Raw genomic sequence first — 57,671 nt, 5'->3', positions numbered from 1 at the left:
GCGGGTCACGACGGCACCAAGGCCTGCGACCAGACGGTCGAGGACAAATCCGGTGATGCCGATATAGGCCAACGCCACGATGATGTCGGGCAGGCGCGAGGAGTTCCACGCGTCCCAGATGAAGAAGCCGATGCCGACACCGCCGGTCAGCATCTCGGCGGCAACGATCGCAAGCCAGGAGAGGCCCGCGCCGATGCGAAGTCCGGTAAAAATGTACGGAGCGGCAGCCGGCACCATGATGCGGAAGAAGAATTCGATCTGGTTCAGCCGGAGAACCTTGGCGACATTGCGATAATCCTGCGGGATGTTGCGCACGCCGACCGCCGTATTGATGATGACGGGCCAGATCGAGGTGATGAAGATCACGAAGATTGCCGAAGGGCTGGAATTCTGGAAGGCGGCGAGCGACAGTGGCAGCCATGCGAGCGGCGGCACGGTGCGCAGCACCTGGAAGATCGGATCGAGGCCGCGCATTGCCCAGACCGATTGCCCGATGACCGCGCCGATCAGCACGCCGGCGACGGCGGCGAGGCCGAAGCCATAGGCGACGCGCTGCAGCGACACGAGCACGCGCCAGGCGAGCCCGATATCCTGTGGACCGTTGTAGAAGAAGGGATAGACGATGAGGTCGTAGCTTTCTTGCCAGACCTGCGAAGGCGGTGGCAGGCTGGCGCCCGGCTGCTCACAGAGGAGCTGCCAGACGCCGAGCATAAGCGCCAGAACCACGAGCGGCGGCAGGACGCTACGCAGGACCGCAAGCCCGATTTGACGGACATCGATGCGACGGGCAGGGCGAGTTGAGAGGGTCACGACGTGGCTCTTGGATGCCGTTGTTGCTGTCGGATTGACTGTTTGTTTGCGAGCGAGTGCGGACATGACGTTAGATCCTTGAAACTTGCGCGACGCGGATGGTGCAGCGGCCGCTCACCCCAGCCCTCTCCCCGTTGAAACGGGGAGAGGGGGATGGAGAGCAAGACGCCCATCTCACTGGTGCGACGAGTGCGGAATATGAGAGGCGGGCTGCGCGTGCCTCTTGCCCCTTCTCCCCGTAGGCGAGGGGAAGGTGGCCGCCCTTCGACAAAAGCTCAGGAGGCCGGATGAGGGGCTTTTCTGCTATCATGACGCCACCTTGATCGAGAGGCTTTCGAGATAGGCAGAGGGGTTTTCCGGGTCGAAGACCTTGCCGTCGAAGAAGGTTTCCTTGCCGCGCGAGGTCGATGCAGGAATGTCCGAAGCGGCAACGCCGAGATCCTTGGCAGCATCGCGCCAGATATCCTGACGGTTCACCTGGCCGACCAGCGTCTTGATATCAGTATTGGGTGCGAACTTGCCCCAGCGAATGTTCTCGGTGATGAACCAGGCGTCATGGCTCTGATAGGGATAGGACACGCCGCCCTTCCAGAATTTCATGTAGAGATCGGTGCCCTTGGCGACGCGGCCGTTGCCGTAATTGATCTCGCCCTTCAAACGGCCGAGCACGTCCTTCGGCGGCACGTTGAACCATTGCCGTTTGCCGAGGATGGTGGCCATTTCCTCCTTATTGTCCATGCTGTCGCACCATTGCTGGGCTTCCATAACCGCCATCAGCAGAGCCTTCGCAGCCTTCGGGTTCTTGTCGATCCAGTCGGCGCGCATGCCGAAGGCCTTTTCCGGATGGCCCTTCCAGATTTCGCCAGTCGTACAGGCGGTAAAACCGATGCCCTGATTGACGAGCTGTTCGTTCCAGGGTTCGCCAACACAGAAGACGTCCATGTTGCCGACCTTCATGTTCGCCACCATCTGCGGCGGCGGCACGACGATGGTCGATACGTCCTTGTCGGGATCGATACCGCCGGCGGCAAGCCAATAGCGGATCCACAGATCATGCGTGCCGCCGGGGAAGGTCATGGCCGCCTTCACCTCCTTGCCCGCGGCTCTTTTCGCGTCAAAGGCGGCCTTCAGCTTGGAGGCATCGAGCTGGACGCCGGTGTCGGCGTATTCCTTTGCAACCGAGATGCCCTGGCTGTCGTAGTTGAGGCGGGCGAGGATCGCCATCGGCACGGGCTGATTGTTCTGGGTCACCTTGCCGGTATGCATAAGATACGGGAGCGGCGAGAGAACATGGGCACCATCGATGCCGTTCGCCGCCCCGCCGAGCACGAGATTATCGCGTGTCGCGCCCCAGGATGCCTGTTTGGCCACATCGACATCGCGCAGGCCATGCTTCTCGAACAGACCTTTTTCCTTCGCGATGATCAATGGCGCGGCATCCGTCAGCGCTATGTAGCCAAGTTTGACACCCGCTACTTCCGGCCCGGCCGCGGCCGCAAAGGCGCCGGAGGGGAAAGCCGTCCTGACGGCGCCGATCAGAGCCGCTGCGGCGGACGTCTTCAAAAGGTTGCGGCGTGTCACGCCACCGGACAGGATTTTCTTCACTTGCAAGCTCCCCTTTTTTCGGGCGGATGGAATTTCGGACATAAAAAAACGCCGCTCGGTCGATGCGGCCCAGGACAGGAAGAGAGTCCCCGGGGCAAGAACCTTGCGACGTCGATGTCTTTGCAAGCGCGTTTTCCGCGCATTGCGTGCCTTGATCGCCGTTGATCGAAGCAAAATTAATAAAGCAATCCCTGTGCCAGTTTTTCGGATTGCTGCTAATTCAATGAAAGAACTGAATTATTTTAAAGAGAGCTGCATTTGCCCGTTTTATATGCGGATGCTGCAGCTGCTAACATTTTGGGCGAATGCCGCTCAGTGGGCCGTTAATCCTGCGCTTATTCTGTGCAGTGCAGCGTAGCCGGCGCTAGATATCCTCGGCCGAAAGCTGCGCCGCGTTCGCCGTCTTCACCGCGAATCCATCGATGTAGTCGGCCATATTGGCGGGGTCGAAAACGTGACCGTCCATAAAGCGATCACCGTCCGTATCGCCCTCCCAGCGGATATCGGCATCGTCAGGCGAGACATCGTTGCCGAGCGCCAGCCGGTAGAGGTCCGGACGATAGGCATCGGCTGCCAATTTCATGTTCCGCTCGGACAGGGCGACTTGCCCCCAGCGAACCATCTGACTGAAGATCCACAGGGCCTGGCTCGGTCGCGGATAGTTGGCAAAGCCGCCATGAAAGGAGAAATATCGGTCGATCACACGCCGATTGCCCTTGGCGTCGAGGTTGAATTCCCCCGCAAGGACATGGCGGATGATGTGGGCCGGGGCTGCGATATAGCGCTGATCGGCGAGCGCTTCGGCCAGCGCGTCATGATTTTCCGCTCGGTCGCACCAGCGCGCTGCCGCGTCCAGCGCGACGATGAGCCGCGAAACAGTTTCGGGATGGCTTTCGGCCCATTCGGGGCGTATGCCGATCACCTTTTCCGGCGCCGAGGGCCATATGTCCTGCTTGGCGGCGACGATGCGGCCGACGCCGCGTTCGGATGCGACCATGTTCCAGGGCGCTCCGACGCAGAAGCCATCGATGGCACCGGCTGCGAGCGCATCGGACGTCAGGGGCGGCGGCACGACAACGAGCTTCACGTCGCGGTCGGGATCGATCCCGCCTGCCGCAAGCCAATAGCGAAACTCGTAATTGTGCGAGGAAAACGGATAGGTCATGCCAAAAGTCGGCGGCGTTTCGCCACGCTCTCTCATATGTGCAAGCGCCTTCGCCAGGGCTTTGGAGTTTTCGAGCGCACCGGCCTTTTCCGCAACGCCTGCATAGTCGCGCATGCGGTCGAACAGCCGCACCGAAAGGGTGATCGCACTACCGCCGCGACCAAGCGAAAAGGGCGTTATCGTCGACGAAGGATTGGAGCCGAGGCCAAGCATGGAAGCCACCGGCATCGGCGACAGCATGTGGGCGATGTCGAATTGGCGAAAAGCCAGCCTGTCGCGCACATTGGCCCAGGAAACGTCCTTGACCAGCTCGAGCGTCAGCCCCTCCTTTGCGGCGAAGCCAAACTCGGCCGCGGCAATAAGGACCGACGCATCGACGAGCGGAATGAAACCCGCGCGCAGGACCTTTTGCTCTTTGCCGCTGACGCCTGCGGGGGCGACAAGCTTGCCGCCGGATCGTTCGAGTACTGTCATCTTTCGTTTCCGCCTTTCCACCGATGTTGCGGTCACATCAGCAGCCCGGCTGCGGTCACCACACTCTGGGCGATTTCGGATATCTTCTTCTTTTCGTTCATGGCGGTTTGGCGCAGCAGGGCAAAAGCATCCTCCTCCGACAGACCGCGCATCTTCATCAGAATGCCCTTTGCCCGCTCGACGACCTTGCGCTCCTCCAGAGCGGATTTGGCCTCAGCAAGTTCTCTTTGAAGGCGGGAGAAGGCATTGAAACGGCTCACCGCCATGTCCAGGATGGATTTGACGCGCTCCTTCTTCAAGCCGTCCACCACATACGCCGAAACTCCCGCATCCATGGCAGCCTCGATCTGTGCCGTGTCCGACCGGTCGACAAACATGGCGATCGGCCTGCCGACGGTGCGCGTCAGCTGGAAGAGGTGTTCCATCATGTCACGGTTCGGATTTTCGATGTCGATGACGATCACATCCGGCTTCAGAGCCTCGATGATGCGAGCAACGCCGTTGACTTCGTGAATGACGGTGACGTTACCATGCCCGGCATCGCGTAACCCCTCCTCGATGATCGAGGCCCGAATGACGTTTTCATCGATGACCAGAATTGTCAGTTCGGAATGAACCATCGCCACCTTCAATCGATGACGCCATGGAGATAAACCGCAAAACCGCCGGCGGATATCAGCAGCGACAAGGGGGAAGACAGGTTTCTCCCCAGCGCCAGGGCAATCGCCATGCCACAAGCCACCAATACCGAACCGGCGGCGAGACTGTGGTTCGCGAACGAGAGGCCGATCGCGCAAAGGAAGATGCTTGTCGATGCGGTCATCAGCGCAAAACGGGTTCGCGACGCCCCTGGATTTGCGGTGAAGACGGACGCGCAATCTGCCCAGCTGAAGCCGATGGCTATGCACAAAAACGGCAGAAATGGTGCCACCCAATATCCCTTTCTTGAACTGTTTAGACCAAGCAATTGGCGTGCCATTATTTAATGCATTGAAAATACTTGTTGTTTTAATTCGATGACTCGTAGAGCTTGGAGCGAATGCCTGCTTGTTAGGCATTCGGCGCCGCGATCGCCCCGTCAGGCTTGATGGCGCTGGATGTCGAAAACGACCCATACCCACCACATGTCAAAAATGGACGGAGACAAAGGGTCGAGCCCATCCTAGCTTTGACCGCAAGCGGATGCTTGGCGATCGGTTCGGCTTTGGGCGCGCCGATCGGCTGCGAATGAACAGGCAGAATCAGAATGACCCGACGCGCCCCGCGGATGGCACTTTCCCTCAGAACGGGGCTTGCGGTGCATCTGGTTCCGACGACCGCGCCGGCACAATCGCCGCCAACAGGCGGTCGGGTGACAGTCGGCAGTGCGACAAACACGGGGTTAGATCAAGGCCAATGGCCAAGTCTATCTGATCAACCCGAGGAGTTGGCAATCAATCCTGGAGCAAGATGCTTGATCGAAGCGGGCGCCGGCGACCTCTATGGCATCCACCGTGATTCCGACAGGACCTGGGCGGTCTACAACACGCAGACCGGGGAGCAGGCGTCGATCAGAGATCTTCGGTTGGTCCGACTGACCAAAGCAGATGCTGAGGATTTCACGTCGCTCCTGAATTGGCTGCAGGCGCGACGTCGGGAGTGCGGAAATCTGTGAGGAAAACATGCGGGCTCGGTTGATCCGCAACTTCCGATTTTGCCGATGCCAGCTTGACAGCATGCCGCCAGCATCGATCCGACGTGGCGGTGCAGCCGGCTCCTCATGCGACGAGTGACTTCGATAACAGCAGCAGGCTTGGATCATCCGGGTAGGGTTTGATTTCGAAGCCCATATTCTGCTCGAGTTCGACGGCGTCATAATTGCTTCTGTCTTCTATGGATTCGATCTTTTCCATGCCATGACGCTTGGCTTCCTGCACCATCAGGCCAAGGAGTCCCCAACCGAGGCCGTGGCCCTTGAAGTCGCTGCGCACGGAGATAGCGGTTTCGGCTCGTCTCTTTTCGCCATCGCAGGCAAGAACGGCGGTCGCGACAGGCGTCGCTGCGTCCCGCGCAAAGGCGATATAGCTTTGCACGGCGCCATGGCCGACACCGATCAGCTCGGCAATCTGCTGGCGCGAAGCGTGTTTAATCGCCGAGAGGAAGCGAAAACGGAGATCTTGCGGACTGACGTGATCGAAAAGCTCAAGCAAAAGCGTTTCGTCGTCGATGCCGGCGGGTCGTACCGAGACCTGCAATCCTTCTCGCGTGACCAGGTTCCATTTCTGTTCGGACATGACTGTCTCCTTGGTTTGTATGGCATTTCGTTTGCATAGCCTGCCTGGCGACCGCCGAGGCCCCATGATCACCGCTCAAGCAATCTGCGGCGCGAGATGCAGTTCATCGACATAGCCGCGCGTGCCGCCGATGCGTTCGACGAGCACCCTGATCGCCTGACGCTGCAATTCGGAATCGATGTTCCCAGTCGTGCAAACCTGGGCGTTGTGCACGGCGACCTGAACCTGGTCGTTCGTCAGCCCCAGTTCGGTTTTCAACCGCGTGGTGACAGCCAGCTTGAGAGCCTCGTCGCCGGGCGCGATCGTGTCCGGCGGCACGTAGGCTATGGCGCGCAGGAGATCGCGGCGGCTGATCAGGCCGACCAGCTCGCCGTTGTCGAGCACGAGGACGCGCTTGATGCGATGGGATGCCATCAGCTTGGCAACGATGGCAATCGGCGTATCCGGCGTCACGGCGATGATGTTCGGCGTCATGACGTCGGCAACGCGCCAGGCCTTGCTCTTGATATAGTTCAGGAGCGCACCGTCGACTTTTGCGACCTCCGCGCAGGATTGACTCAGGCAGCCGATTTCGCAGCGCGCCAGAAGGTCGCCCTCCGTCAACATGCCGCAGACATCTCCCAGCTGATCGAGCACCGGGAGGCCGCTGATCTCATTCTCGAGCATCAGTCGGATGGCATGGCGAATATTGGCGTATCCGTCGATCGATATGATCTTCCTTGTCATGATGTCTTTCGCCTGCATGGCATTCGCTCCGATCGATGGCGGTTGCTGAGAATGCCCGATCTTTCGATGGATTTGCCAATCCGGCATTGATCGGTGTCAAATTCTTCGAGGAAGGCGGGACGTATCCGCCGACGCATGTTCGCGGATCGCGGAATGATGTTGTTGACGCTGATCAATGTTGCGGTGAGGTGACGGCGTAGATTCAGGCCACAATCATCGGCGACAAGGAGATCATATCAATGTCCTACGAAACGGTTCTAAGCGTCATGTCTTCGAGGCATGGCCGTGAAGACTTGCGGACCGCGATTTCATTTTGCGAAACGGCGAACGCTCACCTCGTGCTGCTCGTCCTCGGCTTTGGCGCGATGCCCCCTTACACCGGCTATGGGGATTCCACGGCCAGCATATGGATCGACGAGCGGGAGCGCGAATTGACGCAACTCGGCCAAAGGGTTGCTTCCATCAAGGCCGAACTCGCCGCCAGCGGCATATCGCATGAGGTCCAGGAGTTCTTCTGCGATTTTCCCTGGGCGCCGGATCTGCTTGGGCAACGCGCACTATATGCCGACATCACCTTGATCGGCAGCGAGATGACGTCGGACGAGGACCTCAGAGGGTTTGCCGTCGACGGCGCGTTGTTTCACTCTCCGACGCCAGCTCTGATGGTTCCCAAAGGCGTCTCCCTGGTCTGGCCGCCGAAGACGGCGCTGATTGCCTGGGATTCCAGCCATGAAGCCGGGCGCGCGGTTCATCAGGCGATCGATGTCCTGAAGAAGGCAGAGCGTGTGCACGTCACCATGGTTGATCCCGTTGCCCTATCGGGGCTCCAGGGCGAGGAGCCGGGTGCCGATATCGCAGCTTACCTGGCCCGTCATGGGATCAACGTATCTGTCGACGTCGTGGCAAGCGGCTCGCGTCCCATCAATGATGTCCTGCTGCAACATGCCGGCGATGTGGATGCCGATCTGATTGTTATGGGGTGCTACGGTCACTCTCGGGTGCGGGAGAGAATTTTCGGTGGCGTCACTCGCGCCATGCTGCAGCAAACCACTCTGCCGATTCTGATGGCGCGCTAGTCATTCTGGCTGCAACGAGGTGGGTCAGCCAATCCTGGCCCGCCGTTTCCGCAGATTTGGCAAGTTCGATGGAACGTCGTCAACCACCGACATCGATCGCTTAGCGTCGCGGGATCCAAGTTTTTACCGTGAAGACCGGATCGCAAAGACCGGATCTGCGCGACGATCGAGACCGCGTCCTGCAGCATGCAGTGGTTTTCAGAGCCGTCTCGCGCGAATTCCTGCCTCGCCCGACGCAAGGCCACAATGCCGAGGAGAACACACGACATCGTGGCAAAGCCGCAGACCCTGCATAGGACGAGGCCTGGACGGGCGGCACCGTGGGGTTGGGTGTCGCCGTCTCGTACCGAGCGAAACCGCTCAGACTACGCCAATGTAAGGATCGATATAGACGAGATTGTCGAAGACTGCCCGCACGCCGGGAACATTTTCCGCCGCGACCTTTGCCGCCTGGCGCTCTCTTTCATCCATGATGCCCCCCGAGAGCTCGGCAACGCCGTCAACCACTTTGACGCGGATAGAACCGGCTCGGCTCCAGCCTTGTGTCGCAAGCTCATTGATGATCGCCGATTCGATCTCATGATCCCTGCTTTCGGTCGCCGGCGCCGGAAGAGCTTTGACAAGCGCCTTCAGAAGATCCGATCGAGAGATGATGCCGACGAGCTTGCCGTACGAGACGACGGGAAGGCGTTTGACATGGTGCTTTTCCATCAGCTCGACCACGTCTTGCAAGCCCGTTGTCGTGGTCACCGTGACCACATCGGAAGTCATGACGTCTTCGACCGTACGGCCGTGGGTCGATACATATTCCGCCGCCAGCGTCCCAGAACTGGTGAGAAGCTCAAGCAGCCATGAACGCTTGCGTTCGGTGTGCAACTCGTTGCGTCGGATGAAGTCGCCTTCGCTGACGATGCCCACCAGCTTGCCTGCGGCATCAACCACAGGCAGGCCGCTGACGTGATTGTCGAGCATCGTCTTGGCGGCATCCGCGATCGACGTTTCGGGGCGAACGGTTATGGCAGGGGATGTCATGATCGCATGGACGAGCATGTCGAGCTTACTCCTTCAAGGTGGCGTTGCCGATGAGATCCGGCGACTGGCTTTGAGGATAGAGCTCCCGTTGGATTTCACTTTGATCACGATCAAAGCAGGCGTCGCTGACGGATATAGCTTTTGGCATTCCGGCCGATGCAGTCAGACCACAGGCGCTGTTCAATCCAGCTTCGCGGTGAAGACATAGCCGACCCCGCGCACCGCCTTGATGAATTGCGGTTTCTTGGGATCCGTTTCGACCTTGCGGCGCAGCCGCACGATCTGGGCGTCGATCGTGCGGTCAAAGGCTTCGAGGTTGCGCCCCCTGGTAAGGTCCATGAGCACTTCACGCGTGAGCACGCGCCCCGCGTTTCGAACGAATGCCGTCAGCATTTCGTATTCGCCCGTCGTCAGTTCGACCTCTTGACCCTCCGGGTCCAGTACCTGGCGCCGGCTGATGTTCAGCCTCCATCCCTCGAAGCCGATGATTTCCTCGGCGCTCGGCTCTGAAAGCCGGGCGGGGGCCTGGCGTCGGCGCAAGATCGACTTCAAACGGGCGTGGACCTCGCGAAGGTGAAAAGGCTTTGCGATATAGTCGTCAGCGCCGACTTCCAATCCGACGATTCGGTCGACGACATCGTCACGGCCCGTGAGCATCATGATCGGCACGTCCGATTGGGCGCGAATTTCGCGGGCAAGATCAAGTCCGTCCGTGCCGCCCGGAAGGACGAGATCGAGCAGAATGGCGTCGAAGTTTTGCGCGCGCATCCGCACCCGCATCTCGTTTCCGTCCGCGGCGGTAGAAACGATGTAGCCTTCATCTTCGAAATAGCGCGTCAGCATCTGGCGAATGCGGGGGTCGTCGTCGACGACGAGGATATGCGCGTGATGGTGGAGCGCCGCCATCGTCGATTCGATCAATGTACTAAACCGCCGTTGTTACAGACTGTTACCAAACAGCACCGTCTTTAACACGCGCAGCATCCTGGTGTCACCAGCGACGGGTCATCTGTTCCCATCGACAGCTCAGAGGAACGGTCATGCTGCAGACGAATAATGTTCATCACCTCAAGGAAGTCACGAACCCGGCGTTGTTCGGCGCGGAGCCGGACAGCCTGCAGGCCCTTTTCAGAAAGCAGCCCGTCGAGCATCTGGCCGCAGGACAATCCGTCTTCCTCGAGGGCGACATCGCAAAACACCTTTTCGAGGTGGTCGAGGGCAGCCTGCGCATCTTCAAGATCATTTCCGACGGACGCCGCGTCATCACCGGCTTCTTGCATGCCGGCGATATCGTCGGCGTTTCCTTGAAAAGCCATTATCTCTACAGCGCCGAGGCGATCGTCGACACCCGTATCCGCCGTTTCTCGCGCAAGGCGTTCGAGGCCGAGGTTGCCAGGTGCCCCGACCTGCGGCCCGAGGTATTCTCACGTCTTTGCGACGAAATGGCTGCCGCCCAGGATCAGATGGTGCTGCTGTCGCGAAAGAATGCAGAGGAGCGACTGTGCACATTCCTGTTGAAGCAGATGCAGCCTGGGCCTGGTCTCCGGGGGAACACCACCATCGTCGAATTGCCGATGACCAGGCTCGACATTGCTGATTATCTCGGCCTGACGATCGAGACCGTTTCCAGGACGATGACCAAGCTGACGCAGCGAGGGATCATCTGTTCGATCGGCCGCCACGCCGTGCGGGTCATGAAGTATGGTGTGCTCGCCCAACTTTCCGGCGACGATGAATATTATGGCGACGAGCGTCGTCAAATCTCCTACGCTGCGAGTAATCACCACTAGAGCAATTCTAGGAAAAGTGCGGAGCAGTTTTCCGTCCGGAAGGCGTGAAAACAGGAAGACAGTGTGCTTTCGCGATTCCAGGAAAAGTAAAAATGCTCTAACCGCAGATGAAGAGAGCCAATGAGCAGCAAGACCGTCAGTAGCGTTTTGAACGGAAACAAGGTGGACGAGATCGCCCGCCTGCTCGACGGGGTCAATTTGATCGTACATGGCCTGGACGGGATCATCAGCCATTGGACGGGCGGCTGCCAAGCTCTCTATGGGTGGTCGCGGGAGGAAGCGATAGGACAAGTTGTTCATGAACTCCTGTCGATCCGTTTCCCCAGGCCGCTGGAGGAAATTCGCGACATTGTCCGGCGGGATGGAGCCTGGGAAGGTGAGGTCGTTCATCGCAGGAAGGATGGCTACCCGCTCTTTGTCGCGACACGCTGGGCGCTTGTTGCACCGGACGCTGACGGAAAGACTCTGATCATTCAGACCAACAATGATGTGAGCGATATGAAGAGAGCTCAGGACGATCTTGCGGAGCGGGAGGCGCATCTGCGCTCGATTCTCGATACGGTTCCGGAATCCATGGTCGTCATCGACGACGCCGGGACGATTTCGTCCTTCAGTGCCGCTGCGGAGAAACTGTTCGGTTATGCGGCTGCGGAAGTGTGCGGCAAGAACGTGAGGGTGCTGATGCCGCAACCAGATCGCGATGCACATGATGGCTATATCTCGCGCTACCTGACGACAGGCGAGCGACGCATCATCGGCTACGGACGTGTGGTGACGGGACTGCGCAAGGATGGATCGCTGTTTCCAATGGAGCTCGCCGTCGGCGAGGCGATCACCAAGGGCGGACGCATCTTCACCGGTTTCATCCGCGACCTGACGAGCCGGCACAAGATCGAGGAAGAGCTGCGGCAGGCTCAGAAGATGGAGGCGATTGGGCAGTTGACCGGCGGGCTGGCGCATGACTTCAACAATCTGCTCACGGTCATCAGCGGCAACCTCGAAATGATCGAGAACAAGCTTCAGGACGAAAAGCTCCGTCCACTATTGCGCGAGGCGCAGGACGCCGCCGAAGACGGCGCCAAGCTGACGGGCCAGTTGCTTGCCTTCGGGCGCCGTCAACCCCTTAATCCGAAACTCGTCGATGTCGGCCAGCTGGTTTCAGGTTTTTCCGATCTTCTGCGGCGGACGCTCGGCGAGGCGATCGAGTTTCGTACGATCGTTTCCGGATCGGCAAACAGGGCGCTGGTCGATGCATCGCAATTGCAGAATGCGCTGCTGAATCTCGTTCTCAACGCGCGCGATGCCATGGATCGTGGTGGCAAGCTCTCGATCGAGATTTCGCATGTCCATCTCGACGTCGACTATGCGCAGATGTATCCCCAGGTTCGCACGGGCGAATTCGTCCTGATTGCGGTGACGGATACCGGTCACGGCATGTCTGCGGACACGAAGCAGCGCGCTTTCGAACCGTTCTTTACCACCAAAGGCCTTGGTGCCGGCACCGGCCTTGGCCTCTCCATGGTCTATGGCTTTGCCAAGCAGTCCGGCGGCCATGTCCAGCTCTATAGCGAGGTAGGACAGGGGACGAGCGTGCGTGTTTTCCTTCCCGCAGCTCAAAGGGAAAATGCCGGGGCGAGCGATCAGCATCAAGGTGACCCGATCCAGCAGACTATTCCCCGCGGTTCGGAGAAAATTCTCGTCGTCGAGGATGATCCGCGCGTGCGCCGCGTTGCGGTATCCAGGCTTAGCGATGCCGGTTATCAGGTCGTCGAGGCGGCCAATGGCAAAGACGCGCTCGAGCGGCTGGACGAGAACCCGGATGTCGCATTGCTGTTTACCGATATCGTGATGCCCGGAGGCATGACCGGCGACGAACTTGCCAATACCGTCCGCGCAACGAGGCCGGAAATCAAGATCCTCCTCACATCAGGCTACGCGGAACCGACGATCGCCGGCCGAGAACTGGCGCACTCCGGAACCTGGCTGAAGAAGCCCTATACGGCCCGCGAATTGGCACAGCGGCTTCGGGATCTTCTCGACTAGACGCCGACCATCCTCCGCCAACGGGCTGACTAACCCAAACAACAGCAGAGATCTTCGGTTGGCACCGAATGGTCGGCGAACGGCTGTGGCGATCGAAAGATGCTAGATGGCCGCAGAATGCCGCGCCTTGTCCAGATTCAGATAACTGTCGAATTGTGCCGCGATCGACCTTGCGAACAGACGGCTTTCCGGCTTGATGGAGAAGCCGCCATCGTCTGCGACGAAGTCAGGCGAAACCTGCGCAAGCATGGCCGCCTCGAGCAGAACGGGCTCGGCGCGCTCGCCGAACATGCTGCGCATGGCGGTCGTCGAAAAGCCAAAGTCGCACATCAGGCGCTCGATGACCCAGCCGCGCAGGCGATCCTCTTCCGAGAGCGAAAGACCCCGTACAATGGCCAAGTCGCCCGCTTCGATCGAACGGCCATACTCACCGGTGGAGGGGATATTCTGCGCGTAGCCCTCGCGAAACCGGCTGATCGACGACGGGCCTAAACCAATGAGCGTTTCGCAGGGGTCGTCCGTATAGCCTTGAAAATTCCTCGTCAGGCGGCCCGCGCGCGCCGCCACCGCAAGGCTGTCCGTCGGCAGGGCGAAGTGATCGATGCCGATTGGTTGATAGCCGGCCTCCCGGATCAGGGTCGCCGCCCTCTGCGCCTGTTCGAGCCTCAAATCGGGGCCGGGCAGGGCGGCCTCATCGATCATTGTCTGATGCTTCTTGAACCAGGGCACGTGAGCATAGCCGAAAATCGCGACACGATCCGGTCGCAACGACAGCGATAGGTCGATGGTCTTGCCAAGCGTTGCAACCGACTGAAACGGCAAGCCGTAGAGCAGGTCGAGATTGACGGAGCCGACCCCCCGGGCTCGCAATCCGTCGACGACATCGTGTGTCGCCTCAAAGCTCTGCTCACGATTGATGGCCTTCTGAACGCGGGGGTCGAAATCCTGGATGCCAAGGCTTGCCCGCGTCGTTCCAACGCGCGCCAAAGCATCCAGTCGCGCTTCGTCCATGTCGTTCGGGTCGATCTCGATGCTGACGCTTGCATCCGCCGCGATGGTGAGATTGCTATGCAGCCGCTCAAACAGGCTTTGCAGATCATCGGGCCTGATCATCGTTGGCGACCCGCCGCCGAGATGGATCGCACGCACGATACCTCGGCCGGAAAGGTGGCGGCCAAGCAGGGCAATCTCCCTGTGGAGCGTCGCAAGATAATCGCTGACGGGGCCGTAGCGCAAAGTCTGCTTCGTATGGCACGCACAGAACCAGCATAGCCGATCGCAGAAGGGGATATGCAGGTAAAGCGAGATCGCTTCATCGACGGCGAGTGCATCGATCCAGCCTGCGACCGTCCTTGAGGTTACCCCGTCATGGAAATGCGGAGCCGTCGGATAGCTGGTATAGCGAGGAACTTTTGCGTCGATCAGACGGTGGGTGGGGACTGCTGTCATGTTCACAATTCCAGAACGGTGCTGTTGTGCAGCCGGATCGAGTGGTGGGTCGAGATCACAACGATGCGGTCGCTTAAGTGATCGGCAAGGCGGGCGAGAATCCGCTGACCTTGTGCAGTGTCGAGATGCTCGGTCGGTTCGTCGAGCAAAACGACCGGAGTATGAGCCAGGAAGGCACGAGCTAGATTGAGCCGCTGCGCCTCGCCGAGCGACAGCATGTCTTGCCTTATCCATGCATCGAGGCCGCCGGCATTTCGGATGCGCTCGTCGAGCTCGACGGCGGCGAGCGCCTGCCACATCAGCATGTCGCTGGCCTGATGATCGAAGAGGTTGCTTCTGACGGTATCGTCGAGAATTACCGCGTCGTGAAGGACGAGGGTCGTCAGGGCTCGCCGCTGCGGGGCCGCCAAGCTTGATCCGGTTGCTTCGAACGGGTCTTCGCCGATCCAGCCTGCGATCTGCTTCAGAAGGCTCGACTTGCCGCTGCCGCTGGTGCCGACCAGGACCGTCGGAAATCCGGGTCTCAAACGGAGTGCAATCGGCTGAGTGCCGATCGGAGCCCCCAATGGAGAGATGCGTTGGAGGTGCGTGTGTCCAAGCTCAAGCAGCGTCTCGTTTTCTGAGCAAGCTGCCTGGGCTTGTGCGTCTCTTTTCCATTGACAGATTTCCGCCCAGGCGGCGTCGCGCCGTAGATTGGCGACCAAAATTCTGGATGCTCCGTTCATGGCTTCGCCCAGTGCCAGCCACGCAAAGCCAAGCGCGATCGGAAGCAGCATCATCTCGCCACGAGCGCCCGCGAGCCAGGCGGCGGCCACGACGCTGATGCCCGCAATCGGGCCCGCGATGGACGCGAGCGCGTCAAAGCCCGACTGGAGCCGACGCAAGGCGAGCATCAAGCGATCCGCTTCGGAGAAAGCATTCAGGGCCGATCGGCACTCTTCATCCCAAAGGCGTTCGGCCATCAAAGACACGGTGGAAGCCATGGCGGCTCCCAGCCGCTCGGCGCCGTCCCGTCGCTGCAATCGCGTCTGCGTCCAGATGACGGCGCCGGCTTCAGTCAGTCTGCGGCCAACCACGCCACCGACCAACAGCACCGCCGCAATGGGCAACAGCGACAATGGCGCGATGATGGTGGAGCAGGCGAGGAGCGCGGCAAGGCCCGCCATCACTGTCATCAGCGGAAGGCGAGCCCGTAGACGCGCATAGTCGACGTCGTCGACATCATCCAGATAATCGGCAAGGCGAGCCTCGTCGCCCAGCTGCCAGCCGGCGCTGCGGACGGCTGGTGCGGCGGCCATGGATGCAAACAGATCCACCCGGCGATGTACCTGATCGCCAAGAGCAGCCTTGTGGCCGACGAGGCGCTCGCCATAGCGCGCTGCTGTGCGCCCGATGGCGAATAGGCGGATGAAGGCCGAAGGAACATGGAAATTGAAGGTGGCCGCTGCCGCCGTTAGGCCGGCCGTCGCGACGGCGCCCAAGAACCAGGCGGAGACGCCTCCCAGCAGGATGCCGCAGCAAAGGGCACAGCAACTTAAGAGCGTGGCCCGACGCCAGTGTTTCCTGTTCGCGGAGAGGGGTTCGCTCATCATGCCGCCACCTCGATATTTTCGTTGTTTGAAAGGTCGATCGTCTGTTTCGCGGCGCCGGCCAGCTCCCTGTCATGCGTAGCAACGACGACGAGTCGCGAGTGCGCCAGACCCAGGAGCGCTTGCCGAACGAGGGCGGCGGTTGCTGCGTCGAGCTTGGCCGTCGGTTCGTCTGCGACCACGGTCCGCCCCGATAGAATGGCGCGGGCGACGGAGACGCGGAGCCTCTGGCCGCCCGAAAGGTTACCGCCGCCGCGGGTAAGCGGCGCATCAAGGCCGCCAGGCAGAAGTGCATCGTCCAGCAGGCCGACCGCGTTTGCCGCATCGGACAATTTGGTCGGCGATACGAGAGGCAGCTTCCAGCAGATCGCCTCGCGAAGCGTGCGCCCGGCGACGAAGCTGTCGGTGGATACCCATGCGACATCCCCGGAAATCGCCGGGACAGGGCTTTCCGCCGGTTCCAATCGGGCGAGCCGGCGCAGCAGGGTCGATTTGCCGCTGCCGCTGGGACCGGTGATTGCGACGAGACCGTGTTGGGGAAGCACTGAGAAGGGGCGGTCCAGAGCAGCAGTGGCCACCGCTTCAGGACTATCGGCATTGAGCAGCCGATCAAGCGCATTCGCCGCCGCCAAGCCTTCCGCCTTGGCATGATATTGCTCCGAGAACCGCCTGAAAGGCGCGAAATACTCCGGCGCGATCATCAGGATGAACAGGCTTTGCCAGAGCGCGAGATCGGAAAAGCCAGGGATCATCATCAGTTTGAGATGCCCAAGGCCAAGAAAGACAGCAAGCAAGGCGATCGATAGCGACGCGAAAAAGTCGATGATGCCGGCGTTGATGAATGCAATGCCGAGAACGCCCATCGTCTCGCGCGCATAGGTCTCCAGGCGGGCGGAGAGCTTTTTCTCCTCCTCGGCAAGGGCGTGATTGGCCAGAATCGTCGGCAGCGCGCGGATGCGATCGGCGAATTGCCCGGCAAGACGGCCGAAGGCCCGTTCCTGAACTGCCGCACGGCTGCGGATCGCATCGCCTATCAATGCAAAGAACAGAATCATGACCGGCGTCAGGCAGATGACGAGGATCGCCGCCTGCCAGGAGACGAGCAAGAGCATGGCCGCGGCCGCAATCGGGCCGATCCCCATCATCATGGAGGCCATGCGATGGCCAATGACGAGGGCAGCCACGGATTCTGGATGGCGCTGCATGGCCACGACCAGCGTCCCGACGGGCAACTGGTTCAATTGCCGCGGCGACATGGCGTTCAGCGTCGCTCCTGCGACATCGCGCAACCCGGTCGCGATGGTGGTTTCAGCATTCGCCTGCATCTTGTCGCCGAACAATCCCACAACGGAGGAGCAGGCGAGGAGGCCGATTGCAAGAATCGGCAGCCATGGCTGGACCGGTTGATCCATCACCAGCCGGCCCGCGATCATGGCTGCCGTTGCCGAAAAGCCGAGCCGCAGAACCAGGCGCGCGATCTGTACCGTAAATACCGCCCGCAAGCTGGTTTTCGCACTGTCTCGTGCAAGCGCGAGCACGTCGATCTTGTCGGCGCCGCTGTGGACGCATTCTGAGTTCGTATTCGATGCCTTGTCTTTGTTCATGCAGCTCTTTTGGCATCGATCGATTGCTTTGCGATTGATCTAGATCAACTCGCCGAAGGATCGCTCGCGCTAACAGATATCGACACAGAAAGGATCCTCCCATGTTCGACCCACTTCTCGTCGACCTATCCCGACTACAGTTTGCCTTGACAGCGCTGTACCACTTCCTCTTCGTACCCCTGACGCTCGGCCTTTCCATCATGATCGCCATGATGGAGACGGTCTATGTCATGACGCGGCGAACCATCTGGCGCGATATGACGAAATTCTGGGGCGTGCTCTTCGGCATCAACTTCGCGCTCGGCGTCGCGACGGGGATTACCATGGAGTTCCAGTTCGGCATGAACTGGGCCTACTATTCCCACTACGTCGGCGACGTTTTCGGTGCGCCGCTTGCGATCGAGGGCTTGATGGCCTTCTTTCTGGAGGCGACCTTTGTGGGGCTGTTCTTCTTCGGCTGGGATCGCCTTTCGCCACGTGCCCATATGATCGTGACCTGGCTGATGGCGCTGGGCACGAATTTCTCCGCGCTCTGGATCCTGATTGCCAACGGATGGATGCAGAACCCGGTGGGTTCGGCCTTCAATCCAGACACGATGCGCATGGAAGTGACCGACTTCATGGCGGTCTTGTTCAACCCGGTCGCGCAGGCGAAGTTCGTCCACACCGTTTCGGCCGGCTATGTCTGCGGTGCGGTTTTCGTACTTGGTATTTCGGCCTGGTACATGCTGCGCAATCGGCATGTGGCGCTTGCCAAGCGCTCCTTCGTGATTGCTGCAGCCTTCGGTGTCGCCTCGTCCCTTTCGGTCATCGTGCTGGGTGACGAAAGCGGTTACGCTTTGACCGATAACCAGAAGATGAAGCTCGCGGCCATCGAAGCGATGTGGGAGACAGAGCCTGCACCGGCATCCTTCACCGCCTTCGGTATTCCAAGCCTTTCGGACCGCAAGACCCATTATGCCATCCATGTCCCATGGGTCATGGGCCTGATCGGCACTCGATCGATCGACAAGGAAATTCCCGGCATCGACCAGCTGGTGGCGAGGGCTGAGGAACGTGTGCGCAATGGCTTAGGCGCCTACGATGCGCTGGAGAAGCTGAAGGTCAATCTCGGCGACACCGCGGCGCGGGCGGCTTTTGAGGCAAAGTCCCAGGACCTCGGCTATGCGCTCCTTTTGAAGCAGTATGTCGAAGATCCGCGCACTGCGAGCGATCAGCAGATCAAGGATGCTGCCTGGTCTTCGGTGCCGCAGGTTCCCTGGCTCTTCTTCTCCTTCCGCATCATGGTGGCATGCGGCTTCGCCCTGCTTGTCCTCTTCGTGACCTCCCTCTGGTATACGATGCGGGAAAAAGGGGCTCCGCGCTGGCTGTTCAGCTTGGCTGTGCTTGCCATGCCGTTGCCCTGGATCGCGATCGAGCTTGGATGGTTCGTTGCCGAATTCGGTCGCCAGCCCTGGATCATCGATGGCGTGTTGCCGACCTTCCTCGCCACATCGGAACTCGGCATCTACAACCTCATTCTCAGTATTGCGGGCTTTACGCTGGTCTATGGCGTGCTCGCCGTCATCGAAGTTCGGTTGATGCTGGCGGCCATCCGCAAGGGGCCTGATATCGCCGACATGATCACAGGTAGGCCTTCGACTTCTCTGGCGGAGCCGAAGCCGGCGATGCAGCCGGGCGAATAGCCCATTCCCGAAAAGGACCAAGTCAATGATCGAATTTCTTCTCAGCTATGAAACGCTGCGCGTCACCTGGTGGATCCTGCTCGGCGTGCTGCTCATCGGATTTGCCGTCATGGACGGCTTCGATATGGGCGTGGGGGCGCTGTTGCCCTTCGTCGCCAAAACCGACCTTGAGCGCCGGGTCGCCATCAACACGGTTGGCCCTGTCTGGGAGGGCAACCAGGTGTGGTTCATTCTCGGCGGCGGTGCGATTTTCGCAGCATGGCCAGCGCTCTATGCGCTGAGCTTTTCAGGCTTCTACCTTGCGATGTTCCTGGTGCTGCTCGCCCTCATTCTGCGACCGGTCGCCTTCAAATACCGCTCGAAGAGACCGGAACAGGCATGGCGCGCCCGGTGGGATTGGGCACTTTTCGTGGGTGGGGCCGTTCCCTCGCTGATCTTCGGCGTTGCCGTCGGCAATGCGCTTCAGGGCGTGCCGTTCCATTTGACCTCGGATCTGCGCCCCATCTACCAAGGCACTCTCATCGGACTTCTCAATCCGCTTGCGCTTTATTGCGGTCTGGTTTCCCTGTCGATGCTCGTCATGCACGGCGCGGCCTGGCTTGCCTTCAAGGCCGAAGGCATCGTTGCCGAGCGTGCGAAGGCAATCGGATCCAAGGCAGCATTTGCCGCCGGTCTTCTCTTTGCCGGAGGCGGCGTGCTGGTCTGGCTCGGGCTGCTCGGCGGCTACCGTGTCACCTCGGCCATCAAATGGGACGGTCCGTCAAACCCGCTTCTGAAAAGCGTCGCGCCTGATGGCGGCGCCTGGCTTGCCAATTTCCAGGCTCACCCCATCCTCTGGTTGGCGCCGGCAATCGGCATCATCGGCCCCTTCTTCGTGGCATTGGGCTTCCGCACCCGCGGCGAAGGCCTGACTTTCATCGCATCGAAGCTCTCGGTCGCGATGATCATCGCGACGGTCGGCCTGGCAATGTTCCCCGTCATACTTCCGTCGAGCACCAATCCCAGCCACTCGTTGACCGTCTTCGACGCATCATCCAGCCGCGCGACGCTGCGCAACATGCTTCTGGCGACGGCCGTCTTCATGCCGCTCATCCTCCTCTACACTGCCTGGGTCTACCGCGTTCTATGGGGCAAGGTGAGTGAGAAGAGTGTCGAAAAGGCCGGACATTCGGCTTACTGAACAGGAATAGGAGAAATAATATGTGGTACTTCGCATGGGTTCTTGGCCTGGGTCTGGCAGCTTCCGTGGGTATTCTGAACGCGCTTTGGTACGAACTGCGCGTTCTGCGCGAAGAGCCCGCCGACGAAAGTCTGCAGTTGCCCACGCCGTGAGGATGCGGGCGTCTCTTTGGGCGCTAGAGCAGTTTCGGCAAAAGTGCGAAGCGGTTTAGCGCTATAAATTGCATGAAAACAAAGAGATAGAGCGTTTCCATGATTCCGTTTAAAAAGGGAAATGCTCTAAGTTAAGACAGGCCGTCGACCGTTGTCGTGAGAACAACGATCGACGGCCGCAGTTCGTATGGCGCTTGCGTTACGCAATTGAAGTAGGTGAGGGGATCGAGGATGGAATTCATCCGAGGCGGCGGCTGTCAGGGTGCCGGTCTCTCTCGACGTCCGGCGCATGGTCTTCAGGCTTGCGCATCGCGGCCCTCTGTCGAAGCTTCGCAAGTATCTCTTCGCCATCGACGGATGCTCGCGTCCGTTCCATGATTTCTCGCTCTTTGGCCGCCTGTTCCCAGTGATGCTGGCTATGTCCCCAGGGGCGCCCGGCCGCCTCCCAAATGGCATAGGCCCGCTTGCTGATCCACTCGAACCGTTCATCCGTCATTTTTTCCTCCTTCGCGGACGCATCGAACTGCGGGTAAGCGCGAACGCGCCCCGCGTGGAACATTAGAGCGTTCCCGCTTTTCTTTGATTCACGGAAACGCTCTATCTTATTGTTTTCTTACGCATTCCGGACGGAAAACCGCTGCGCACTTTTCCTGGAGATGCTCTAATGGTGCTGACAGACAGCACCTTATATTCCAAATCTCACAAATAAATGAATCGCGTCAGAGAAGAGAATCTAGTGGTTTCAGACGAGCCGATGCCGAGCAAGAATGCGTTGGACGATGAGAATATACTCCCGCCATTCACTGGGGATCCGGATGCGCACAGCGGCGCATTGCGCCATCGCAGCATCGCCAGCATCCTGCACTCGATGTATCGAAGGTGACGCTTTCTGACGCGGTAGGGGTAGAGGGCGAGCCTCACGGGCGCCTACCAGTCATAGACTACAACTTGCAAATAGACGCGACCGGCATGCGACGATGCCGATCGCGTCGACACTGATTTGAAAGGCCGCCAAGTTCGACGACCATGGATGGTTGTAATGAGCAGAAAAGATCACGGAGACTCACGCAAGAAGGAGCCGCGCATGTTCTCGGCCGATGATGCCCGCCAAGGTGAGATCATCTTGAAGCGCCGATGGCAGCGCTGGATATTCATTGGCGGCCTCGCAGGCGCGGTGCTCGGGATTCCACGGGTGCGCTTTGCCGGATAAACCGCCGATAAGGCGCATCATGACGATTTTCGATGGACAGGAGCGTCCGCTGGCTGAAATAGTAAGCAGATGGCTCAGAAAAACGTTGCTCTGGTTCTCGGTGGTGGTGGCGCCGCCGGAAATGCATGGTTGATCGGGATCATCGCCGGGCTGGCCGACGCTGGCCTCGACATGACCGAAGCCACCGATCTAGTGATCGGCACCTCATCAGGCGCCACCGCGGCGGCGCATGTGCGCAGTGGCATGCCGCCGGCCGAGTTGTTGGCTTGGATTCTCTCCCCACCGGTTCAACCACTCGGGCGGAAGCGGGAGCGACCGCCGTCTTCGGCCACATCACTGCCGATGGCTACGGTATTCGAACGGATGCGGGCGATCGGTGCCGCGGCCACCTCGGCAATTGGTCTGCAGCGCGCAATGGGTGCGTTCGGGCTGGAAAGTGACGCCATACTCGGGCCTGCAGCGGCAGAGGAACGGCGCGCAATGGTTGCGGCCAGGTTGCCGCGTCATGACTGGCCGGAGAGGCCGATGATCGTCGTAGCCCTCGACGCGCATACGGGCGAATTGACCGTGTTCGACCGCAGCTCCGGCGTCGATCTGGTGGACGCAGTGACCGCGGCCACCGCAATGCCCGGCATGGCGCACACGCACAGTATCAACGGCAATCGTTACATCAACGGCGGAGTGCGCTCCGCCGACAATGCCGACCTTGCCGCAGGCTATGCGAACGTGGTGGTGCTCTCGCCGTTCAGCGGGCGGAGCGGGCCGCTACCAGAGGGCCAGTTCGAGGGCCTACGCAGATTGCCTGGCATGGATCTGGCAAGCCAGGTCGAGGGCTTGCGCAAAAAGGGCAGCCGCGTCGAGGTGATCACACCGGACGCCGCTTCCCGGGCCGCAATGGGGACGGACCAGATGGATCCGGCGACGCGCATCCCCTCCGCCCAGGCCGGTTACGCCCAGGGCAAGCTGGAAGCGGGGCGCCTCACTTTCCTCTAGCGCTTCCATCGCCAATCGCTGATCTCAGGCATGTCCTCCCCATGACGCCGGACGTAGTCGTGATGCTTGACGAGCTTCGCCTTCAGGCCGTCTATGACATCGGGAACTTTTTCCGCGAGACCCGGCACGCGGCTGATCGCCTCAAGAGCAAGATGATAGCGATCCAGCTCGTTCAGCACGGTCATGTCGAATGGCGTGGTCGTCGTGCCTTCCTCGATAAATCCCCGCACATGAATATTGTCGTGGTTGGTCCTGCGGTATGTCAGCCGGTGGATCAGGTAGGGATAGCCGTGATAGGCGAAGACCACCGGCCTGTCAGTGGTGAAGATCTCATCGAACGTCTGATGCTCAAGGCCGTGCGGATGCTGCTTTGGGTCCTGCAATGCCAGAAGATCGACCACATTGACGGTACGGATCTTGAGATCCGGGATTGCCTCATGCAGCAGCATGACGGCCGCCAAGGTCTCCATGGTCGGGACGTCGCCCGCGCAGGCCATGACGATGTCGGGAGCGGTCGTACCGTCCTCGTAGCTCGCCCAATCCCAGATACCGACGCCCGCCTTACAATGGGCGATCGCCTCGTCCATTTTGAGCCACTGCGATTCCGGCTGCTTGCCGGCAACGATGACGTTGATCCGGTCGTAGGTTTGCAGGCAATGATCGCCGACCCATAGCAGCGTGTTGGCGTCCGGCGGCAGATAGATGCGGACCACATCGGCCCTCTTGTTTGCGACGAGATCGACGAAGCCGGGATCCTGATGGGAAAAGCCGTTGTGGTCCTGCCGCCAGACATGTGATGTCAGCAGGTAGTTCAGCGACGAGATCGGCTTGCGCCACGGCAATTCGCGCGAGACCTTCAACCATTTGGCGTGCTGGTTGAACATGGAGTCGACGATGTGAATGAAGGCCTCGTAGCACGAGAAGAGCCCATGCCGTCCGGTCAGCAGATACCCTTCCAGCCAGCCCTGGCAGAGATGCTCGCTTAGAACTTCCATTACGCGTCCATCCGGAGCCAGATGAAGGTCATAGTCTTCGATAGACTCCATCCAAACTCGATCCGTGACATCAAAGACGCTGCCGAGCCGGTTCGACTCCGTCTCGTCGGGACCGAAGATGCGGAAATTCTGCTTGACATCATTGAGTTTCAGCGTGTCGCGCAGGTAGTGTCCAAGAATCTCGGTGGATTGCACTTGCTTGCTGCCACGTTCGCCGATCTCGATCGCATAGTCGCGAATGGAGGGAACCAGTAGTTCCTTGCGTAGCAGACCGCCATTGGCGTGAGGATTGGCGCCCATGCGCCTTTCGCCTTGCGGCGCGAGCGCCCTCAATTCGGCTTTGAGCTGGCCGCTGCGATCGAAGAGATCGTCCGGATCATAACTGCGCATCCAGTCTTCGAGGATCTTGCGATGGCTCTCATCGCCGCGGCAATTGGCGACCGGCACCTGGTGCGCACGCCAGAAACCTTCGACCTTCTTGCCGTCGACCTCCTTGGGGCCAGTCCAGCCCTTCGGGCTGCGCAGGATGATCATCGGCCAGCGTGGCATTCCTTCAGGCGCCGTCTTTTCGCGGGCCTTTCTCTGTATGCTGCGGATGCGGTCGAACACCTGATCGAAGGTGCCCACCATCGCCTGATGCATGGCAGCCGGCTCATGACCTTCGACGAAGAAGGGCTCGTAGCCGTAGCCCGAGAACAGGTTGCGCAGGTCCTCATCGCTTTCCCGGCCGAGGATCGTCGGATTGGCGATCTTGTAGCCGTTGAGGTGAAGGATCGGCAGCACCGCGCCGTCGCGTGCCGGATTGAGGAACTTGTTGGAATGCCAGCTTGCCGCCAGCGGCCCGGTTTCAGCTTCGCCGTCGCCGACGACACAAGCAACGATAAGATCGGGATTGTCGAAAGCGGCGCCAAAGGCGTGGACGAGCGCATAGCCGAGCTCGCCACCCTCATGGATCGACCCGGGCGTCTCCGGCGCCGCGTGGCTTGGAATGCCGCCGGGGAAGGAAAACTGCTTGAACAGCTTTTGCATCCCCTCCGTCGTCTCGGAGATATTCGGATAGATCTCGCTGTAAGTGCCCTCGAGATAGGTGTTTGCGACCATGCCGGGGCCGCCATGGCCCGGGCCGCACATATAGACAATGTTAAGATCACGCGCTTTGATGACGCGGTTGAGATGTGCATAGATGAAGTTCAGTCCCGGCGTCGTGCCCCAGTGGCCAAGCAATCTTGGCTTGATATGCTCCGGCCGCAGCGGTTCGCGCAGCAGCGGATTATCCATCAGGTAAATCTGGCCGACCGACAGATAATTGGCTGCCCTCCAGTAGCGGTCGATCAGAGAAAGTTCTTCGGGCGAAAGCGGCGTGGTGACTGCGTTCATTTCCGTCTCCTCGTTTTCGTCACGTGATGAGTGCCATGGCCTCGTCGGCGATCACTTGCTCCTCATCGGTCGGAATGACAAATAGCTTGGCAGTGCTGGTTGCTGCGTTGATCGAGGTCAAATTACGGTTATTCGCATTTTCATCGATCTTGATACCCAACCATTGCAACCTTTGTGCAATGCGGGCCCTGATCTGCGGCTGGTTTTCGCCGATGCCGGCAGTGAAGACGATGGCGTCAAGGCCGCTGATCGTCGCGCATAGGCGGCCGATTTCACCAGCGATGCGCAGGCAAAACAAGTCTATGGCCTCTGCCGCTTCGGGTCGTGTGTCGGCGAGCAGGACCCGTGTGTCGCCGCTGATGCCGGAGACGCCAAGCAGGCCGCATTCGTGATAGAGAAAGTCCTCGATCCGCTCGGGCTGCCGCATTCCGCCCCTCATGAGATAGAGGAGCGCGCCGACATCAAGCCAGCCGGGGCGTGTCGCCATCGGGATCCCGTCCAACGCCGAAAAACCCATGCTTGTGTCACGGCTGACGCCGTCCTCCATGGCGCATAGGCTGGCGCCGCTGCCGAGATGGCATGCGATGACCTTGCCCTTGGCCGCTGTCGGGTCGATCTGCCGAAGCCGCGAGGAGATGTATTTATAGGAAAGGCCGTGAAAGCCGTAGCGGCGCACGCCGTCGTCATGCATGCCGCGCGGGATCGCCAGCCGCCGAACGAGGTCTGATTGAGACGAATGGAATGCCGTGTCGAACGAAGCGACTTGCCGAACATCAGAGCGAAGCGTCTCGATCGAGCGGATCGCGCGCAAGGCTTGAGGCTGGTGCAAAGGGGCAAGCGGAATGAGCTTTTCGATCTGTTCGATCCCAGCGTCGTCCAGCAGGGTCGCTCGCTGAAACGCCATGCCGCCATGGACGACGCGATGGGCTACCGCACGCAGTCTGCCAGGAAGATGAGCGAGCATGTGATCCAGAGTTTCGGCCACGACGGAGACGAAATTCTCGCCGTTGTCACCCTTGATCGACTTCTCATAGTGATTCGGTCCAACGGTATAGCGAAGGGACAGCGGTGCCTGATCGAAGTCGATCTTTCCGCGACCGACATTGATCGCCTGCGCGCCCGTTAACTCGAAAATCCCGATTTTCAAGGTCGAGGATCCGGCATTGAATGTCAGCAGGACATCGTCGGTCATGTCAGCCTCTGGCGAAGGGTTTCAGCTACCGCAAGTTAGTGCATTCGCGTGTCATGGCAACCGAAGAGATGATCGCCTGCGACGCTTTGGCGCGACCCTTGATCACATGCGAGAACTAAGCTGAAGAAGGGTGTTTTGGATTGTGGACGCCTGGCTAAACAGGTGCAGAGCCTGCGGCTCTCGTCGAAGAACGGACAGTTGCGAGCTGCGGTCTTGCCGTTGAGGCGCATCTCATCGAGCAACACATCCCTCGGTGCCGCTTATTTTCCGAATATAGCACGTGCAATAAACGTAATTGGGAGAGTTGCAGCCGCAAACAACCCGAGACATGCGGCGATAGGCACTTCGAAGCGAAGGACTAGGGTGCTGACCGCCAAGGCCAAGACTATGAATAATGAGCTCGCGATGTTGTTAGCAGCAAAAATGCGCGACTTCTCGCTCTCATTAGCTGCTTGATACAAGGCCGACGAAAAGTAGGAAGCGTATATCCCGGAAGCCAATGCGATGAGAAAGAAGTCCAGCAGCATCCGGTTCGGTGCCATGGGGATCGAAAATTGCAGATCGATACCCATGGCGGTAATGAGGGCGGCCATAGCGTCGGGCAGGCGGCGAGCCATACGACCTTGATTTAGCCAGGAGCCGCCTCCCAATCCCAGGCCAACGCCCAGCGTGAAGATTAGCAGGATGGACGCGATCTGCGACTCGTCGCCATGCAAGGTGTAGCGAACCAGGACCGGCACGTTGGAAAGAAACACTGCGCCGAGCGCCCAATACCAGGAAAGTGCAAGGATGGAAGCCGATACACGGCGATCCCGTGTGGCCAAACGCAGAATTCGCAGCGTGGGCTGGATCGGGTTGATACCAAGCTTGGTGCGTGTCGCGCTTGCATTTGCAAAGCCGGGGCTGGCAACCGTAAGAAGAAACGACATACCGACGATCAGCAGCGCGACCAGGCCGATCATTCTACGATCCGGATTAGCGCCGAGCATGGCGCCAAGATAGGTTGCACATAAGATTGCCGCCATGGATGCCGCTTCGACGACTGCATAACCCATTCCATGAGCCGGCCGGGGAAGGAGATCCGAGACCAATGAGTACTTGATCGGACTATACAAGGTGGAGGTGACGCCTTTTGCAAACACCAGAGCCAGCAATAGCGGGAGGTTGCTGGTATAGAAGCCGTAGGCCGTACATGCTGCGATTGCCAGGTCGGCATACCTGAGCCCAAGCGCCAGGCTCTTTTTGTTGAAGTGGTCGCCGAGATAACCGCCATGTGCGGAAAAGATGAAAAACGGCGCCATGAACAAGACCCATGCCAAGGATGCCAGACGGCTGAGATCCTGCGCATCCATGTCGCCGCGGAATGCCATGAAGACGATCACGGAATTCTTCAGCAGCACGTCGAAGGCGGCGTTCGAGGCGCCGACGACGCAATGCATCGCAAACGGCCAATTTATCGGTTGTTTCATCGGCTGGACTTCAGTCGTCGATCTATCGGCGTCTGACGGCAGTCGCAATCAGACATGAGCGTTAGGGAACCCGCTTTCACGCCGGACGGCGGGCCAATACGGCGCAGGCGGAATAGTGATCCTCGAGCGGGAAGATGCCCTCCATGCGAGCGAGGCCCGCAAGCTGGGAATCATCGAGATGGCAAAGAACATGGGCGAAAAAGCCCGAATTCATCCCGAAGCTGTAAAAGTCTTCGAAATTTGCGAAGCTGACCTTCTTGGTGAAGTGCTCCACGGCAACCACGTCGAGCCCCGCTTTCGTGCAGAACGAAACGATCGTATCGGCATTCTCCGGGGCCTTGTTCTTGTCGCGGATGAATTCATCCGGAAGCACCATGCGTGCCAAAGAGTAAATGCGCGGAAATGCCTGGAAGGTGCTGCTGACGATCGAGTAATATCCCTGCGGCCGCAGAAGTTTTGCGGTGCGTGAGACAATGTCCTCGCCATCGATGAACGTCGTCAGGAAATGCATCAGGACGAGGTTCATGCTCTCGGGGGCGAAGTGTTGCCCGGCGTTCGCCACATCATCGTGGATTGAATGGAAACTCAGCTTGGTCTTGGCGATCCGAAGCATTTCCTCCGAGAGGTCGATGCCGTGCAAAGCGGCATCGGGAAAGGCCTTTTGGATGGCGATCAGCGATTCACCGGTTCCGACCGCAAGATCCAACACGCTTCGGGTCTGATCGGCCACCATGTGCCTGTTGATCTGTTCCAAACCGAGAGTTCTGGCGCCAGCAAGCAAACCTCTTTCGTCGTGGTCATATGTGTGAGCTATGCTCTGGTCGTAAAGCCTGCCGATATTCATGTGGAATGTACTCCTGATAGTATTTGATGAGCCAGTTGCCGTGCTTGCTGGCCGCCCGTATTTCAGGTGCGGTTCACGGCTGGCTTCTGTTGTAAATCGATCGAGCGTTCAGCCAGGTATCGACGGACCATCTGCAGGAAGGCTGCGATATCCTCCGGCCCGATCTGGCCGATGTTGGCTAGCCGGAAGCATTCGATTTGTCCGACCTTTCCGGGATAGATGGTAAAACCTTCCGCCAGCAGCGCGTCATGCATCGCGTCGAAGCTGAAATTCGGATGGGGCGGCATGAGGAAGGTGGTCAGCAGCTTCGACTGTGGCAGGTCCGGTACTGCCATTCTGAAGCCCAACTCATTCATGCCGCGGACCAGGACTTCCCAGCAACGGCAGTAGCGCATGTAACGCGCGGTTTGGGACTCTTCGAAAAACTCGTCGAGAGCGGCATTCAGGGCATATAGAACCTGCACCGGCGGGGTGAAACGCATCTGCAAGCTGCTGCGAAAGCCGTGATATTGCGCATAGAGATCGAGGTATAAACTCCGCGGACGGTAGCCCGGCGGTGGTGTCAGCAATTCGTTGCGACAAATGACGAAGGAGATGCCGGGCATGGCCTGGATGCATTTGTTGGACGACGAAATCAGGAAGTCCAGAGATGTCTCTCGTAGATCGATAGGGATGCCGGCATAGGATGACATGGCATCGACGATGAGCTTGACGCCAAACCTGCCTGTCAGGTCGGCTAGATCCTCTATTGGATTGAGGATACCGGTGGTGGTTTCATGGTGTACCGCGACCAAATGGGTGATCGCCCGATCTTTCGCCAGAAGACCCGCAATGTCTCCCGGATTGGGCAGTTGATTATAGGCTGTTTCGCAGACCGCGACCTGCTCGGGGCGCAGGTGGATGCGGCACATTTCCAAAATGCGGAGGCCATAGGCGCCGTTGATCAGCACCAGAATCTTGCCGTTTGTCGGAACGAGCGAGCTGATGCAAGCTTCGACAGCGCAGGTTCCGGAACCGGCAAAAAGCACAGCGCTATGTGTGTCTTCACCGTGGACGACCTCCACGAGCCGCCGACCGATCGTTTCTTGTAGCCTGCCGAACTCGATCTCGCGCGGACAGATGTCGGAGACGATCTGAGCCTGCTTCACACGCTGGCTGGTCGTCGCAGGCCCTGGAGTCAACAGAATGTTTCGCATCGGGATCATGCAGGCTCTCCCGATGCGGAAGCGATACGCGGCCAGATCACCGCGTTTGCCCGTGACAGATGTTCGAGCGTATCGATTTCAGTCCACTGCAGCTCGGTCTTTTCAACGTGCAGGGGCAGCGACCGAGCAATTCCAACCAGACCTTCCTCGTAATGGAAGCCGACGGGGCGTTTGTGTCCCTCACGCGCCATCCACGCCTCGATCGCGGCTGGAATGCCCTGATCGAGCTTGCAGATTCCGACCAGTTCCGCGTCGATGCGCGACAGCGCGTGCCGATCTTTCGACAGGTTCACGAGGCGCGATCGGTCATCCGTCTGGATGTAAACCTCGTCCCCCGATCCCGTTTGCCCTGAGGCAAGAATGACATTGGGAAATGGGCACTCCAGCACCCGATCGATCATTTTTGCGTCGTAAAGGAGATCCGACTCGAGCGAGAGAAAGCCACATCCGAGGCGTTCGGTGCATAATAGAAACGTCTCGAGACTGCCGGAGTTGGCATAGTCGAGATTGGTGACGCAATCGATCTGAACATTGCTGATGCGTGAGGACAGCGCCTCATACTCCGATGCCATGTATCCTGTGCCGATGATGATATGGCGGATGCCGCGATCGGCCAGGATTGCGATCGACCGTTCGACGATCGGCCGTCCTGCGATGGGAATGAAACCCTTCGGAGCGTTGCGGGAAAATGCCGATATCCGGCTGCCAAGCCCTGCGGCCATTATGATCGCGGTATCGATGCTCATCGCATGAACTCCTGCAAACGACGCACGGCATCCGCTGGCGAAATGGTGGGCCGTCCGAGCGGTGAAATTGATCCCGGCGCTATCGAGACATACAGGAAGGTCAGTCGTGGCTGTGCCAGCCAATCATCCAGAGCCTGTTCGACTTCGCTCAGGGTCGAGGCGCTGGCAACGTGGGAATATCCGGCACCATGCGCGATCATGGGCCAGTTCATGCAGCTGGACGCCGTGGCTTGCCCGCCGGTGGAGTCGTGCGTCTCGTTGTCGAGCAGTACGTGAAGCAGATTGTCGGGTCGATAATAGGCGTTGGTCGCCAGATTTCCCATGCGCATGAGCAGGGCGCCGTCTCCGTCGAGCGCTATGATCTTCCGGTCGGGCCTGGCGATGGACAATCCAAGCCCGATAGACGACACGCAACCCATCGAGCCGACCATGTAGAAATTATTCGGAGCATCTTCGATCGTGAAAAGCTCTCGTCCGCACATCCCGGTCGTTGCCAGCAGCACGGTGTCATGCCGCTTGGCGCCGGAGATGATTTTCAGCACGTCGTGGCGGTGGGGCCGCTTAGGGTCCCGGCAGCTTGAGATCGTCAAAGTGCCGCCTTGATATGCGCGTTGCGGCGGAGGTTTGAGATCCAGCGAAGAAAAGGTGCCCTTCGACACGAGATAGAACACGGACTTCCCGTCACGCAAGTAGTCCTGACCTTCCTCCAGTTGCTTTGCGGCCGCGGGCAGGCTGGCCTCCAGGTGGATGACATGTACGCCGCCGACTTCGAGCAGTTGCCTGGTGATCCGCCCCATGAATTCGTGCTGGACCTCGTCCGGAACACCCTCTTCGCCGCGGAAGCCGACAAAGCCGGTGACGGGGATTTCACAAATGTTGGTCAGCGACGTCAGCGGCGCCAGCGCATTTGTCAATCCGGAGTTCTGCAGGAGCACCGCAGATTTCTTGCCGCCGAGCTGAGCACCGGCGGCGATGGCAACGGCTTCACCCTCGTTCGTCGCGGCGACATAATCGAGAGAATTGCTCGCGAGATTGATCAGGGGCTGCAGAAAGGAACAGGGAACTCCGGAAAACAGTTCGTAGCGATGACCCCGCAGGAGGGACTCGAATTCATTCGTATCGATCATGGCCGTTGGCCTGCCGCGACATAATCTTTGATGTCTCGCCGTTCGCCCGGCAGGTATTTTTCCTCGGCCCGCTGTAGTTCTTCCGCACCCTGTAGCCGGAATATCTCCGATACGGGGGCGATCTTGGCCTCTTGATGGGCGACAGACTGCATCTTGAAGATGTCGGCGGCAGTCTTGCGCATCACCGATACGGCGGAACGGAGGATGTGGTTCGCCCAGATAATTGTGGAGATGCCCAAATCCGCGAAACGAGGCGTCGGTGTGGAGTGATAGGTCGTAGGAACGATGACGATCGGATGGCGGTTGCCCCATTCCTGCATGAAAGCCTCGATCTCCTCCGGTCCACGCTTCTTGCTGTGCACTAGGATGGCGTCGGCGCCGGCCAGCCGATAAGCTTCGGCTCGATCGAGTGCCTCCTTGAGGCCGGCGCCCACGATCAGCGCCTCGGTTCTTGCAACGATCACGAAGTCGTCGTCGCGCTGCGTGTCTTTCCCGGCTTTGATCTTGCCGCAGAATTCGTCGAGTTCTGCCAGTCCCTGCTTTTCCCCGTCGATGAAGGAATTGGTTTTCGGAAACAGCTTGTCCTCGATGCAGACGCCTGCGATCTGGCGAGATTCGAGCTTGGAAACCAGGCGGCGCAGGTTATTGAAGTTCCCGTAGCCGGTATCGCCATCGAGAAGAATCGGCACGCGCGTGGCGTCGCTCATGAATTCCACAAATTCGAGGATCTGGGTCCAGCTGGCTTCGTTGTTGTCGCGGACACCCATCGAGCCTGACAGGGTCAGGCCGCTTGCCCAAATGCCCTTGAAACCCGCTTCCTCGACGATACGCGCACTCATGCCGTTATGCGCCTCGCACAGGAAATCGAGCCCCTTTCTTCGAAGCATTTCTTTAAGCTGCGTTGTCTTCTTCAAAGTCTGTTTCCTTCAAATGTCCAGGTTTCGGCGCGGGTACGTTTCGGCAAATTGCCATGACGTCGGGAGCCGCATGACGATGCAGCCGAACCAGGGAGTGGTTATCCGCCTTCGCGGAATGACTTGATCTGTTGGAGGAGGCGCCGCAGTAGCCGCCGTGACACCTGTCGGGAATTACGGTTGCACCCCCAGGCGCCTCACCGGCCAAAAGGTGCCAACGCTAGGGAAGCTTTGTTGCCAAGGCGGATTTCTTTCTCGAAGCGAGAACCATCAACCCAATCTCCAGAAGCGTCATGGGGACGGCGATATAGTAGGCCAGCAGAACGGTCCCCAAAAGATCCAGGCTCGGAAGGGAGCCGATCTGAAGCCTGAAATCAGGAAAATAAAACAGGGCGACCATGACAGCTGCATAGGCGTAGATCTCGAAGCTCCAGCCCAGGCGCGTGATGAACAAATGGCCCGCATATATTCGAATGATGTATGTCCAGCATGCAAGGGCCTGACGCAGCAGCATGGCGCCGAAGACCAGGGGCTCATGGAGATCGAATCTGTAGACAATGGCAGCCTGCAGAACGAAAAAGCCCAGAGCATCACCGAAATGATCCAGGAAACCTCCGAATTCGCTGCACTGACTGGTGTTCCTGGCGTGAATGCCGTCGCAGGAATCAAGGAGGATCCATAGGACCAACAAGCCGGCGCATGCTAGAAGCGAATAAGGTTCCGTCGATAACGCCAGAGTTCCTGCCGCAACCAACCCAACGCCGATTGCGGCAAGCGTCAGGGTGTTCGGATGAACCGATCGCGGAATAAGGACGACCAGTTTGGACAGCAGCGGGTAAACCAGACGATCCGTGATGTCGTGATTGGTAGCAGACGGTTTGGCTGCAGATGCTTCCGACTTGGTCATGAGCTTTTTCCAATTCTTTTCGGCATAAATCTCTTGGCATAACTGAAACCGGCGTACTTCGATGGCGCAAGAACGCGGGTTTCCCAGTTATTTTGCTTGGCATGGCGCATAAGCTTTGCATCGGGATTGATCGCCACCGGATTGCCGACAAGCTTGAGCATGTGGCGATCCTCCCAATGGTCGCCATATGCATGGCATTGATCCAGCGCGATGCCGTTGCGATGTGCATAGTCCTGCACAATCAGGGCCTTCGCCCTACCAAACGGAATAGGGCCTCGAACTTCACCGGAAAACTGACCTTGGCGAGTTTCGAGTACGGTTGCATAGCACTCGTCGGCCTTCAGGTAGTCAGCCACCTGTAAGGCGATGAAGTCAATCGTAGCGGATACGATGACAATCTTATCGCCTGCTTCCCGATGCCTGTCGATCTGACCGAGCATATCAGGAAAGAAAGCTCGGCTAAGCTTGGCCTGAAACAGCTGATCGTAGACATCGAGACAGGGCCTGACACTTTCTCCTGCAAATAACTCGGACAGGATCCTCCTTTTCAGAGTCTCCGTACCATCGATCATATGCAGATCGTATCGGAGCTGCAGGCTAATGATCTTCAGGAACTGCTTTAGATTGATGCCACCTTGCGCAAGCTGATGGTAGGCGAACACCTTCTCTCCCACACAAGACCAAAGAGTTTTATCGAGATCAAAGAAGGCTGCTGCAGGCATTACAGGTCTTTCTGTCGTGCCGTGGCATATAGAGCTACAGCAACGTAACAATTAACGATGATAACGACACATCGATCGCAGCAATTCACTATTATACCTGTCCAATAAATTCTCATCGAAGAGCGTCAGATGCAGCAACGGATTGCTCGTTCAACTTCATCTTTGGCGAAACGGAACTCCGCGCTGCCTCAAGCCGTTATAGAAAATGCTGGATGATTTGAAAGGAGAATTGCTTATCTGAAGCCCGCTCTTACTGTCTCATATTTGGGTACATCAGCTTGACCGCCGGAATGAGATAGTTGCTTGCATGGCCTAATGATGTTTACGGTGCTTTGAGAGTGGAGCTGAAGGCCGGTATCAACGCAACTCCGCATCCATATATGAAGCCGTCATCACTGTTTCTCATTCCATGCTCCTCTACCGAAGCATTCAGGCGCGGCTGAGAGATTGTGCTCCGGACCGCAAGCCGCGGCTGAAAATATCCGCTGGTGGTGAATACAGCCAAGCGCTTTGTCCGGCCCGCTCTGCGACCCGGACGTTTACGGAGTGATTTGCGAGAGAGGGGAATGGGGAGCTGCAGCCGCTTCCGCTTGCTCAGTCTGCGCCAGCCAGACGCTGAAGCGCCCATTGAAATGCTTCATCGACGGCAACGAACTTGGATGCCTGCCAGCGCCGATAGTCACGGATCAGCGCTTCCGAAATCCAGAAATCACCGCCATTGCCGGGAAGTTCCCATCCGACAATATCGAGCATCCGCGCCCGCACGAACACACGCTGGGCATGGCTGCGGGAGATGATGTAGCGCTTCGCCAGTTCGCCGATGCGCAAAGGCCCGATCGATATCCGTGGCTCCAGGGTTCGTTCCGGCGGCAATCTGGACATCAGGTCGTGGAGGATGTTGCTGCCCGATGCCGTCCGAACAAAGGCCTCGACAGTCGCGGGAGGGGCGGACCAGTTCGGATCGTGAAACAAGCGCCGGGACATTCTTGGCTGCGCATACCAAAGTAACCGGTGTTCTGCCGACGATTGTAGATATCGTGTGCCTTGATCGAGCATATCCAGCGACTTCAGATGCTCGTCGAACCACTCGCGGATCAGCGTCTCTACAGTATCGGCAATTCTAAGTTGGCGAACGCGCCTATCTCCTTTTGGCTCAGTATCGAGCAAAAGACGGTAGTTGCGCAGCTCCGCCAGATGCGCGATCGCCGTGTTCTTGCTGGCAACCTTGTTATCGGCGATGAAGGCGATCAGGTTTGCAGCCGTCAGGCCGGGATGCGATGGGCCGGTAACGTGCTCGAAGTGAAATGCCAGAATGGCCTGCGTCAGAAGCCATCTTTTCATGTCCGCCGTATAGCGAACGATGCGCGGCGCCGCATCGTGCATGGCAATAAGTTTCAGCGCTGAGTCTCTTAAGGCTACGGCAAAAAGCGGGTTTCCCAAAATAGCTTCGTCTGTCAGTGCGTTCTGTGCGTTTACCCCGGAACGCATTGCGGGCGAGACTAAATTCACCGGATATCTCCACGCGACAATGAGCTGGCTGGGTTAGCGCTGACCGGCGCGGATCCGGTCGCCTGATCGAAGGGCAAAACAGGGTAAGCGGTGCGACATGGCTGCCCCAGCGACGATTTCGAGATCGCGTCGATTGTTTCGAGACAGGCTGATATAGCCCGTCGAGGATTTAGTGCCGAGGCCCGTTGAAAGGCGATTGTCGGCCGCTCCATCGGATGCAATGTCAATCCCCAAAATCCGGTAGAGGACCGGGAGCGAATGGCTGCTCCATCTTGGGGCTCCAAGCATGGTAAAGGCTGTAAATATGCCCAGCATAACGGGTCTGCTTTTTGGCTTTCCTACACAGTCATAGATATAGGAAATCTACAGCACGCCGGTATCACCCGTGTCAATGAGGCGGACTGACACCGAGCGCGTGATCCGGTTCGACAGAACTCTGAATGGCTATCGCGCATCCGACCGCTCGCACCAAACCACAGACCCGTACCTACTGGAGCGTCGTGGTGGGTGAATCCGCTGCAAACATCGGCAATTGCGCTTCAAGCGCGCGTTGAATGGCGGGATAGCTGCGAAGCTTGTCGGCCTTCCGGATCATCAATTCCTCATTGATGATGGCGCGCATGCCCGTCTTGAATGTTTGCAGGCTGAATTGTTCCGAATGGGCATGCAGCGTCGCGGGATGAAAGCGACGCTCGCTAGCCTCGAAATCGAGCACGGCATCGATCAAAGCATCGACTGATTGCTCGTCGAAGAAGAGCCCGGTCACGCCCGGTACGATTGTTTCCAGCGCTCCGCCGCTTCCATAGGCGATGACGGGTCGCCCGCTCGCCATCGCTTCAACGGGAACTATGCCGAAGTCCTCCTCGCCGGGAAAGATCAGCGCACGACAGCGCGCCAGCTTCTCCTTCAGCACTGAAAACGGCGTTCGACCGAGAAAGGTAACAGAAGGGCCGGCGATGCGCTTCAGCTCCTCCATCTGGCTGCCTTCGCCGATAACGACCAGCTTGCGGTCCATCCGGCTAAAGGCTTTCACCGCCAGGTCGACGCGCTTGTAGGGCACCAGCTGTCCGGCGCAGAGATAAAAATCCTCGACCAATGCAGTCGGCGTGAAGTCATCGACATTGACAGGCGGATAGAGCACCGTTGCATGGCGCCGATAATATTTGCTGATGCGATCGCCAACATGATGCGAATTGGCGACGAAGCGATCGACCCGCATGCTCGTATTGACGTCCCATGAACGCAGCAGCGGCGCCAGCATCGGCAGCATGAGCCTCGATGGGAGACCTGCGTGAGATCGGTAGAAGTGATAGTGATCCCAGAGATAGCGCATGGGAGAATGGCAATAGCAGACATGCGTTGCCCCTGGTGGCGGGATAATGCCCTTGGCCGGGCCTGATTCGCTGGAAATGATCAGATCGTAATCCGTTAGATCGAAGCTCTCCAAGGCAAAGGGCATGAGTGGCAGGAGCGATTGGTAACCCCTGACTGCTCCGGGAATCCGCTGGAGGAAGGACGTGCTGATCTTGTGCTTTCGGATCTTTTCGGAGATGCGGCTTTCATCATAGACGAGGGTGAAGATGTCGGCATCCGGATACATGTCGCAGAGCGCCTCGATCACCTTTTCTCCACCCCGCATCGATACCAGCCAATAATGTACGATCGCAACGCGCATTGTTCGTCCCTCCATGGGCCGCAACAACATTGTGCAGTCGGCAACGTTTGCGACAGGGCCCACATCGGTTCGAGACTGCATACAAATGGCCGAAGGGAGTAGCCAAAAGATTTAGTCGGAGATCGAGGCATGCACACAAGGATGTGCCTATTCGACCAAGAGATTGCAGGAGCCGACACCTCTCTACCAGAAATGATAAGCCCTGTTGCTTTGGTAGGGGATTTACACGCTATGCGTTCGACTGCTGATCTCGTTTCGTAGCGCCTTTATCTTCCGATGGCGCAAGCGACACGAAAGCGAGTTTTCGGCTCATGGTTAGAATTCGCACCTTGCCTTGGCATCCTTTCCTCTCGCCGCCTCGGTCCATGGCGCCCTGGCTGTTGGCTTTGATGCTTTCCGGTGCGGGCACGCCCGGCATCGTCAGCGCCGCGGCCAGCGATATCTACCATGTCGGGCCTCAAGCCCGGATCAAGGTAGCCATCGTCGAATGGATCGCCGCGACCGGCGAGTATAAGGAATGGACAGCGCTCAACGGCGAATATGTCGTGTCGCAATCCGGCTCGATCTCAATTCCGATGATTGGAGAAATGCGGGTCGGCGACAAGAGCGTCGAGGCCATCAGCGCCGACATCGGCGACAGGCTGAAGCAGATTACCGGCTTAGCGGTGGCGCCGACGGCTTCCGTGCAAATCGTCAAATATCCGATGATCTACGTATCGGGCGCAGTCGAAAAGCCGGGTGAGCTGGAGTTCAGGCCCGGCCTCACGGTGAAGCAGGCAATGGCGATGGCGGGCGGGCGCGAGCGTCGTTACAACCAGACTGGCGACTATTCGGAAGCGCAGCAGATCACCTATGCCGGCGACATCAGCCGCATGGAGCTTCAGCTGAAACAACTCGGAGCGAGGCGAGCTCGCCTGATGGCCGAGCTCAATGATCAACCGACGATCACGTTCCCGCCGGAGATCAAGGCTGCTCCCGAAGGATCGGCGATCAGGCTGATCATGACGAGCGAGCTGGACCTGTTCAATGCGAGGGCGGACGCCCTGCGTCAGCAGCTTGCCGCAGCCGCGGATCTGGAAACGCTGTTGCGCAACGAAATCAACATTCTCGACGAGAAAATGTCATCGCAGGACGAGCAGGTGAAGATAGCTCAGGACGAATTGAGCGACATTGCGAAGCTGGTGGATACCAAGATCCTGACCACATCGCGAAAGACCTCGCTGGAGCGGATCGTCGCCGAGATGCAGGCGGGCAAGCTGGACCTTGTCGTGGCGTCGATGCAGGCAAAGCAGAAGTTGAACGAGACCGAGCGTGATGCGCTCAATCTCAAGGGCCAGCGCAAGACCGAGGCCGGTCAACAGCTGCAGACCACAGAGACCGAAATCGAGGACACCAAACTCAAGCGAAACACGACGCTGCAGCTGCTGCAGATTTCTGGCGCATCGCTTTCGCGAAGCCAGAGCATGAAGGCGCTCGATCTGCAGCCCCTCGAATACTGGATCACCCGGGGCGGCAAAGGGGACGATGCCGTCAAGGTGCAAGAGGCAACCGAACTGCAGCCGGGGGATGTTTTGGACGTGCGCTACAACATTTCCGGAAGCCTGGACGGCACGGCGCTCACGTCCGCCGAAGCCGGTCAGTCTCAATAGCGACATGCAAGCCAAGGTGGGGGCGATAATCATGGCAATTCACGAGATCGGTAAGGGCTTTCGCGGCACTCCGTCCGACACTGGAGGCGCGGGAGACAGCGAATATATCTCGTTTCGCGACGTCTGGCGGTTCATGCAGCGCCACTGGTTGATTTTCACACTCTTTACATCGACGGGGCTTGGCGTCGGCGGCCTCTACATGGCGACGACAAAGCCGGTCTATATGGCGAGCACGCGCATCGTCATGGATCCCGCCCAAGGGCGCATCGTCTCGCAGGACGCGTTCACCGGAACGGTCATTATCGAAGCTGCGGAAATTGCAAGTCAGGTCGAGATCGTCAAATCCGAGGCGACGGCACGCGCCGTTGTCGACAAGCTGAACCTCACCGAAGATCCCGAAATCATAGGCAGCATGTCCTGGCAGGCCGCCCTGCATGACAAGCTGCGCGCCATTGTCAGTTTTTTCCGCAATGGCGATGAAGGCAGTGCCAAGGCGGAAGATACCGAAGACGATTTGATGCGACGCACCATGGCGTCGTTTCTGTCCCGGGTCGAGGTCAATCGCGTAGGCCAGTCCTACATTCTGGAGATCGGATACAGTTCGACCGACCCGGAAAAGGCGGCGCGGACGGCGAACGCGATCGCGGAGGCCTATATCAGCACCGGTTTGTCGGAGCGCGCCGAGGCAGCACAGAGTGGCGCCCAATGGTTGGAGACACGCCTGATCGAAGTCGGACGTCAGGCTCGCGAAGCGGCCATGAGCGTCGAGGAATTTCGCGCCCGGAACGGTATCATGGAGATTAGCGCAACCTCGTCTCTCGATCAGCAGCAACTGTCGGAGATCAGCAGTCAGGCCGTTGCGGCGAAGGCCCAAACGGCAGCGGAATCGGCCAAGCTAGCGACCCTCGACCAGCTCATGGCCGGCGGCAAGGTCGACGGCGATGTCGACGAGACAATGAACAACCCGCGCATACAGAAATTGCAGGAAGATCTCGGCGCTGCAACGATCAAGTTGAACAATCTCACCGGCCGATACGATGCCGACAATCCGGCCATCATCGCCGCGCAGCAGGAAATCGATCGTATAAAAGGAGACATGCGCAAGGAATTCGAGCGCATCCAGGCTGTCTACAAGACGAATCTCGACATTGCCAAAGCGCGCGAGAAGCTTCTCAGCGATGAACTCTCTACCCTGAAGGAGGCCGGAACGGACAAGAATCTGGCGCGGGTGGAGCTATCGGAGATGGAAAGCCGGGCGACCACATATCGCCGGATGTATGAGAGCATTTTGCAGCAGCTGATCGGAGCGCTGCAAAAGGAATCGTTTCCGCTCGGCAACGTTCGCGTCGTGACGGCGGCAGCAGTGCCGCTGACGAAGACCTGGCCGAAATCCTCCTTCATCCTGCCGTTTACGGCCATGCTCGGCCTGGCGGCAGGCGTCATGACGGCGCTCCTGCGGGATGGCCTGGATCGTCGCGTCAGCTCCAGCGAAAAGCTGCGACGGGAGCTGGGGATCACCTCGCTGGGACATGTCCCCGTCTACACCACCCCATCTTTTCTGCCGGGAAGCATGGTGGTCGGCAATGCCAGCTGGCGACGAACCATGCTGCCGTTAAGATCGGTGCTCGATACGCCATATTCGCAGTTCTCCGAAGCCTTACGCGGCGTCAAGCACTCCATCGATTCCGCCTTTCCACCCAACGCGCCCATGGTCGTTGGCATAACCTCGGTCGGCACTGGCGAAGGCAAGACCACGATCGCGACCAATCTTGCGCAGCTCTACCAGCACGAGGGCGCCTCCGTCGTACTGGTCGATGCCGACTTCCTCAATGCCAGGCTGAGCTGCGTCGTAACCGAGGCCGGAACGGAGTTCGGCATGGAGGCGCTGAACATCAACGATGTACCGCGCCGCTATGCCGTGGCCCATGAGAGCGGCCCGCTTGTTGCGAAGCTTGATCACGAGCCCGGGGCGGAGATTGCGCACGCGCAAGGCAGCGTTCCGGTCGTCACCGTCGACGAGACCGAGAAATCCGTCGCAGCCTTTCAGCGCTATGGGCATCTGCCCGCGCTCAAGGCTGAGATCGATTTGCTGAAGCGGCAATACAAGGTCATCATCGTCGACATGTCGGCTTTCGAGGATTCTGCGGATACGCGTGTCATCTGCACGTACCTTGAGGGCATCGTCGTCGTCGTCGGGCAGACGAACAAGATGACCGTGGAGAGGTTGTCGGAGGCGCTGGCAAGCTTCGGTACGACAGCGATCAATATCCTCGGTATCATTGCCAACCGCAGCTCCGAGAAGCGTCAAGGCCGTCATACGCGGCTTTTGCGCCGCAGACCGCAAGAGCGCCAAGTACGCGCATCTGCAAGACGCCTCACGGGTCATACCTTGGCGCGGCCGCTCAAGATTACCGTCGGGATAGCAAGTGCAGGGCGGCGCGACATCCTGTCGTCCATCCTTCCGCATATCGCCAGTCAGACCCGCAAGCCCGACGAGATTGTCGTCTGTCTTTCCTCACCGGAAGACATCGATCCAACCTGCCTGCGGAATCTCGACTTCCCGGTTCGGGTGATCATTTGCGAGCGCGGGCTATGCCGTCAGCGAAATCGCATCCTCGAAAGCGTCCAGGACACGGATATCGTCCTTTTCCTCGACGACGATTTTCTGATGACATCCACTTATATCGAGGAGACGGAGCGGCTGTTTCAGCTTCAGCCCGATGTCGCCATGTGCACCGGCACGGTCCTGGCCGACGGAATTACCGGCCCCGGCATTTCCGTTCGCGAGGGCTTGCGCCTGGTCGACGGCAGGCATCGGCGTCGATCCGGCGCCGCAATGCAGATCCGGCCGGTCTACAATGGCTATGGCTGCAACATGGCGATCCGCATGGCAATCGTCAAAGCCGCCACTCTGCGCTTCGACGAAAACCTGCCCTTCTATGGCTGGCTCGAGGATGTCGATTTCAGCAGGCTAGTTGCCCAATATGGCCAGCTTGTCAGCGCCAAGCAGCTCGAGGGTGTTCACCTCGGCACGAAAAGCGGCCGTTCGAGCGGCGTCCGTCTCGGCTATTCGCAGGTAGCGAACCCGCTCTACCTCATGCGAAAACGCACCATGAGCGTGCCGCAGGCAACGATGCAGATCGCTCGCAACCTTATAGCCAACGTTGTCAAGGTCTGGGCACCGGAGCCTTGGGTAGATCGCAAGGGCCGGCTCAGGGGCAACACCATGGCGTTTCGCGATCTGTTCAAGGGCAGGCTGGCACCGCAGAATATCGAAGCATTGGAATAGTCAGGTGGCACACTCATCCGGCTTGGATCACGTCGTCATTATCAACGACCGCTCTACCAGCATAGGCGGAGCGTCGAATCTGGCGATCCTTTCAGCCGGCCTGCTGGAGGAGGCGGGGATCGCCGTGACGTACTTTGCAGGCGATATCGCCGGCTCAGATCCACCGGCGTCCGAAACCATCAATCTCGCGACGCAGCCGCTGACGCAGCAGCCGCGCCTTCGCGCCTTCGCGAGCGGCCTTTACAACCCTCGCGCCTATGCCGACCTCAAAAGTCTTATTTCGCGAGCCGATACCAAGGGCACCATCTATCACGTTCACGGTTGGTCGAAGATCCTGTCTCCTTCGATTTTTCGCGCGCTATGGCCTGTTCGCGACCGCGTTGTTCTGCATGCTCACGATTATTTTCTCTCCTGCCCGAATGGCGGATTTGCCAATTATCGCAGAAACCAGGTCTGCCCTCTGACCCCAATGTCAATCGCTTGTCTAACCACAAACTGCGACAAGCGCGGTTATCACGAAAAGATCTGGAGATCGGCGCGCCATTTAGTGAGGGAGCACTATTTTCCCATCCAGCAGGTAGCCGCCAATATCATCGTCGTACATCAACGCATGCGCGATTATTTCGCACGCGGGCAGATCCAAACAAGCAATATAGAAACGATTCGCAACCCGGTTGAACCTTTCCTCGATCATCCCTCGGACTCGTGGAAGAACCGCGACTTCTTCTTTGTCGGACGACTGGAGCCGGAAAAGGGATTTGAGGATGCTGCCATCGCGGCAAGGCTTGCCGGCGTAAAGCTTCAGGTCATAGGCGATGGCGCCGGCCGGACCCGTCTGGAAAGGGATTTTCCCGAGGTCGTCATTCATGGCTGGAAGTCGAAGGACGAGATGCGGGGCATCCTTTGCGGCGCGCGCGCACTGGTCGTTTCGTCGCGAGTGCCCGAGCCTTTCGGATTGGCAGCACTAGAGGCTGTAACAAGCGGCATACCCGTAATCCTGCCCGATACGGCGCTTCTCGGCGACGAACTCGCTCTGCTCGGGTGCGGGCTAACCTTTCAAAGCGGCCGGGTGGAGATGCTCGCAAGCCGGATACGGCAGCTTGCCGGCGACGACATGCTGCTCCGCTTGATGAGCCTGAATTGCATCCGCCGCTCAGGCGAGATGGCGCACACGCCGCTGTCCTGGCGAGACGCGCTGCTCGCTCTTTACGACCGCATTCTCGAGCGAGCGGACGCCGTCGGGACCAATCCCAGGGCGGCCGTGAACGATAGTTTTTCAATCGCCCGTCGGCTGATCGACGATACCGGTTGAGGCTTGTGGTTAGCCCTGCGCCCGCGCCCTACGCCAATGGGACTAGGTCAATGCCCGCAGGGTCAATTGTCAACGATGAGGGCAGCTGGCAGCTTTTGAAGGAAGCATCGATGTGCTGAGGGGTCAAAGAGATGTTATCGACTTTTGACGGCGTTGCCCACCGCCAGCGATCTCGCGGCGAGGTGAAGCGGGCAGAACGACTGGATCGCTCCAAACGTATTGTCGACCTTGTTCTTTCGGGGCTGGGACTGCTGTTTTTGGCGCCGGCGCTGCTTGTCATAGCAATCGCGTTGCTTCTGGTCGACGGCCGTCCCATCATCTACCGCCATTCGCGCATCGGCCTCGGTGGACGCCCATTCGAATGTTTGAAATTCCGTACAATGCGCAAGGATGCCGACCGGCAGCTCGCGGAATTGTTGGCATCTGATGAGACGCGAAGGCAGGAATGGTTGTCGACGCAGAAGCTCAAGAGCGACCCGCGCGTGCATTGGCTCGGAAAGTACCTGCGCATGACCAGCATAGACGAGTTGCCGCAATTGCTCAACGTTCAGCGCGGCCATATGAGCCTGGTCGGGCCGCGCCCCGTGGTCGCTGCGGAGCTCGAGCGCTATGGGTCCAATCTCTACTGCTATCTAGGGCTTCGGCCGGGCATCACTGGTCTCTGGCAGGTCAGTCGTCGAGCCGAGACCACCTATGAGGAGCGCGTCCAGTTTGACCTGGATTACTTCCATAGCCGCTCGCTGCGGGCCGACTTTGCAATTCTCATAAAGACCGTCGGCGTCGTGCTGCTCGCACGCAACGAAAAAGAACGCCTCACCAAATGAGAAGCGCGGCCATGCCAATCCATACCAGAAGGCAGAAGATCACCAAGATCCAGCGAAGCAGATACTTCTGGCGCGATCCGCCTGGCTGCTTCGATGCGCTAGGATCATGCTTGTCGTCATTCATAAGCTGCTCTGCTTGGTTTCGCATGGCAAATGCCGGCAACCCCTTCTTCTATCGCCAAGAATTTAGATGCGACTCTAGTGTCCAGAACAATAACGTCTGTGAAACAACAACGTCCAGCTCCAGCTTTCCCCATCCACAGGCAAGATTTTATTGCACGGAATCGTGTCCCGAATGGGAGCATTGTACCAATTATCGAGTGCAAGACTGCAAAGCATTGCGCAGTTACATGCTGTACATTGGCAGAAATTATCAACCAAGGAGCGTAAAGACGAGTTTTCACTTGCGTCTAACTTTCACGGCGTTCGGCTGATGGACAGCCTATCGCCTCGCTTCAAAGGTGCCGGTTGGGCCAGTCTAAAACATAGGCTTAGCTCCCGTATGCCGACGGTCATAGGCGACGGAGCATCGACGCTCGTCTCGAAAATCGTCTCGCAGGCCGTGCAGCTTCTGATCTTCCTTGTCGCCGCGCGCGCATTGGAATCGGCTGAATTCGGCCTCTACGCGTTCAGTTCCGCTATCGTGGTCATGCTGGTGGTGATCGCGGAAGGCGGGTGGGGCGAATTTGTGATGAAGGCCGAGTGTAGCGACTCGGAGCTCGATCAGATCGGCACGATTTCGATCATCGCCGGCGTGCTCGTGACAATCATCGGGGCATCTGGCGCCGCCATCGCATGGTTCCTTTTCCACCGTCCGCACGAAGCGCTTCTCCTGGCTCTTTTCAGCTGCTGGTTTTTGCCCTCGTCGCTCTATGCGGTCTACGAGGGACTATTGGTCGCTCGCGGCCTGCTGCGCAAGCAGTCGATTATCCGGATAGCGAGCGAGATTACCGGCCTGTGCGTGACGATAGTGGGTCTTTGGCTCGGGTGGAACGTCTTTTCGCTTGCCGCCGGCCGACTCGCTTCGCAATTGATCTGTCTTGCCGGTTCGGCAGCCGTGCTCGCCTGGCGCCCAAGATTATGCCTGACCTGGCCTTTCGCACGCGAGGTTCTTGGATTTTCAAGTCACATTCTGTCGAACCGGCTGATCCTCTTTCTGCGCTCCTATTCCGGAACAATTGCGATCGGCAGCTTTCTCGGGCTTACGGAGGCAGGCTATTTTCGGGTCGCAGAACGCATCGTCGCGGCGTTTTCGGAACTTATCGGCGAGCCGGCACGGATGCTTGCCTGGACGCTGTTCCGCCGTTCGGCATTGCCGACCGGGTCCGATGGAAGGCAGGTTCGCGACATCGGCTCGGCCGCCACCTTCTTCATGATGGTTCTAATGGCAATCGCCACGCCGATCTATCTCGGCCTCTCACTGATATCGTCCGATCTGATCGACATCATACTCGGCGAAAAATGGGCGCCTGCGGCGGCTCTCGTTGCGATCCTGTCGATGAAGCAAGTTCTGCTCATGCCGGGCTATGTTACGGAGGCCCTATTGTCCCTGTCTGGCAATATCAGGCGCATGCCTCCCACTTTGCTGTTCAATGCCGTGGTTTCCGTCACGCTCATCCTGCTTCTCGCCCCCTTCGGCGTCGTTGCTGCGGCGTGGGGGCAGTGTGCGGCCTCCCTGGTCGCCTTTCTGACGTCGATGCGTCTGCAGAAATACTACGGGGGGCTTGGCTGGGGAGAGGTGATGCGCAAGAGCGGTTATCTTGCGGTCGCAGTCGGGCTGATGGCTGCAGCGGTTTACGGGCTCGGCTATTTTGCAGGATCGCTCAATATTCAGCGCGTGTTGACCGTGCTGCTGCAAGTGGTGGCGGGCGGCGCCATCTATGTCTGCACGCTTCTTGTTCTGAAGAAGATGGGCGGCGGCACGGTTTCCGTCCTGTCGGTCAGGCAATGACGGCGACGATCGGATAGGCACGGATGGGGAAATGCAGGATGACAACTTCTTTGTGGTCCCTTTCATCGTGGTGCGGCCGCACGCGCTCCTCCCTCAAGAGAGCCGCGTAGACGGTCGCCTGTGGGCTTGTTCCCCTTCGCCCTACACGACACGGCTGACTCATCGATCGCCTTTCCACGACGGTTTATGGGCGCCCGCGCCACCTTTGAGGCCGTCATGTCGCCGCCCGCAAGCTAGGCTAGCCGGTTTCATGAACGATATGGCGAGGCTCGCCGGCGACAGACAGGTCGATCGCGGGTCCATTTTCGCGCTGTCGCATTCGATCGACACTTACCCCGAGCTGGGTCGCTGCGAGAGTGCCGGTTTTTGTTTTCGCCTTGACTAGCCTTGCTGGAGAGAGAGGTCCGGTTCGCTCACGGGCGGCTTGTGCGACTGCGCGGCCGTATGCCGTTGCTTGAGATGATCGGCTAGGCGGATCGCCAAGGCCAGCAGCATCAAGGTCGGATTGGCATGGCCGGGCGTCGAAAATACGGAGCTGCCTGCAATGAACAAGCCCTCGATGCCATGAACCATGGCGTTGCCGTCGACGACGCTTGTTCGCGGATCGGCTCCCATGCGCGTGGTGCAAGAAGGGTGGGCCATATCCATGAATACGGAGGCGGCAGCCTCGTCCGCTGCGATCCAGTCCGGCAGCCTTGGTTTCGGCAGCCCGACGCGGGCGAACTCGTCGGAGATGACCAGCGCAAGCCGTCTCACGCTGTCAATTTCGCGCGGGCCAATCTTCCAGTTGATGCGCGGTAAAGGTTGACCGAACCGGTCACGCTGCTCGGCGAGGGTGATACGGCTTTCGGCATCAAGCTGCTGTTCTGCCATAACGTCGAAGCGCAACTCGGTCGACCGATGCGGCAAACCGCGCTTGCGCACGAGACGATCGTAAAGCCCCGTGGTGACCATATCCGCCGATCTCGCGACGGCCAACAGATCCGCCTTGAATGTCTTGGTCGTTCCCTTCGTCAGCCGCCAAAGCGCCGCCCAGGGATCGTCCGGGGCGTAGACCTGAACGGGATAAGCGGCACAATTCGTCAGGCCTTCCTGCGCCTGAATTTCCGGGCTCAAGGAAAGACCCCTCAGATAAAATTGCGTTCGTCCTTCATGGTTTAAGCCATAGAAATTGAAGTGCCGCGCGACGGCGCCGATGGCGCGCGCGGTGAAGCTGCAAAGCGACGTGCGGGGATGGTCGCAGAGATAGCGCCCTACGACATCGTATCCGTTGCCGATACCCGCGGGCAGCACAGAGTTCGACGCAAGCAGGAGGCGTGCATTTTCGATACCGCCGCCACAAAGAATAATGGTATTCGCATGGACGCTTGCGCTCCGGCCTGCCGTACTCCTGAGATCGAGGGACGTTACCCTTCGGCCATGGCTGTCGACGTTGATCCGGGTCACCGTTGCATGCGTGAGAAAATCTATGTTCGCCGCCGTGATATCGAGTGCGAGACGGCCAAATCGTGTCGGCTCGGCGCGTGATTGGCGCATATGACTGAACTGCCAGAAGAACGGCCGTAGCAGTCGCCGATCCAGGCCAAGATCGTCGGGCGTCGAATGCAGCAGGGCAAAGAGGCTTTCGTCGTAGCGATTGGGTCCGAGGTTCAGCAGTTTACCGGCTCGGTCAAGAGCCGGCAGTAATTGACTGTGCTCGATCGGCCAGCCGGAAAGCGGCAGCCAGGGCCGACTGCGGAAATCCATCTCGTCAAAGGCGGCGCACTTGCCGATCCAGGTGTGGCTGCTGCCGCCAAGCAGGCGGTTTCGCAGCTCAAATGCCGGAATATCGTTCAGCCATGCCAGCCTGCCGCCGTAGCCCCGCCCTTCGGATAAGGCATTCCGCGAGACGAAGGGCTGGCCGATGTTTTCGACAGAGTTTAGCGCTTGAGTTTCGGCCTCGTAGCTGTGGCCGCCGCTCTCGATGACGAGAACGCGTATCCGCGTATCGGCGAGCTCGCGCGCGATCGCAATTCCAGCCGGACCACCGCCGACAATGGCAATATCGGCATATATTTCAATGCCATGCGGCATAGATCTCAAGTCGCGACTAATCATGATCGTTTTCCCACCCACTTTCCCATTTTCTACCAGCATCGCGGGCGCGCGGATAATTGTTCGATTGGCATAGGCAGGGGTGATGTCTACCGATTTCGGATAGGTGCTCTGGCCGGTTCCGCTGCTCTTTTTAGTCGGAAGTCCATGCTGAAAATGCGGTAATCACGCGATAGGCTCTTCATCAAATGCCTATTTTCCGGGGGAGCGAAATTATGGCCAAGGTGGGGTTGCGGGAATGGTTGGCGCTCGCGCCGGTGTTTGCCTCTGGCAAATTGGCGCGTTACAGCGACGAGACCGGTGGCCCACTGGGACGTTTCGAAGCCGATTTTTCGACCAAGTTCGGCGTTCGCCATGCGCTCACCATGAGCAGCGGGACCGGAGCTCTGATTTCCGCACTGGTCGCTGCCGGTGTCGGACCCGGCGATGAAGTGCTGGTGCCGGCCTACACGTGGATCGCAACCGCCGCGGCTCCGCTGGCAGCCGGTGCGGTGCCGGTTCTGGTCGATATCGACAACACGCTGACCATGGATCCGCAAGATATTCTGCGCAAGATCACGCCGCAGACGAGGGCGATCATTCCGGTGCATATGTCGAATATGGTATGCGACATGGACAGCATCATGCGGATTGCCCGCGAGAACAATCTCCTAGTCATTGAAGATGCCTGTCAGTCTGTCGGACTGCGCTACAAGACCAAGCGTGTCGGCGCGATCGGCGATGCCGGCGCATTCAGCTTCAATCAATTCAAGAACATAAGTTGCGGTGAGGGCGGTGCTGTCGTGACCAACGATGCGCGGCTGTTTGCGCGTGCCCGGATGTACCACGATATTGGATCCATGTTTCGCGGGCATCTCGACAATGCCAATGAACCGCCTCTGCTGGGAGTGAATTTCAAAGCCAGTCAGATCCAGGGCGCTATGCTGAACGTGCAACTGAAGAAGCTCGATCCCATGATCGCCCGCATGCGCGAACGCTACGATGTGATGAGCGAGATCTTCTCCAAGAACACGAACCTCGTTGTCGGCCCGCACAACGATGTCAACAACGCTGCGGGACTTCACGTCATCTTCGAAACATCGGAGGAGGCCAAGAGATTTGCCGAGGAAAACAGGCGCGGCGTCTATCGGCTCTTCGATTCCAGCCGCCATGTCTATACCAACTGGCAGCCAGTTCTGCAGCAACGCACCGGCCATCCGGCGATGAACCCCTTCCTCTGGACGGATCGGAAGATCGAGTACACGCCGGATATCTGCGCGCAGACCCTCGATATCCTGAAACGCAGTTGCCGGATCAGTCTTGGGGAGAATTACCCCGTGGCGCTAGTCGCTTACATGGCAAGGCGAATGTCGCGGCAGGCAAAACCGAGAAACGACCACCTCTATTACGCGACGGTCTAGCATGGAAAGTATCGGGCCCGACACCATCGATGTTTGGAGTTGGAAGTTGGACATGCCGCCGCCCGATTTAAGCACGTCTGCGGCGCTGCTGTCGCTTGACGAATGCATTCGGACAATCCGCTTCGTCCACGATCGAGACAGGCAGCGCTTTATCGCTGCCAGGACCGGCATGCGCATCATTTTGGGGCGTTATCTCGGAATTTCACCGCGATCGATAGGCTTCGATTATGGCGACAACGGAAAGCCTTTCGTGCAGGCTTACGGTGCTTACCCCATTCACTTCAATCTCAGCCATAGCGCAGATCTGGCAGTCCTTGCCGTTTCTGACCGCTACGAACTCGGCATCGATATCGAGGAAGTTCGTTTCCTGAAGGAAGACATTGCAAAATGGTTCTTTTCCCGCCGGGAATACCAAGCGCTTCGATCTCTACCGGCAGATCGCTACATGGATGGCTTCTATCGGTGCTGGACACGCAAGGAAGCGTTCATCAAGGCTCACGGAGCGGGGTTGTCGCTGCCCCTGGACAGTTTCGACGTGACCTTCGACAGGTCGGCTGAATCGCGACTGGAGCGGCTGGAGGGGGATACCGGCGCACCCGCAAACTGGGTCGTCCTGGAGCTCGAAACGCCGATCAACTTTGCCGGCGCCGTCGTTGCCTCGACCGGAGGACACCGCGTATGCCTGCGCTACCGCAACGAGGGCATAGGTCAGTTGGTTAATCTCGCATCGAGGACGTAACGCCCGTCGGTCGCATCGAAATGGTGGCAGCCGTAGAGACCCGCCTTGAAGCCCGGCGTTATCGTGCGAATGCGGCGCTCGCGATAATCGTCCGTCGTAAGCCTCTCGATCTCCATGATATTGAGCCCATAACCATAGATGCCGTGCGTGTTGTTCTGCGAGGGGCGCAAGAGCCTGCCCTCATGCTCGAGGATGCGACCAGCACCGCGGGCGTGCGTGCTTCCGATAACGACAGGATTCCGCTTGTGGGGCTTTATGTTCTTGAGGGCCGGGCCATCGACCTCGAATAGATAAAGCTCGCTGCAGTGATCTTCGTAGGCATGAAAATCGGACAGATTGGTGAATAGCCACCATTTGCCGCCGTGGCGGATCAAAACGCTGTCGGCCGGCGATTGGCCTTCGAAGGCCGTGGCATGGAGCTCCCATTTCAGCGGAAACTCGCAGCAGCGCCAGACCTCCAGGCGCTTGGCGTGATGCGTTTCCGGTATCATGAAGATCTCATCGCCATCGCGAAATACGAACGGATAGGAAAGGTGATAGGGGCGTTCCAATGCGACCCCGACCCGTGTGAGCGCGTCGCCGTCGAAGCAGCCGACCGCGATATGGGCCTTGCGGTCGCCGCGGGAATAGGCTTCGTAAAACAGATAGCATTTACCCTGATGTTGGAACAGGAACGGATCCGCCTTGATGCTGTTGTCGGCGGGCGGAATTTCGACGGCGTTGCTGGGATCGAAGTCACCGATGTGACCGCGACCGGTATAGAGAGTCCAAATCGCGGAGTCGGCACGGAGTCTCGCGCTGATCGACCTGAACGCCTTGCGTGAGATTGAACCTGCGACGATGCGTCCGTAACGAAGGAGATTGCCGAGCGATGGCGCATGCGCGCCAACTTCGTCGACGAAGGCGGACGGATTGAAGCGCCTATTGTCGGCCAACCGCGCCAGTTCGCGCATCAGCAGCGTTACGCTTCGCTCCCGCACGAAGGCGCTCAATCTCGCCGCGCTCGGTTTGATGTTGAATGCCGCCCGGGCGATCTCCAGCCGGTCGGCGCTACCGCCACACTTCGCATAAAGGACCAGGTCGGCTGTGGAAGCGCCGGCAAGAACCTCGGCGTAGCCAAACCAATCCGCATCGACGGATCGCCGATCAGAGAGATTGAAGGCCCATTCCCCGAACGGCAAGGCGGCGATTGTCTCGTCGCCTATGCTCGTTGGAATCATGCGTATGATGAGGTCGAGCTTCAGGCGGCGCAACGATGCCGCAGTGATATTGTCGGCGGCGCAGGTCTTGTCGTTGCCTGCATCGTAGACATCGATAAAATGGTGGCGGCTACTGAAGTGCTTTGGCGAATAGGCAGGTTGACGAGCAAGTGTACTGGCCTCCAGTCGCGCGCCCCACGATAACAGCCTCGACACCTTGCTGTCCCCAAACGCATGCGAATGGGCGAATACGGCAGCCAACTCCAGCCAAGGAGCCGCGATAATGCGATCGAGGATCATAAGTTCCCAATTTTCGAGCGCTCGCCCGCGCGCGATGAGAACGCCTACCCTCAATGGCTTGGTTTTGTTCATAGCCGTTCCCCCTGTAGCTTGGCTTCATGCTGGCTCATGGGATGAGCTCTAGCTGCCGGAGAGCTTTCCGGAGAGAGACGACGCCAGGCCGCGAATTCCGCTGTTGGTCAGCGAATCTTCATGCCAGCCATCAACGTCGACCACCGAACAATCGCTGGCAATCGCATCTCCCCATCCAAACAGTAACTGGCGGGCGCGAGGGTGGTTGGCGCTGCTTCGCAGCAGCACGACGCTGGGATCCTTTATTTGAGGCGGCTTGTAATGGCGTGCCGCCGTCATCAGCAGTTTGGTAACGGCCCCGTTTGCTTCCTCTTCGGGTGAGTAGCGACCCGCCTTGACGCCAAACCTGGTGAGAAGCGACTGGGAGAGGTGGAATTGCTTGAGATAGTCGATCAGCCGAATGCGCCGGGACAACAGTTTTCCGGTATAGTAAGCAAGGCGCTTACGCCGCCGCTCTCGGTTCCATCGTGCTTGCTCCCGTTTCGGCAAGGACGCGAAATAGCCCGGAGCCCATGCATCGATGATTGCCGTGACGCCGACATCTATGCCTCTTTCGCGCAGCTGCCGCGTGACTTCCATCGCAAGGACACCGTTGACGCAGAGCCCGACCACGGCCACACGTCCGGCTACCTTGTCGACCTGCATGGCATCGATCGCAAGGCGGGCGATATCCTCGATTTTCAGGCGGTCCAGGCCGTTTTTCAAATCGGCATGGAACATGTTGACATTGTACACCGAGATGGCGTCCGGCAGCTCATTGGCGAGGCGATAATAGAGAAACGGATGGTTGAGCGTATAGACCGCGCCCGTACCAGCACCGTGCTTGCAGACGATCAATTCCCACGGGTTTACGACCTTTTCTGGTGGCTTCCCGATCTCTTCGGTGTTGAAGATCGCCGCTGCAAAGCCCGCAAACGTCGGCTGCTTGAATAGAAGCTGCAATGTCGGAGCTGCATCGAATCTTGCGCGTGTTTCCGATAGTAGTCGGAGCGCGAGAAGCGAATGGCCACCGAGCGCGAAGAAATCATCATCCGGGCGTATTTGCGGGACCTGTAGGATCTCTTTCCACAGCTCAGCAAGCGCTTCCATTCGCGTATCCGGCGGCGATTTGTTTGTGATGGCGCCATCCAGCTGCGCAGCCTTGGCGGCAGCCGCCATGTGCCGGTTCGGCGCAACGAGCGAAGAAAGCGGCGCCTCAGGGTGATCGAGAGCAATTTCATAGGCATTCCTCCATAGCTCCAGGAGGCTTTCGATCGTGCTGGCGTCGAACAGGTCGGCATTGTATTCGATCGACATGCGCCAGCCGGTCGGCCGGCCTATCATGATGAAGCTCAGATCGTAGATGACGCCGGGCGATTGGGAGGGCGAGCTGATGAGCTCGAAGCCGCCATAACGGTGGTCTTCGAGAAATGCCTTCTGCAGATTGAAATTGACCGAGATCAATGGATTGCGCGCCGGATCGCGCACCGGGTTGACGAGTTCGACAAGCTTGTTGAACGGCATACGCTGATGGTTCAGTGCGCCTTCGATCGTCCCGCTGACGGAACGGATGTGCTCAGCAAAGCTGACGTCAGAGCGAAAATCGAAGCGCAGTACGAGGTTGTTGATGAATACGCCGATCATGTCTTCCAGGTCGCTGTGTTCGCGGCCGGCAATCTGCGAGCCGAACAGAACGGTCTGGGCCTGCGTCAACCGGTGGAGAGCCGCGCTGAGGACCGCCGCTCCAAAACTATATTGCGAAACGCGGTGCGCCCGCGCTGCGGCGTCCATACGATCTGTGAAGGCCGGCGGCTGCGGGATGGCAAGAATGTCGCCGCGATTGGTCTTGACCTGGCCGCGAGGGCGATCGGGGCTGACTTCGAAATAAGGAGCGCCCAGCAGCGTCTCTCGCCAGAAGGCCTTCTCCGTCTCGAAACCGTAGCTTTGTAAATATTCCTGTTGCCAGAGAGCGTAATCGCCGTATTGCAACGGCAATTCTGGCAGGACGGGTGCACGTCCGGCATCGATCGCAGCCGCGATTTCACCGACCTCCCGTCCGAGAACGCGGATGGACCAGCCGTCGAAGCAGCTCTGATGCGCCGTGATCAGCAGGAAGCCGCGCTCATTTTCAGCCATCAGCAAGGTCACCCGGAATAGGCCGGGCGTGTCGAGGTGGAACGGCGCTTGGGCGGTCTCCTCGCCGATCGACAGGATTCTTGCCTGGCGCTGTTCCAGCGGCATGCCGCGAAGGTCGATCACCGACATCTTGAAATTCACGTCGCTGACGGCCTGCTGGAACGGCTGGCCGCCCCTTTCGATAAACCGGGTTCGGAGTATTTCGTGACGCTGAATAGCCTTTCGGAAAGCCGCCTCAAGGGTCGAGGCCTTGAAGGTTCCTCGGATTTCCCATCGGACCGCGACATTGAGAGCCGGATTGCCGGGGTTGAGTTGATCGAGGATCCAGCAGCGCAACTGTGTCTGCGTGCAAGGAAATTCGCCGATAATCTGCGGTTCGACAAACGGACCGCTTGGACTATTGTCAACAGTACTCATAGAGATGCCCCCAGGCCGCGACGAGCGCCGTTACGAAAATCTCGTAGTGATGGTATGCGCAGCTGAACAGTGTCGGACAAATCCTCTCCTTGGCTTTCAGCAAAGGCCGCCAGCGCGGCGATCGTCGGATGGCGCAACAGGTGCTTTGCTTCCAAAGGCAAGCCGCTGTCGCGTATGCGGGCGGCGATCCGGAATATGGCAAGCGAGTCTGCGCCGAGCGCGTAGAGATTGTCGTCGGCGCCGATATCGCTAAGGCTCAGCACATCCTGCCAGATCGCCAGTAATCGCTGTTCCATCTCGGTCTTCGGTTGGATTTTGGTTGGTGCGGCTTCGCGCTGCGGCACGCCGCGCTGCTGCAAGGTCTTGCGGTCGAGCTTTCCATTGGCGGTATGCGGCAGTTCGGCTTCCATCACCCAGAAGCTCGGCACCATATGCGCCGGCAAATTGGCTTTGGCATGTGCCGCTAGATTAGCTACCGGGATATCGCTGCCGCCTGCATTCGGCACGATGTAGCAGACCAGCGAACGATCGCCCTTGGCGTTCTCGGCAACGACGGTCGCGCATTGGCGCACGCCGTCCGCCTTGGATATGACGGCCTCTATGTCGCCGAGCTCGATGCGGAAACCGCGCAGCTTGACTTGCTGATCGCGCCGGCCAAGCAATTGCAGGGAACCATCCGCCAGTCGCCGCCCGATATCGCCGGTCTTGTAAAGACGCATCGGCCTGCCGATGGCAAAGCAATGCGGAACGAAGGCCTTCTCGGTCAAATCGAGACGATCGAAATAGCCTTCAGCAAGCCCGTCGCCGCCGATGTGCAATTCACCGACAACGCCGACCGGCGCGACATTCTCGCTTTGGTCGAGAATGAAGAGTTGGGTATTGGCTATGGGATGGCCGATCGTGATCGGCTGGTCGGCATCCGTGATACGTTGCAGTGACGACCAGATCGTCGTTTCCGTCGGTCCATACATGTTCCAAAGTTCGCCGCCGATCGTAAGCAGGGAACGCGCCAGTTCCTTAGGCAGGGGCTCGCCGCCGCAGAGCATCTTCAGCGACCGCCGATCCTTCAGCCCGGCCTCGACCAGCATCTGCCAAAGCGTTGGCGTTGCCTGCAATACCGTGGCGTCATGGTCGCAAATGAGCTTGACGAGCGCAAAACCGTCCTGGACCTGGCCGCGGCTGGCAATGACGACCTTTCCGCCCGATATCAACGGCAGATAAAGTTCCAGTCCGGCGATATCGAAGGAAATCGTCGTGACCGCGACCAGCGTATCCTTTGCGCTAAAGCCGGGCTCCTTGCCCATGGAAAGAACGAAGTTCGTCAGGGATCGATGCGAAACTTCCACGCCCTTCGGCATGCCGGTCGAACCGGAGGTGAAGATGATGTAGGCAGATGCGGTCGTATCGACAGGCAAGGTCTTCAGAGGAAGCCCGGTCATCGAGCTGATCGCCTTGGCATCCTGATCGAGCCGGATAACGGGTGTGTCCGAGGCGGCAAGCTGGGCCATGTCGTCGCTGTCGCAGATCAGGCCGCCGATGCGGGCTATATCCAGGGTCTGCCGCAGGCGCGGTTCCGGATGAGCTGGATCCATCGGCACATAGGTATGTCCTGCTTTCATGACTGCGAGAAGGGCGACGATCATGTTCAGCGAGCGTTCGATCAGGATTGCGATGCGCTGGCCGGGATCGGGGAGCGCCATCTGGAGGTATAGAGCGAGCTGGTTGGAGCGGGTTTCCAGCTCGCCGTAAGTGATCGACTGGCCGTCATGTTGGGCAGCGACAGCGTTCGGCAGTTCGGCTGCCTGCTTGGAGAAGAGCGAGAAGACGAATTGATCGTGATCATAGGGCGTGACCGTCCGATTGAGATCGTCGGCCAACCAGGACTTTTCCTCCGCTGAGAGCAGCGGCAGTTCGCCGACCTTGTGATCCATATCCTTGGCCAAGGCTGCTGCCAGCGTCGAGAAGTGACCGATCCACCGCTCCACGGTTGCGCGGTCGAAAACATCGGCATTGTAGTCGACATCGATACGGATGTGATCAGGCGCCTCGATCATATTGAAAAACAAATCGAAGTTGGAAAAGGCCTTTGCGTTCGGCTCCATAGTCGGCTTGAGGTCGCCAAACGACGATCCGCCGGCCATGCGCTCGAGGTTGAACTGGATTTCCGTCAGGGGCAGGCGCCGCGGATCGCGTTTGGCGCCCAGTTTGTGCACGAGCGTACCATATGTGTAATCCTGGTGCTCGAAGGCCTGGAAGACCAGCTGTTGCGTTGCCTTCAGATGGGCTGAAAACGGCTCAGCCAGCGATACAACCTGGCGCAGCGGCAGCAAGTTGACGCAATGACCGACGAGGATCTGGTCGCCGAGCAGGCTTTGACCGGCTGACGGAATGGCGATGACGATATCGTCCTGGCCGGACAATCGCGACACCATCACCTGCAGCGTCGCAAGCAGGGTGGAGAACAGCGTGGCGCCCGATTTCGCGCCTTTTTTCTTCAGCGTCTTGTAGACTTCGGCATCGATGTAGCCGGTGCAGCTTCCGCCTGCGAAGCTGCGGTATTCCGGGCGCGGGCGATCCAGCGGCAGGTCGGGAAGATCGGGAACCGTCTTGAATTGATCGAGCCAGAATTGCTCCGTCGCCTGGCATTTCTCCGGCCGGGGAGAAAGATCCGTCGAATAGGTCGCAAAGGAGAGCGCCGGCTGAAATTCCGGAACATTGCCCGCCCTATAGGCCTCGTAGGCCGCGGCCAGTTCTTCGACAAAGGTATTGATC

General features: G+C 58.9%; 45 protein-coding genes (2 of these 45 cut by a window edge). 15 read left to right on the top strand and 30 right to left on the bottom strand.

The window, feature by feature from the left end:
- The 4 genes from ntrB to RHSP_RS27515 all read right to left on the bottom strand — a co-directional run.
- Positions 1–876 carry the 5' portion of a nitrate ABC transporter permease gene (ntrB, locus tag RHSP_RS27530; protein WP_004126549.1) on the bottom strand. The gene continues 18 nt to the left of window position 1, outside the view, so only the first 876 of its 894 coding nucleotides appear in the window; its start codon is at positions 874–876; its stop codon lies off the left edge, out of view.
- Between the two features lie 240 nt (positions 877–1,116).
- Entirely contained in the window at positions 1,117–2,457 is a 1,341-nt protein-coding gene (locus tag RHSP_RS27525) for a CmpA/NrtA family ABC transporter substrate-binding protein (RefSeq protein ID WP_420820111.1), read from the bottom strand.
- A 322-nt stretch (positions 2,458–2,779) separates the two neighbouring features.
- Positions 2,780–4,054, bottom strand: coding sequence for a CmpA/NrtA family ABC transporter substrate-binding protein (locus tag RHSP_RS27520; protein WP_037154841.1), 1,275 nt, complete (start codon positions 4,052–4,054; stop codon positions 2,780–2,782).
- Positions 4,055–4,086: 32 nt separating this feature from the next.
- Complete coding sequence (locus tag RHSP_RS27515; protein ID WP_037154838.1) at positions 4,087–4,674, bottom strand: ANTAR domain-containing response regulator; 588 nt, start codon at positions 4,672–4,674, stop codon at positions 4,087–4,089.
- An 833-nt stretch (positions 4,675–5,507) separates the two neighbouring features.
- On the opposite strand from RHSP_RS27515, the gene RHSP_RS27505 reads away from it, so the two are divergent.
- Positions 5,508–5,708 (top strand): hypothetical protein, encoded by a 201-nt coding sequence (locus RHSP_RS27505; RefSeq protein WP_037154831.1) that lies wholly within the window; start codon positions 5,508–5,510, stop codon positions 5,706–5,708.
- A 103-nt stretch (positions 5,709–5,811) separates the two neighbouring features.
- Here the strand turns inward: RHSP_RS27505 and RHSP_RS27500 are convergent, their stop codons facing one another.
- Entirely contained in the window at positions 5,812–6,327 is a 516-nt protein-coding gene (locus RHSP_RS27500; RefSeq protein WP_004126531.1) for a GNAT family N-acetyltransferase, read from the bottom strand.
- Between the two features lie 75 nt (positions 6,328–6,402).
- The gene (locus RHSP_RS27495) at positions 6,403–7,053 is read right to left on the bottom strand and encodes a CBS domain-containing protein (RefSeq protein ID WP_004126527.1); all 651 of its coding nucleotides are present in this window, start codon (positions 7,051–7,053) and stop codon (positions 6,403–6,405) included.
- A gap of 239 nt (positions 7,054–7,292) precedes the next feature.
- On the opposite strand from RHSP_RS27495, the gene RHSP_RS27490 reads away from it, so the two are divergent.
- Positions 7,293–8,129: a universal stress protein gene (locus tag RHSP_RS27490; protein WP_004126525.1), complete on the top strand. Its 837-nt coding sequence runs from the start codon at positions 7,293–7,295 to the stop codon at positions 8,127–8,129.
- A 360-nt stretch (positions 8,130–8,489) separates the two neighbouring features.
- Here the strand turns inward: RHSP_RS27490 and RHSP_RS27485 are convergent, their stop codons facing one another.
- Together RHSP_RS27485 and RHSP_RS27480 are read right to left on the bottom strand one after the other, a co-directional pair.
- A complete protein-coding gene (locus RHSP_RS27485) occupies positions 8,490–9,179 on the bottom strand; it encodes a CBS domain-containing protein (RefSeq protein ID WP_004126524.1) in 690 nt (229 codons plus the stop codon).
- A gap of 162 nt (positions 9,180–9,341) precedes the next feature.
- Positions 9,342–10,067 (bottom strand): response regulator, encoded by a 726-nt coding sequence (locus RHSP_RS27480; protein ID WP_004126522.1) that lies wholly within the window; start codon positions 10,065–10,067, stop codon positions 9,342–9,344.
- A 134-nt stretch (positions 10,068–10,201) separates the two neighbouring features.
- Here RHSP_RS27480 and RHSP_RS27475 point away from each other — a divergent pair, with 134 nt between their 5' ends.
- Positions 10,202–10,951 (top strand): Crp/Fnr family transcriptional regulator, encoded by a 750-nt coding sequence (locus RHSP_RS27475; RefSeq protein WP_037154828.1) that lies wholly within the window; start codon positions 10,202–10,204, stop codon positions 10,949–10,951.
- 120 nt (positions 10,952–11,071) lie between these two features.
- On the top strand, positions 11,072–12,994 hold the full coding sequence (locus RHSP_RS27470; RefSeq protein ID WP_037154826.1) for a hybrid sensor histidine kinase/response regulator: 1,923 nt from the start codon (positions 11,072–11,074) through the stop codon (positions 12,992–12,994).
- A gap of 102 nt (positions 12,995–13,096) precedes the next feature.
- Here the strand turns inward: RHSP_RS27470 and hemN are convergent, their stop codons facing one another.
- The 3 genes from hemN to RHSP_RS27455 are packed head-to-tail and all read right to left on the bottom strand — an operon-like array spanning position 13,097 to position 17,636.
- Entirely contained in the window at positions 13,097–14,443 is a 1,347-nt protein-coding gene (gene hemN / locus RHSP_RS27465; RefSeq protein ID WP_004126516.1) for an oxygen-independent coproporphyrinogen III oxidase, read from the bottom strand.
- A 2-nt stretch (positions 14,444–14,445) separates the two neighbouring features.
- Positions 14,446–16,032: an ATP-binding cassette domain-containing protein gene (locus tag RHSP_RS27460; protein WP_004126514.1), complete on the bottom strand. Its 1,587-nt coding sequence runs from the start codon at positions 16,030–16,032 to the stop codon at positions 14,446–14,448.
- Positions 16,032–17,636, bottom strand: a complete 1,605-nt coding sequence (locus tag RHSP_RS27455) for an ATP-binding cassette domain-containing protein (RefSeq protein WP_004126513.1) — start codon at positions 17,634–17,636, stop codon at positions 16,032–16,034. The genes RHSP_RS27460 and RHSP_RS27455 overlap by 1 nt, the downstream gene beginning before the upstream one ends.
- 101 nt (positions 17,637–17,737) lie before the next feature.
- Between RHSP_RS27455 and RHSP_RS27450 the strand changes: the two genes are divergently transcribed.
- From RHSP_RS27450 to cydX, 3 genes are read left to right on the top strand one after another with little or no spacing between them, the layout of a single operon-like run.
- Positions 17,738–19,321 (top strand): cytochrome ubiquinol oxidase subunit I, encoded by a 1,584-nt coding sequence (locus RHSP_RS27450; protein WP_004126512.1) that lies wholly within the window; start codon positions 17,738–17,740, stop codon positions 19,319–19,321.
- Positions 19,322–19,346: 25 nt separating this feature from the next.
- Entirely contained in the window at positions 19,347–20,501 is a 1,155-nt protein-coding gene (cydB, locus tag RHSP_RS27445; protein ID WP_004126511.1) for a cytochrome d ubiquinol oxidase subunit II, read from the top strand.
- 20 nt (positions 20,502–20,521) lie between these two features.
- The gene (gene cydX, locus RHSP_RS34105; RefSeq protein ID WP_037154821.1) at positions 20,522–20,653 is read left to right on the top strand and encodes a cytochrome bd-I oxidase subunit CydX; all 132 of its coding nucleotides are present in this window, start codon (positions 20,522–20,524) and stop codon (positions 20,651–20,653) included.
- A gap of 238 nt (positions 20,654–20,891) precedes the next feature.
- On the opposite strand, the gene RHSP_RS27435 is transcribed toward cydX, so the two are convergent.
- Both RHSP_RS27435 and RHSP_RS34925 read right to left on the bottom strand, forming a co-directional pair.
- Positions 20,892–21,149, bottom strand: a complete 258-nt coding sequence (locus RHSP_RS27435; RefSeq protein WP_037154924.1) for a DUF2934 domain-containing protein — start codon at positions 21,147–21,149, stop codon at positions 20,892–20,894.
- A gap of 567 nt (positions 21,150–21,716) precedes the next feature.
- Positions 21,717–21,884, bottom strand: coding sequence for a hypothetical protein (locus RHSP_RS34925; protein ID WP_157385452.1), 168 nt, complete (start codon positions 21,882–21,884; stop codon positions 21,717–21,719).
- Between the two features lie 48 nt (positions 21,885–21,932).
- On the opposite strand from RHSP_RS34925, the gene RHSP_RS27430 reads away from it, so the two are divergent.
- On the top strand, positions 21,933–22,856 hold the full coding sequence (locus tag RHSP_RS27430; RefSeq protein WP_004126508.1) for a patatin-like phospholipase family protein: 924 nt from the start codon (positions 21,933–21,935) through the stop codon (positions 22,854–22,856).
- Here the strand turns inward: RHSP_RS27430 and RHSP_RS27425 are convergent.
- The 12 genes from RHSP_RS27425 to RHSP_RS27370 all read right to left on the bottom strand — a co-directional run bounded on the left by RHSP_RS27425 (position 22,853) and on the right by RHSP_RS27370 (position 37,538).
- A complete protein-coding gene (locus RHSP_RS27425) occupies positions 22,853–25,228 on the bottom strand; it encodes a phosphoketolase family protein (RefSeq protein ID WP_004126506.1) in 2,376 nt (791 codons plus the stop codon). The genes RHSP_RS27430 and RHSP_RS27425 overlap by 4 nt on opposite strands.
- Positions 25,229–25,247: 19 nt before the next feature.
- Complete coding sequence (locus RHSP_RS27420; RefSeq protein WP_004126502.1) at positions 25,248–26,420, bottom strand: acetate/propionate family kinase; 1,173 nt, start codon at positions 26,418–26,420, stop codon at positions 25,248–25,250.
- 260 nt (positions 26,421–26,680) lie between these two features.
- On the bottom strand, positions 26,681–27,889 hold the full coding sequence (locus RHSP_RS27415; RefSeq protein WP_004126499.1) for an MFS transporter: 1,209 nt from the start codon (positions 27,887–27,889) through the stop codon (positions 26,681–26,683).
- A gap of 76 nt (positions 27,890–27,965) precedes the next feature.
- Positions 27,966–28,733 (bottom strand): methyltransferase domain-containing protein, encoded by a 768-nt coding sequence (locus RHSP_RS27410; RefSeq protein WP_004126496.1) that lies wholly within the window; start codon positions 28,731–28,733, stop codon positions 27,966–27,968.
- A 62-nt stretch (positions 28,734–28,795) separates the two neighbouring features.
- Positions 28,796–29,929: a 2-aminoethylphosphonate aminotransferase gene (locus tag RHSP_RS27405; protein WP_240535535.1), complete on the bottom strand. Its 1,134-nt coding sequence runs from the start codon at positions 29,927–29,929 to the stop codon at positions 28,796–28,798.
- Positions 29,930–29,934: 5 nt separating this feature from the next.
- Complete coding sequence (locus RHSP_RS27400; RefSeq protein ID WP_004126491.1) at positions 29,935–30,684, bottom strand: phosphocholine cytidylyltransferase family protein; 750 nt, start codon at positions 30,682–30,684, stop codon at positions 29,935–29,937.
- Positions 30,681–31,811: a phosphonopyruvate decarboxylase gene (gene aepY, locus RHSP_RS27395; protein ID WP_037154818.1), complete on the bottom strand. Its 1,131-nt coding sequence runs from the start codon at positions 31,809–31,811 to the stop codon at positions 30,681–30,683. Before aepY ends, RHSP_RS27400 begins: the two co-directional genes overlap by 4 nt.
- Positions 31,808–32,725 (bottom strand): phosphoenolpyruvate mutase, encoded by a 918-nt coding sequence (gene aepX / locus RHSP_RS27390; protein ID WP_037154816.1) that lies wholly within the window; start codon positions 32,723–32,725, stop codon positions 31,808–31,810. Before aepX ends, aepY begins: the two co-directional genes overlap by 4 nt.
- A 220-nt stretch (positions 32,726–32,945) precedes the next feature.
- Positions 32,946–33,632 (bottom strand): CDP-alcohol phosphatidyltransferase family protein, encoded by a 687-nt coding sequence (locus RHSP_RS27385; RefSeq protein WP_004126485.1) that lies wholly within the window; start codon positions 33,630–33,632, stop codon positions 32,946–32,948.
- On the bottom strand, positions 33,629–34,354 hold the full coding sequence (locus tag RHSP_RS27380; protein ID WP_004126482.1) for an HAD family hydrolase: 726 nt from the start codon (positions 34,352–34,354) through the stop codon (positions 33,629–33,631). Before RHSP_RS27380 ends, RHSP_RS27385 begins: the two co-directional genes overlap by 4 nt.
- Before the next feature lie 594 nt (positions 34,355–34,948).
- Complete coding sequence (locus RHSP_RS27375; RefSeq protein ID WP_240535532.1) at positions 34,949–35,695, bottom strand: hypothetical protein; 747 nt, start codon at positions 35,693–35,695, stop codon at positions 34,949–34,951.
- Between the two features lie 655 nt (positions 35,696–36,350).
- Complete coding sequence (locus RHSP_RS27370; protein ID WP_051074158.1) at positions 36,351–37,538, bottom strand: glycosyltransferase; 1,188 nt, start codon at positions 37,536–37,538, stop codon at positions 36,351–36,353.
- A 389-nt stretch (positions 37,539–37,927) separates the two neighbouring features.
- Here RHSP_RS27370 and RHSP_RS27365 point away from each other — a divergent pair, with 389 nt between their 5' ends.
- The 5 genes from RHSP_RS27365 to RHSP_RS27340 all read left to right on the top strand — a co-directional run bounded on the left by RHSP_RS27365 (position 37,928) and on the right by RHSP_RS27340 (position 46,563).
- Positions 37,928–39,187, top strand: a complete 1,260-nt coding sequence (locus RHSP_RS27365; RefSeq protein WP_157385458.1) for a polysaccharide biosynthesis/export family protein — start codon at positions 37,928–37,930, stop codon at positions 39,185–39,187.
- Positions 39,188–39,218: 31 nt separating this feature from the next.
- Positions 39,219–42,476, top strand: a complete 3,258-nt coding sequence (locus tag RHSP_RS27360) for a nucleotide-binding protein (protein WP_004126471.1) — start codon at positions 39,219–39,221, stop codon at positions 42,474–42,476.
- 4 nt (positions 42,477–42,480) lie between these two features.
- Complete coding sequence (locus tag RHSP_RS27350; protein WP_004126468.1) at positions 42,481–43,788, top strand: glycosyltransferase family 4 protein; 1,308 nt, start codon at positions 42,481–42,483, stop codon at positions 43,786–43,788.
- A 131-nt stretch (positions 43,789–43,919) separates the two neighbouring features.
- The gene (locus tag RHSP_RS27345) at positions 43,920–44,612 is read left to right on the top strand and encodes a sugar transferase (protein ID WP_004126466.1); all 693 of its coding nucleotides are present in this window, start codon (positions 43,920–43,922) and stop codon (positions 44,610–44,612) included.
- A 502-nt stretch (positions 44,613–45,114) separates the two neighbouring features.
- Positions 45,115–46,563 (top strand): oligosaccharide flippase family protein, encoded by a 1,449-nt coding sequence (locus RHSP_RS27340; protein WP_240535531.1) that lies wholly within the window; start codon positions 45,115–45,117, stop codon positions 46,561–46,563.
- On the opposite strand, the gene RHSP_RS34920 is transcribed toward RHSP_RS27340, so the two are convergent.
- Positions 46,553–46,726, bottom strand: a complete 174-nt coding sequence (locus RHSP_RS34920; RefSeq protein WP_157385450.1) for a hypothetical protein — start codon at positions 46,724–46,726, stop codon at positions 46,553–46,555. The genes RHSP_RS27340 and RHSP_RS34920 overlap by 11 nt on opposite strands.
- A gap of 218 nt (positions 46,727–46,944) precedes the next feature.
- Positions 46,945–48,660 (bottom strand): FAD-dependent oxidoreductase, encoded by a 1,716-nt coding sequence (locus RHSP_RS27335; protein WP_051074157.1) that lies wholly within the window; start codon positions 48,658–48,660, stop codon positions 46,945–46,947.
- Between the two features lie 212 nt (positions 48,661–48,872).
- Between RHSP_RS27335 and RHSP_RS27330 the strand changes: the two genes are divergently transcribed.
- Both RHSP_RS27330 and RHSP_RS27325 read left to right on the top strand, forming a co-directional pair.
- Positions 48,873–50,057, top strand: a complete 1,185-nt coding sequence (locus RHSP_RS27330) for a DegT/DnrJ/EryC1/StrS family aminotransferase (RefSeq protein WP_004126457.1) — start codon at positions 48,873–48,875, stop codon at positions 50,055–50,057.
- 52 nt (positions 50,058–50,109) lie between these two features.
- On the top strand, positions 50,110–50,796 hold the full coding sequence (locus RHSP_RS27325; protein ID WP_157385449.1) for a 4'-phosphopantetheinyl transferase family protein: 687 nt from the start codon (positions 50,110–50,112) through the stop codon (positions 50,794–50,796).
- Here the strand turns inward: RHSP_RS27325 and RHSP_RS27320 are convergent.
- The 3 genes in view from RHSP_RS27320 to RHSP_RS27310 are tightly spaced (at most 48 nt apart) and all read right to left on the bottom strand, a layout consistent with a single transcriptional unit that may run on beyond the window.
- Complete coding sequence (locus RHSP_RS27320) at positions 50,766–52,367, bottom strand: glucosamine inositolphosphorylceramide transferase family protein (RefSeq protein ID WP_004126451.1); 1,602 nt, start codon at positions 52,365–52,367, stop codon at positions 50,766–50,768. The genes RHSP_RS27325 and RHSP_RS27320 overlap by 31 nt on opposite strands.
- 48 nt (positions 52,368–52,415) lie before the next feature.
- On the bottom strand, positions 52,416–54,899 hold the full coding sequence (locus tag RHSP_RS27315; protein WP_004126448.1) for a condensation domain-containing protein: 2,484 nt from the start codon (positions 54,897–54,899) through the stop codon (positions 52,416–52,418).
- Positions 54,896–57,671 carry the 3' portion of a hybrid non-ribosomal peptide synthetase/type I polyketide synthase gene (locus tag RHSP_RS27310; protein WP_004126441.1) on the bottom strand. Its footprint extends 5,297 nt past the window's final position, so 2,776 of the gene's 8,073 nt are visible here — the last part of the coding sequence; the start codon falls outside the window, past its right edge; it ends in the stop codon at positions 54,896–54,898. The genes RHSP_RS27315 and RHSP_RS27310 overlap by 4 nt, the downstream gene beginning before the upstream one ends.

It is taken from the genome of Rhizobium freirei PRF 81 (genome assembly GCF_000359745.1).
Classification (GTDB): Bacteria; Pseudomonadota; Alphaproteobacteria; order Rhizobiales; family Rhizobiaceae; genus Rhizobium; species Rhizobium freirei.
The sequence above is the reverse complement of the archived record's forward strand: the minus strand, read 5'-3'. Positions and strand labels throughout refer to the sequence as shown.

What these genes read in the sequence shown, in the direction of transcription:
- RHSP_RS27525 (WP_420820111.1), bottom strand. Translation starts at nt 2,457, where the DNA reads ATGTCCGAAATTCCATCCGCCCGAAAAAAGGGGAGCTTGCAAGTGAAG.
- RHSP_RS27520 (WP_037154841.1), bottom strand. Translation starts at nt 4,054, where the DNA reads ATGACAGTACTCGAACGATCCGGCGGCAAGCTTGTCGCCCCCGCAGGC.
- RHSP_RS27515 (WP_037154838.1), bottom strand. Translation starts at nt 4,674, where the DNA reads ATGGTTCATTCCGAACTGACAATTCTGGTCATCGATGAAAACGTCATT.
- RHSP_RS27500 (WP_004126531.1), bottom strand. Translation starts at nt 6,327, where the DNA reads ATGTCCGAACAGAAATGGAACCTGGTCACGCGAGAAGGATTGCAGGTC.
- RHSP_RS27495 (WP_004126527.1), bottom strand. Translation starts at nt 7,053, where the DNA reads ATGACAAGGAAGATCATATCGATCGACGGATACGCCAATATTCGCCAT.
- RHSP_RS27490 (WP_004126525.1), top strand. Translation starts at nt 7,293, where the DNA reads ATGTCCTACGAAACGGTTCTAAGCGTCATGTCTTCGAGGCATGGCCGT.
- RHSP_RS27485 (WP_004126524.1), bottom strand. Translation starts at nt 9,179, where the DNA reads ATGCTCGTCCATGCGATCATGACATCCCCTGCCATAACCGTTCGCCCC.
- RHSP_RS27480 (WP_004126522.1), bottom strand. Translation starts at nt 10,067, where the DNA reads ATGGCGGCGCTCCACCATCACGCGCATATCCTCGTCGTCGACGACGAC.
- RHSP_RS27475 (WP_037154828.1), top strand. Translation starts at nt 10,202, where the DNA reads ATGCTGCAGACGAATAATGTTCATCACCTCAAGGAAGTCACGAACCCG.
- RHSP_RS27470 (WP_037154826.1), top strand. Translation starts at nt 11,072, where the DNA reads ATGAGCAGCAAGACCGTCAGTAGCGTTTTGAACGGAAACAAGGTGGAC.
- hemN (WP_004126516.1), bottom strand. Translation starts at nt 14,443, where the DNA reads ATGACAGCAGTCCCCACCCACCGTCTGATCGACGCAAAAGTTCCTCGC.
- RHSP_RS27460 (WP_004126514.1), bottom strand. Translation starts at nt 16,032, where the DNA reads ATGAGCGAACCCCTCTCCGCGAACAGGAAACACTGGCGTCGGGCCACG.
- RHSP_RS27455 (WP_004126513.1), bottom strand. Translation starts at nt 17,636, where the DNA reads ATGAACAAAGACAAGGCATCGAATACGAACTCAGAATGCGTCCACAGC.
- RHSP_RS27450 (WP_004126512.1), top strand. Translation starts at nt 17,738, where the DNA reads ATGTTCGACCCACTTCTCGTCGACCTATCCCGACTACAGTTTGCCTTG.
- cydB (WP_004126511.1), top strand. Translation starts at nt 19,347, where the DNA reads ATGATCGAATTTCTTCTCAGCTATGAAACGCTGCGCGTCACCTGGTGG.
- cydX (WP_037154821.1), top strand. Translation starts at nt 20,522, where the DNA reads ATGTGGTACTTCGCATGGGTTCTTGGCCTGGGTCTGGCAGCTTCCGTG.
- RHSP_RS27435 (WP_037154924.1), bottom strand. Translation starts at nt 21,149, where the DNA reads ATGACGGATGAACGGTTCGAGTGGATCAGCAAGCGGGCCTATGCCATT.
- RHSP_RS34925 (WP_157385452.1), bottom strand. Translation starts at nt 21,884, where the DNA reads ATGATGCGCCTTATCGGCGGTTTATCCGGCAAAGCGCACCCGTGGAAT.
- RHSP_RS27430 (WP_004126508.1), top strand. Translation starts at nt 21,933, where the DNA reads ATGGCTCAGAAAAACGTTGCTCTGGTTCTCGGTGGTGGTGGCGCCGCC.
- RHSP_RS27425 (WP_004126506.1), bottom strand. Translation starts at nt 25,228, where the DNA reads ATGAACGCAGTCACCACGCCGCTTTCGCCCGAAGAACTTTCTCTGATC.
- RHSP_RS27420 (WP_004126502.1), bottom strand. Translation starts at nt 26,420, where the DNA reads ATGACCGACGATGTCCTGCTGACATTCAATGCCGGATCCTCGACCTTG.
- RHSP_RS27415 (WP_004126499.1), bottom strand. Translation starts at nt 27,889, where the DNA reads ATGAAACAACCGATAAATTGGCCGTTTGCGATGCATTGCGTCGTCGGC.
- RHSP_RS27410 (WP_004126496.1), bottom strand. Translation starts at nt 28,733, where the DNA reads ATGAATATCGGCAGGCTTTACGACCAGAGCATAGCTCACACATATGAC.
- RHSP_RS27405 (WP_240535535.1), bottom strand. Translation starts at nt 29,929, where the DNA reads ATGCGAAACATTCTGTTGACTCCAGGGCCTGCGACGACCAGCCAGCGT.
- RHSP_RS27400 (WP_004126491.1), bottom strand. Translation starts at nt 30,684, where the DNA reads ATGAGCATCGATACCGCGATCATAATGGCCGCAGGGCTTGGCAGCCGG.
- aepY (WP_037154818.1), bottom strand. Translation starts at nt 31,811, where the DNA reads ATGATCGATACGAATGAATTCGAGTCCCTCCTGCGGGGTCATCGCTAC.
- RHSP_RS27385 (WP_004126485.1), bottom strand. Translation starts at nt 33,632, where the DNA reads ATGACCAAGTCGGAAGCATCTGCAGCCAAACCGTCTGCTACCAATCAC.
- RHSP_RS27380 (WP_004126482.1), bottom strand. Translation starts at nt 34,354, where the DNA reads ATGCCTGCAGCAGCCTTCTTTGATCTCGATAAAACTCTTTGGTCTTGT.
- RHSP_RS27375 (WP_240535532.1), bottom strand. Translation starts at nt 35,695, where the DNA reads ATGAAAAGATGGCTTCTGACGCAGGCCATTCTGGCATTTCACTTCGAG.
- RHSP_RS27370 (WP_051074158.1), bottom strand. Translation starts at nt 37,538, where the DNA reads ATGCGCGTTGCGATCGTACATTATTGGCTGGTATCGATGCGGGGTGGA.
- RHSP_RS27365 (WP_157385458.1), top strand. Translation starts at nt 37,928, where the DNA reads ATGCTTTCCGGTGCGGGCACGCCCGGCATCGTCAGCGCCGCGGCCAGC.
- RHSP_RS27360 (WP_004126471.1), top strand. Translation starts at nt 39,219, where the DNA reads ATGGCAATTCACGAGATCGGTAAGGGCTTTCGCGGCACTCCGTCCGAC.
- RHSP_RS27345 (WP_004126466.1), top strand. Translation starts at nt 43,920, where the DNA reads ATGTTATCGACTTTTGACGGCGTTGCCCACCGCCAGCGATCTCGCGGC.
- RHSP_RS27340 (WP_240535531.1), top strand. Translation starts at nt 45,115, where the DNA reads ATGCCGACGGTCATAGGCGACGGAGCATCGACGCTCGTCTCGAAAATC.
- RHSP_RS34920 (WP_157385450.1), bottom strand. Translation starts at nt 46,726, where the DNA reads ATGAGTCAGCCGTGTCGTGTAGGGCGAAGGGGAACAAGCCCACAGGCG.
- RHSP_RS27335 (WP_051074157.1), bottom strand. Translation starts at nt 48,660, where the DNA reads ATGATTAGTCGCGACTTGAGATCTATGCCGCATGGCATTGAAATATAT.
- RHSP_RS27330 (WP_004126457.1), top strand. Translation starts at nt 48,873, where the DNA reads ATGGCCAAGGTGGGGTTGCGGGAATGGTTGGCGCTCGCGCCGGTGTTT.
- RHSP_RS27325 (WP_157385449.1), top strand. Translation starts at nt 50,110, where the DNA reads ATGCCGCCGCCCGATTTAAGCACGTCTGCGGCGCTGCTGTCGCTTGAC.
- RHSP_RS27320 (WP_004126451.1), bottom strand. Translation starts at nt 52,367, where the DNA reads ATGAACAAAACCAAGCCATTGAGGGTAGGCGTTCTCATCGCGCGCGGG.
- RHSP_RS27315 (WP_004126448.1), bottom strand. Translation starts at nt 54,899, where the DNA reads ATGAGTACTGTTGACAATAGTCCAAGCGGTCCGTTTGTCGAACCGCAG.